Origin of the sequence: Nigerium sp. (assembly GCF_039811905.1) — a bacterium.
Lineage (GTDB): Bacteria > Actinomycetota > Actinomycetes > Propionibacteriales > Propionibacteriaceae > Propioniciclava.
This window is the reverse complement of the sequence record NZ_JBDHZL010000003.1, coordinates 1-56,970: the sequence shown is the minus strand read 5'-3', so window position 1 is coordinate 56,970 and position 56,970 is coordinate 1. Positions and strand designations below refer to the sequence as shown.

Here is a 56,970-nt window from a genome sequence, read left to right as displayed (position 1 = left end):
CCACCGCACGCGCGGTGAGCATCGCCGAGGTCCCGGCCGACGAGGCGGCGGGGGTGCCCACGGGCATCGCCGAACTCGACCGGGTGCTGGGCGACGGCCTGGTCCCGGGGGCGGTCATCCTGCTGGCGGGCGAGCCCGGGGTCGGCAAGTCGACATTGCTGCTCGAGGTGGCGGCCCAATGGGCGCGGGGCGGGCGTCCGACGTTGTACGTGACGGCGGAAGAGTCGGCGTCCCAGGTGCGCCGGCGGGCCGACCGCACGGGCGCCGTGACGCGCGAGCTGTATCTGGCCGCCGAGAACGACCTCGGCACGATCCTCGGCCACATCGAACAGCTCTCCCCCAGCCTGCTGGTGCTCGACTCGGTGCAGACCGTCGCCGCCGGCGACACCGACGGCTCCGCGGGCGGGGTGTCGCAGGTGCGGGAGGTGACGAACGCCCTGGTGAGGGTGGCGAAGCAGCGCGGCATGGCGGTACTGATCATCGGGCACGTCACCAAAGAGGGGTCGATCGCCGGGCCCCGTACCCTCGAGCATCTGGTCGACGTGGTGCTCTCGTTCGAGGGCGAGCGGCACTCGGGGTTCCGGATGGTCCGGGCGGCGAAGAACCGCTTCGGGCCAGCCGACGAGGTGGGGTGCTTCGAGATGTCCGAGCGGGGCATCCACGAGGTGGCCGACCCGTCGGGGCTGTTCACGTCGTCGCAGAGCCGTCCGAGCGGGGGCACGTGCGTGACGGTGACGCTGGAGGGGCGGCGTCCGCTGCTGGCCGAGGTGCAGGCCCTCGTCGCGCCGAGCGCCCTGCAGGTGCCGCGGCGGGTGACGCAGGGCCTCGAGTTCGGCCGCGTGACGATGGGGCTGGCCGTGCTCGAGCGGCGGGCGCGGGTGAAGCTGCACCACCGCGACGTGTTCGTCTCGACGGTGGGCGGCGTCCGGGTGGCCGACCCTGCGGCCGACCTGGCCACGGCCGTGGCCGTGGCGTCGGCGACGCTGGATTGGACGCCGAAGCAGCGCATCGTCGCGCTCGGCGAGGTGGGCCTGTCGGGCGAGTTGCGCCGCGTTCCGGGGACGGCGCGGCGGCTGGCCGAGGCGCAGCGGCTCGGGTTCCGGGCGGCGATCGTGCCGACGGGGTCGGAGCGGCTGGCGTCCGCCGGTGAGCTCCGGGTGATCGAGACGCCGACGGTCGCCGAGGCGCTCGACGTGGTCTACAGCGAGTACACCCACTCGATGGGCGCGGTGACGCACCTGCGCGCCTGGCAGACGCGGGAAGATCAGAACCAGCCGCCGAAGCTCGCCCGCTGAACGCCCGATTATGCTGGGGCGCACCCGTCCCACCCTCGGAGGTTCGCCCGTGTCCAGCCCGTCGCCCGGCGCCCAGCCCGTCCCGAGCGACCCCGCGTTGCTGGCACGCATCGCCCTGATCGCCCCCGGCACCACGCTGCGCGACGGCCTCGACCGCATCGTCAACGGGCACACCGGCGCGCTCATCGTGCTCGGCGAGAACGACGAGCTGCGCGGGCTGAGCACCGGCGGGTTCGCCATCGACGCCCCGTTCACCCCCACCGCCCTGCGCGAACTCGCGAAGATGGACGGGGCGATCACCCTCAGCGGCGACCTGACGCGCATCCGGGCGGCGAGCGTCCACCTCATGCCGCGCGCCGAGATCGAGACCGCCGAGACCGGCACGAGGCACCGCACGGCCGACCGCGTCGCGCGCCAGACCGGCCTGCCGGTGGTGACGGTCTCGGCGTCCATGGCGACGATCACGCTCTTCACGCCCAGCGTCCGGCGGACGATCGAGCACCCCGAGCACCTGATGGTCAGGGCGAACCAGGCCGTCGCCGCACTCGGGCGCTATCGGGGGCGTCTCGACGAGGAGCTCGAGCGGCTGAACCTGCTCGAGCTCGCCGACCAGGTCACCCTCCACGAGCTCGCGCTCGTGGCTCAGCGCGTCGAGCTGCTGCGGCGGCTCGAAGCCGAACTGGACGCCTACCTCGTCGAGCTCGGCGCCGACGGCCGGCTCGTCTCCATGCAGGTGCGCGAGCTGATGACCGGCGTGGACGACCTCGTGACCCTTCTCCTGCGCGACTACGGGCGCGACCCGGGCGACCCCGAGCTCGGACGCCGGCTGGCCGCCCTCGACCCCGACGCGGTCCTCGACCTCGTCCGGGTCGCCCGCGCGCTCGACCCGGGCGCGCCGCTCGACGGCCCGCGGCGTCCGCTGGGGCTTCGGCAGTTGGCGACGATCCCCCGGCTGCAGGCGCGCACGATCGACCGGCTCATCGAGCACTTCGGGTCGCTGTACAACCTGTTCGGCGTGAGCGCGGCCGAGCTGGCCGCGGTCGACGGCGTCTCGCTCGCCACCGCGCGCCGCGTCCGGGACGGCCTGGTGCGGCTCGTCGAGTCGTCCGCATACGACCAGTGAGCCCCGACGCGCGCCGCGGCCCCGCGGGCGACGGGATGCCAGACCCTCCCGCCCCAGGACGGCCCGAGACGCACCCAGCCCCCCGCCCCCGCGCGCAGATCGTCGCGGACGTCTGCGCCTGGTACGCCGCCCACGCCCGCGACCTGCCCTGGCGGGCGGCGGGCGCGAGCCCGTGGGGCGTCCTGGTCAGCGAGTTCATGCTGCAGCAGACGCCGGTGACGCGCGTGCTGCCGCGGTGGCTCGAATGGCTCGGGCGCTGGCCCACGCCGGCCGCGCTCGCCGCCGAACCGGCCGCCGAGGCCGTGCGCGCCTGGGGACGTCTCGGCTACCCACGCCGCGCACAGCGGCTGTGGGCGGCGTCCGTGGCGATCGCGGAGCGGTTCGGCGGTGAGGTTCCGGCCGACCTGGACGACCTGCGCTCGCTGCCGGGCGTCGGCGAGTACACGGCGGCCGCGGTGGCGTCGTTCGCGTACGGACGCCGGCACGTCGTCCTCGACACGAACGTGCGGCGCGTGCTGGCCCGGTTGGCGTCCGGGCGGGCGTACCCGGCGGCGTCCGTGACGCGTGCGGAGCGGGAGCTCGCGGCGTCCTGGCTGCCCGAGGAGGGGGCGCCGCTCTGGTCGGTGGCCGCGATGGAGCTCGGCGCGCAGGTGTGCGTCGCCACCACCGAGCCCCGGTGCGGGGTGTGCCCCGTGGCCGGAGACTGCGCGTGGCGGCTGGGGGGCTACCCGGCCTGGGACGGCCCCGAGCGGCGCGCCCAGACGTACGCCGGCACCGACCGGCAGTGCCGCGGCGTCCTGCTGGGGGTGCTGCGTGAGGCGTCCGGGCCGGTCGCCGAGAACGACCTCCTCGGAGCGTGGCCGGTGGACGCCGCCCAGGCGCGCCGCGCGCTGGAGTCCCTGCTCGCGGACGCGCTGGTCACCCGGGACGCCGCCGGCTCGCTGAGCCTCTGAGGGCGGCGGCCCCAGTCGGCCGCCACGGGCCCGTGGGCACGTCGTGCGGGGACCGGAAACGAACCCCGTCGCGGTTGCCCGACGGTTCCATTCTGGCTTGATTGGCGCCAAACTGGCTCCATGCCGAATATTCAGATCAAGGACGTCCCCGAGGAGACGCACGCCGTCCTCCGCGAACGTGCCGCCGCGGCGCACCAGTCGCTGCAGGAATACCTCCGGACGCGGCTCATCCGGGAGGCCGCGCAACCGACGCTGGAGGAGGTCCTCGACCAGGCCGGCGGCCGAGCGGGAGGCCAGCTCGCCCTCGCGGACGCGGTCAGCGCGCTGCGGTTCGAGCGTGCTCGTCGTTGACGCGAGCGTCCTCGCCGTCGCGCTGCTCGACGACGGCGCGGAGGGCGACGCGCTCCGCGCCAGGCTGCGCGGTGAGGACCTGGCGGCACCCAGCATCATCGATCTGGAGGTCGTCTCGGTGTGGCGGGGTCTTGCGCGCAGCGGGCAGGTCGACGCCCGCCGGGCGGCCCTCGCCCTGGAAGACCTCCGCGTTCTGCCGCTGCGACGGGTCGATCACGTGCCGCTCATCGCGCGGTGCTGGGAACTGCGAGACAACCTGACGGTGTACGGCGCGTCCTACGTGGCCCTGGCCGAGGCGCTGCAGGCGCCCCTGCTCACCGGCGACCGCCGGATCGCCCGGGCTCCGGGCCCGACGTGCCCCGTGGAACTCGTCACGAACCAGGCCGACGCGCGCTGAGGCTCACGCGCAGAAAAGCCAGGACGCCCCCGGCCGATGGGCCGTGGGCGTCCTAGTTGAGCGGTCGGGGACGAGCCGGAGCTCAGGCCTCCGTGGGGCCGCCGGAGAGCTCGGTCGGAGCGTGGTCCGGGAATTCGGTGCGCGGCTGGCCGGTGAAGGTGAACGGCAACTCCGCGCCCTCGGGCGCCACGTCCACCACGACGATCTCGCCGGGATGGATGTCGCCGAACAGGATCTTCTCCGCGAGGATGTCCTCGATATCGCGCTGAATCGCCCGGCGCAACGGCCGCGCACCCAGCACGGGATCGAACCCGCGCTTGGCGATGAGGGTCTTCGCGGCGTCCGTCAGCACGATGCCCATGTCGCGATCCCGCAGGCGCGCCTCGATCTCGCCGACCATCAGATCCACGATGCGCTCGATGTCGCTCTGCGTGAGCTGATGGAAGACCACGATCTCGTCGACGCGGTTCAGGAACTCGGGACGGAAGTGCTGCTTCAGCTCGTCGCTGACCTTCGCCTTCATCTTCTCGTAGCTGTTCACCTCGTCGCCCACCTGGCTGAAGCCCAGGTTGACGGACTTCGAGATATCCCGAGTGCCCAGGTTCGTCGTCATCACGATCACGGTGTTCTTGAAGTCCACCACGCGACCCTGGGCGTCCGTCAGACGGCCCTCGTCGAGGATCTGCAACAGCGAATTGAAGATGTCGGGGTGCGCCTTCTCGATTTCGTCGAAGAGCACGACCGAGAACGGCTTCCGGCGCACCTTCTCGGTGAGCTGGCCGCCCTCTTCGTACCCGACGTAGCCGGGAGGAGATCCGAACATTCGCGAAGCCGTATGCTTCTCGGAGTATTCGGACATGTCGAGGGTGATCAGCGCATCCTCGTCGCCGAACAGGAACTCCGTCAGCGCCTTCGTCAGCTCGGTCTTACCGACACCGGACGGGCCGGCGAAAATGAACGAGCCGGACGGACGCTTCGGATCCTTCAGGCCGGCCCGCGTGCGGCGGATCGACCGCGACAGCGCCTTCACGGCGTCGTTCTGGCCGATGTAGCGCTTGCCGATCTCGTCTTCCATGTGGAGCAGACGAGCCGACTCCTCCTCCGTGAGCTTGAAGACCGGGATGCCCGTCGCGCCGGACAGCACCTCCGCGATCTCCTCCTCGCCCACCTCGGGCGGGGCGCCCTGATCGCCGTTCTTCCACTGGTTCTCGCGCTCGGAACGCGCGACCAGCAGCTTCTTCTCGTCGTCGCGGAGACCGGCGGCGCGCTCGAAATCCTGAGCGTCGATCGCCGCCTCCTTCTCCAGCCGGACGCCCGCGATCTTCTCGTCGAACTCCCGCAGATCCGGCGGCGCGGTCATGCGCTTGATGCGCAGCCGGGCGCCGGCCTCGTCGATCAGGTCGATCGCCTTGTCGGGCAGGAACCTGTCGGCGATGTACCGATCGGCCAACTGGGCCGCCGCGGTGAGCGCCTCGTCGGTGATCGTGATGCGGTGGTGCGCCTCGTAGCGATCGCGCAGGCCCTTCAGGATGTCGATGGTGAGCGCGATGCTCGGCTCGGCCACCTGAATCGGCTGGAAACGGCGCTCCAGCGCCGCGTCCTTCTCGATGTGCTTGCGGTACTCGTCGAGCGTCGTCGCGCCGATCGTCTGCAGTTCGCCGCGGGCGAGCATCGGCTTCAGAATGGACGCCGCGTCGATCGCGCCCTCGGCCGCGCCCGCCCCGACGAGGGTGTGGATCTCGTCGATGAACAGGATCACGTCGCCGCGGGTCTTGATCTCCTTCAGCACCTTCTTCAGGCGCTCCTCGAAGTCACCGCGGTAACGCGAACCGGCCACCAGGGCGCCGAGGTCGAGGGTGTAGATCTGCTTGTCGCGCAGCGTCTCGGGCACGTCACCGCGCACGATCTGCTGGGCGAGGCCCTCGACGCAGGCGGACTTGCCGACGCCCGGTTCGCCGATCAGCACCGGGTTGTTCTTTGTGCGGCGCGACAACACGGTCATCACGCGCTCGATCTCTTTCTCGCGCCCGATCACCGGGTCGAGCTTGTTCTCGCGCGCGGCCTGCGTGAGGTTGCGGCCGAACTGGTCGAGAATGGTCTGATTTCCCTGCTGCTGCGGGGCCTCGGGCGCCCCCGCCGTGGACGGCTTCTCTTCACCCTGGAAGCCGGACAGCAACTGCAGCACCTGATTGCGCACGCGGTTGAGGTCGGCGCCGAGCTTGATCAGCACCTGGGCGGCGACGCCCTCACCCTCACGGATCAGCCCCAGCAGAATGTGCTCGGTGCCGATGTAGGGGTGGTTCAACTGCAGCGCCTCGCGCATGCTCAACTCGAGCACCTTCTTGGCGCGCGGGGTGAACGGAATATGCCCGGTGGGCGCCTGCTGCCCCTGGCCGATGATCTCTTCGACCTGGTCGCGGACAGCCTCCAACGAGATGCCGAGCGACTCCAGCGCCTTGGCCGCGACGCCCTCGCCCTCGTGGATCAGCCCGAGGAGGATATGTTCCGTCCCGATGTAGTTGTGGTTCAGCATGCGGGCCTCGTCCTGAGCCAGCACGATGACCCGACGAGCTCGGTCAGTAAACCGGTCGAACAATGGACTCTCCTTCATTCCAGCAACGCTGGTGTGCGGGCCCCGGGGCGGGGCACGCGTTCAGTCTACTTAACCGTCGGCGGCGTCCCCGTTGTTCCCTGTTCGCCCCCGGCGCACAACAGGCGTCCAGACAGCGTCGCGCGGCCACCCTTCCGGGCGGCCGCGCGGACCATCCAGCGGCGGGCGACCGGGGGGACGCCCGCGGCCTGCTCAGCTGTGGGCGGCCTCGTAGGCCTGACGGATCTCAGCAGGGACGCGGCCTCGCGCCGAGACCGTCATGCCCTGTTCTTGGGCCCACGCGCGAATATCGGTGGCGTTGCCACCGGACGAACGGCGCGACTTGGACGCCGTGCGCTGCTTCGTGCCGACCTTACGACCGACCGCGACAAACGGGGCCAAAGCGTCGCGCAGACGCCCGGCATTGTTTTCCGACAGGTCGATCTCATAAGTACTTCCATCCAGACCGAACGTGACACTCTCGGTGGCGTCGCTGCCATCAAGGTCATCGGTCAAGACGATATGAACTCGCTGAGCCATCTGGTGGTCCTTCCAAAGTAAACGGTGTTGCCGCAAAGCCGGCGCTTTCTGGCCCCCCGCTCTCGTGATACCGAGAACGCGTCCAGACTATACCAACGGGTCGGCAATTACATCTTGTGACCATTAGGATTCACGGGGTGACCGATTCCCTCCTGCTCGCCCTCGGTTCTATCGCCATGGGCGACAATAAAGACGGCGTATCCTATTACCACATCGACATGGGTCCTGACCATCCGAGCAATGGCGGTCTCGTATGGCTGACGGCCCAGGTGGACGGCGAAAAGATCCAAGCCTTGGACGTCCTCCCGGGGGCCCTGCACCGTGGTGCGGAAATGCTGTTCGAGGTGCGGGACTACCGACAGATCCTGTCCCTGGCGAATAGGCACGACTGGCAGGCGCCCGTGTTCGGCGAACTGCTCGTGGCGTCCGTCGTGGAGCGCGAGTTGGGCATCGAGATTCCGCCAAGGGCCGCGTGGCTACGGACGTTTCTCGCCGAGCACCAGCGCGTGCAGAGCCACCTGGCGCAGCTCTCGTTCGTGAGCAACCGGCTGGGACGCGACGACCTGGCCACGGGCGTCGTCCGCGAGGAATTGCGCCGGCGCACGCTCGACCTCACCGGAAACCGGCTGCACCCGATGGCCACCCGGCTGGGCGGTGTCGCCGTCGACCCGGACGCCGGCTGGCTCGACGCGACCGTCGCGACGCACCGCGAGGCGGCGTCCCTGGCCGGACGCATCGCCGAAGCCCTGGACGCCTCCGGGCTCGGCCGCGACATCGCGGTTCTCAACGCCGAGGACGCCGCCGGCTACGGGTTGTCGGGCGTCGTCGCGCGGGCGAGCGGCCTCGACGAGGATCTCCGTCGGGACGCGGGGGGCGGTGTCCCGGGGCTGGCGTACGCCGAGCTGGGCGACGCGCTCGCGCCGCCCACCACCCCGACAACGGGGGACGCCCACGCGCGCCTGTGCTGGCTGGCCGCCGAAGTGGGCCAGTCGGCGGATGTGGTGGCCCGGTGTGCGTCCGGGATGCCGAGCGGCGAGCTCGCGGTGCGGCTGCCCAAGGTGGCCAAGCTGCCCGAGGGCGACAGCTACGCCGAGATCGAGGCGCCGCTGGGGCGGGCCGGGGTGTTCGTGGTGTCCCGGGCCGACAAGACCCCGTGGCGCATGCGGCTGCGGACGCCGTCGCTCGCGAACGTCTCGGCGTGGGCGACAGCGGGCATCGGGGCGATCGAGGATCTCCCGGTGATGATCGCGTCCCTCGGCTATGTGACGGGCGACCTCGACAAGTAAGTAGCCGGGGCGTGTGCGTTTCTCTGCGACGTTCTCCACACTGGGCGGTGGGAAACGTCGCACAGAAACGTCAGGCTCGGCGCCGCAGCGGCAGCACGACGGCGCCGGAGGACGCCGTGCCGGCGAGTTCGTCGCGCTGGATCTCCAGGACGTCGCGCTCGAGGCGAAGCTCGTCCCGCTCCAGCAGAAGCCCGTCGCGCTCCACCCGCAGTGCGTCCCGCTCATGGCGGGCGGCGTCCCGCTCGCCCGCGAGGCGTCCGGCGTCGGCGCGGAGGCGGGCGCTGTCGTGCCGGGCGTCGTCGAGACGCTCGGCCAGGCGGTCGTGGCGCCGCTGCAGGACGGCCAGGACGCGCAGGTGGGTCTCGCGCTGCTCGCGCAGCTTCGCGCCGTGGGCGACCAGGGCATCGCCGGCCAGCTTGGCGGCCCGGCGGCGGACGTCGGCGACCTCGCGCCACGCGGCGACGCACGCCACGATCGCGGTCAGGACCGCCACGACCACCCCGGCCCGGACCAGCGCCAGGGGGCCCATGCTCAACAGCACCGCCGCGACGCTGCCCGTCGCCATCACGGCGCGCGCCAGCCGGCGGCGCGGGGAGGCGGTCAGGGCGTGTGCGGGGGCGATACTCACCGGCTCACCTTAACGCGGGGCCGCCGCCCTCCTCGTGATCTGGCCGCGTGTCGCCGGACGCCTCGTCGTCGGACTCGCCGTCATCGGGGTCGTCGGGGATCCGGCACGCCCGCTCCAGCCGCCAGCCCGCGACCGCCCAGACCGCGCACAACACGGCGGCTACGCCGCCGTGGACGACCCGGCCCTGCGCGAACGGCGCGGGCCAGCCGGGCAGCGAGAACGCGACGAGGACCACATACGCCGCCCCCAGTCCCGCCCCGGCCAGGATCGACGTCTTGCCCAGCAGCAGCCGGTAGAGCGCCGACTTCGCGTCGAGGTCGGCGCGCCGGTCGCGGACCAAGCGCCTCGTGACGACGGCGAGGTACCCGACCCCGCCGGCCAGCAGCCCCACCGAGAGCCAGGCCACGGGCTCGACGCGCGGCAGCGACAAGCCGAACCGCACGAGGGCGGTCATCAGCAGCGCGCACGCGCCCCCGCCCAGCACGACCGCCAGCGCCACCCACCCGGGCCGGGTCGGCTCCACCGTGGGCTGCCGCGGGCCCTCGGGCGCGGTCATCGGCCGGCCTCCCCGCCGGACAGCGGCACCGCGTCCCCGGTCAGCCGGACGCCCTCGGCGCCGGTCCGCGCGGCCAGGTCGGCGACGCGCCCGTGGCCCGGGAGGACGGCGTCGGGGTCGGCGTTCGCCCAGGGGACGAGCACGAACGCGCGCTCGTGCGCGCGGGGGTGCGGGAGGGTGAGCTCCGGGTCGTCCGAGACGACGTCGCCGCACACGAGGACGTCCACGTCGAGCGTCCGCGGGCCCCAGCGCACCTCGCGGGTGCGGCCGTGGGCGTCCTCGACGGCGTGGGCGGCGTCCGAGACCGCGCGGGGCGGCAGGTCGGTGGTGCCGGTGACGACGATGTTGAAGAAGTCGGCCTGCTCCACGCCGCCCACGGGGGCGGTGCGGTAGACGCCGGAAACGGCGTCCAGCGTGAGCCCGGGGACGGCCGCGAGCTCGGCGACCGCCGCCCGCAGGGTGGCGAGGCTGTCCCCCACGTTCGAGCCGAGCGAGAGCGCGAACCTCATCGCACCCTCGCGACGGTGACGGCCGCGTCGGCGACCCGCACCGGCATCGGGGCCTCGGGCTTGTGCACGGTGACGACCGCGGCGTCCACGAGCGGCTGCGCGAGGCAGGCGTCCGCGATGACGTCGGCGAGCGTCTCGATGAGGTCGTACGGGCCGCCCTCGATGAGCGCGACCACCTGACCGGCGAGGGCCCCGTAGTCGACGGTGGTCTCCAGGCGGTCCTCGCGCGCCGGACGCCGCAGCCGGCAGGTCACGTCGACGACGAACGTCTGGCCGTCCCGTTTCTCGTGCGCGAAGACGCCGTGATGGCCGACCGCGCTGACGCCCGTCAGGGTGACGAGGTCGGCGTTCGTGCCGAGGAGCGCTCCGGTGAGGTCTGCGGTCATGGGGGTGAGGGTCCTTCCTGTTCGTTGCGCTGGGCGTCGCGAGCGCGGCCGGGCTGCCCGCCGCGATCGGGCGCCGACTAGGGTTCTCGGCGCAGCCGCTCGACGACCTCGATCGCGTCGCGGTGCTGGCGTACCGAGTGCGTCCGGACGCCCCAGACGCCGCGCTGGGCGACCAGGGCCGTCAGCGCGGCGGTCGCGTCGTCACGCTCGCGCGGCGGGCGCGGGCCGTCGGCGTCCGCGAGCAGCGACCCGAGGAAGCGCTTGCGCGACACCGCGACGAGCAGCGGGAAGCCGAGCGCCATGAGGGCGTCCAGGTGGGCCAGCAGGGCCCAGTTGTGTTCGCCGGTCTTGGCGAAGCCGAAGCCCGGGTCGAGCACGAGGCGTCCGGCGTCGATGCCGGCCGCGAGGGCGGCGTCCCGGCGCTCGGCGAGCTCGTCGCGCACCTCCGCGACGACGTCGGTGTAGACGGCCCGTGAGTCCATCTCGGTGGCGTGACCGCGCCAGTGCATCGTGATGTACCCGCACCCGCCGTCGGCGACGGCCGGCAGCATCGCCGGGTCGGCGAGGCCGCCGGACACGTCGTTGATCCAGGACGCCCCGCCCGCGATGGACGCCTCCGCGACCGTCGCCCGCGTGGTGTCGACCGAGACCGCGACGCCGGCGTCCGCGAGCGCCCGGACGACCGGGACGACCCGCTCGAGCTCCACCCGTTCGGGCACCCGCGCCGAGCCGGGCCGCGTGGACTCCCCGCCCACGTCGAGGATGTCGGCCCCCTCGGCGACCATGTCGAAGGCGTGCGCGATCGCGGCGTCGGCGTCGGCCCACAGGCCGCCGTCGGAGAACGAATCCTCGGTGACGTTCAGCACGCCCATGACGAGCGTGCGCGCCGGGGCTTCGTGGCCGGCCATCAGCCGATGATGAGGCTCATGGCCTCGGCGCGCGTCGCCGGGTTGCGCAGGCCACCCCGGACGGCGCTGGTCACGGTCTTCGACCCCGGCTTCCGGACGCCTCGCATCGTCATGCACTGATGCTCGGCCTCGATGACGACCATGACGCCCTGGGCCTTGAGGTGCTCCACGAGGGCGTCCGCGATCTGGCCGGTCAGGCGCTCCTGCACCTGCGGACGCCGGGCGAAGCAGTCCACGAGGCGCGCGAGCTTCGACAGGCCGGTCACCCGGCCGTCCCGCGACGGGATGTAGGCGACGTGCGCCACGCCGGTGAACGGCAGCAGGTGGTGCTCGCAGGTGCTCACCAGCTCGATGTCTTTCACGAGCACCATCTCCTCGTGCTCGAGGTCGAACGTCGTGGCGAGCACGCTCGCGGCGTCGGTCTCCATGCCGGCGAACAGCTCCTCGCAGGCGCGGGCGACGCGGCCGGGCGTGGCGACGAGCCCCTCCCGGTCCGGGTCTTCCCCGATGCCGATCAGGAACTCCCGGACGGCCGCCTCGATACGGGGGTGATCGATCGCCATGTCAATTCCTGTCGGTGCGGGGAGGGGTCGCGTCCGGACCGTCGGCCGGGCCCGGCCGGCCCTGGTCGCCGGGTCGGGTGGGGTAGCCCTGGCCACCCGGACGCCCCGAGGGCGGCTGCTGCGGGAAGTCCGGCCCGTGGGCCGGCGGGCGCCCGAAGCCACCCGGGTTCTGCCACGGGCCCTGCGGGCCGCCCGGCTGCTGCGGGGGCTGCGGGGGCTGCGAGCCGCCGTCCGGACCCGGGCCGGGCTGGCCGGGCCAGCCGCCCTGCGGGGGCAGCGGTCCGCCCTGCCCGGGGCCCCCCGGGTTGCCCGGACCCTGCGGCGGGTACGGGTTCGGGTAGCCCGGACCACCGGGGCCGGGGTACGGGCCGGGACCGCCCGCGCCACCGGGGCCCGGGTACGGGCCGGGCGCGCCACCCGGGGGCACGGGGGCGCCGCCCGGGGGAAGCTGCCCGCCCGGACCGCCCTGCCCCGGACGCACCGGCTTCGGCTTCGCCGGCGGCGGGTCGACGGGCGGCACGTCGCTCGGACGCCGCTTGTCCGACCCCGTCCATGCCGGTCGCTTGTCGTGCTTGATCAGCGGCTCGAACACCTTCGCCACCTGGGCCTTGTCGAGCGTCTCGTGCTCGAAGAGCTGCCGGACCAATTCGTCCAGCACCTCCCGGTTCTCCGCGAGCACGTCGAACGCCTCCTGATGCGCGGTCGCGATGAGGGCCGTCACCTCCTCGTCGATCGCGCCGGCCACCTCCTCGGAGTACTCGCGCGAGCCGCCCATGCCGGCCTGCATGCCGAGGAACGGCTCGGAGTTGTCGCCGCCGTACTTCACCGCGCCGAGCCGCTCGGTCATGCCGTACTGCGTGACCATCGCGCGCGCGACCTTCGTCGCCTTCTCGATGTCGTTGGACGCCCCGGTGGTCGGGTCGTGGAACACCAGCTCCTCCGCCGCGCGGCCGCCGAGCATGTAGGCGAGCTGGTCGAGCAGCTCGCCGCGCGTCTGGCTGTACTTGTCGGCGTCCGGCATCACCATCGTGTAGCCGAGCGCGCGCCCGCGCGGGAGGATCGTGACCTTCTGCACCGGGTCATTGCCCGGCATCGCGGCCGCGACGAGGGCGTGCCCGCCCTCGTGGTAAGCGGTGATGAGCATCTCGCGCTCGTTCATCGCGCGGCTGCTCTTCTGCGGGCCCGCGATCACGCGGTCGATGGCCTCGTCGAGGTTCTGCTTCGTGATCCAGTGCTGGTTCTGCCGGGCCGTCAGCAGCGCCGCCTCGTTGAGCACGTTCGCGAGGTCTGCGCCGGTGAACCCCGGCGTCCGCCGCGCGACCGACTCGAGGTCGACGTCGTTGCCCATCGGCTTGTTCACCGCGTGCACGCGCAGGATCTGCAGCCGCCCGGCCATGTCGGGCGCCTCGACCGGGATCTGCCGGTCGAACCGGCCCGGACGCAGCAGGGCCGGGTCGAGCACGTCGGGCCGGTTGGTCGCCGCGATCAGCACGACGCCCCCGCGGACGTCGAACCCGTCCATCTCGACCAGCAACTGGTTCAGCGTCTGCTCGCGCTCGTCGTGCCCGCCGCCCATGCCGGCGCCGCGGTGGCGGCCGACGGCGTCGATCTCGTCGATGAACACGATGGCCGGCGCGTTCTCTTTCGCCTGCTCGAACAGGTCGCGCACGCGGCTCGCGCCGACGCCGACGAACATCTCCACGAAATCGGAACCCGAGATCGAGAAGAACGGGACGCCGGCCTCTCCGGCCACCGCGCGCGCGAGCAGCGTCTTGCCCGTGCCGGGCGGGCCGTACAGCAGGACGCCCTTCGGGATCTTCGCGCCGACCGCCTGGAATTTGGCCGGCTCCGACAGGAACTCCCTGATCTCCTGCAACTCCTCGATCGCCTCGTCGCACCCGGCGACGTCGGTGAACGTGGTCTGCGGCGTGTCCTTCGTCGCGACCTTCGCCTTCGACTTGCCGAAGCCGAGGATGCGGTTGCCGCCGCCCTGGACGTTGTTCATCATCAGCAGGAACAGCGCTCCGATGATGAGGAACGGCAGGATGCCGACCAGGATCATCGACAAGCCGCGGTCGGGCACCTCCACCCGCCACGAGTCGAGCGTGTTCGCCGTCACCCGTTCGTTCAGCCGGTCGACGATGTCGCCGCTCTGCGCGGTGACCCAGTTGGCCCGGATGCGGGTGCGCGCCGCGTCCTTCTCCTCCACCCGGATCTCCTGGTCGCCGTCGACCAGCACCACCTCGGCGAGCGGCTGCGACGAATCGAGCACGGCCACGACCTGCGACGTCGGAACCTGCCGGTAGCCGTTGCCGGCCCCGAACATGTTGATGCCGAGCATCAGCACGATGAACGTGACGATGATCCAAAACAGAGGGGTCCGAAAGACCCGAGATGCTTTCATTGCCTACCTCGGCTGGGCCAATAGTGCACGGGCGAGACTACCCGACGCGGTGTGAAGGCCCCCAGACCGGCCCCGCTTGTTCGTGCAGGGCGGACACCCCCGGACCCCGGCGTCCGGCTCAGCTGTAGACGTGCGGGGCGAGCGTGCCGACGTCGGTGAGGTTGCGGTAGCGGCCCGCGTAGTCGAGCCCGTAGCCGACGACGAACTCGTCGGGGATGTCGAAGCCCACGTATTTGACGTGCACGTCGCTCGCCTTCGCCTCGGGCTTGCGGAACGCGGTCATGATCTCCAGGCTCGCCGGACGCCGCGAGCGCAGGTTCTGCATCAGGTACGACAGCGTGAGCCCGGTGTCGATGATGTCCTCCACCACGAGCACGTGGCGATCCTCCAGGTCGACGCTGAGGTCTTTGAGGATGCGCACGACGCCCGAACTCTGCGTGCCGGACCCGTAGGAGGAGATCGCCATCCAGTCCATCTCCACGTGACAGTGGAGGGCGCGGGTCAGGTCGGCCATCACCATGATCGCCCCGTTCAGGACGCCCACGCACAGCAGATCCTTGCTCGCGTAGTCGCGGTCGATCTCGGCGGCCACCTCGGCCAACCGGGCGGCGACGTCGTCCTTGGTATAGAGCACTCGTGTCAGATCACCGGGGATGTCAGCAGCGTCCACGGCTGGCATCGTAGTCGTCCGCGCCGGCGTCCGGACGCGTGCCCAGCCATCCGTTCCTCCTGACCACACGTGCGCCGGGCACGTCGGCGCCCTTCTGCCCGTGCCAGCCGGTCACGAGCGCGGCGACCGCCGCGACGTGCCCGAAGGACGCCTCCGCGTACCCCCGCTCCGCGAGCCAGGCCCGCAGCGCCCGATCGCGCAGGGCCGGCGGCAGACCGGCCAGCCAGGCGGCGTCCAGTTCGGCGGGGATCGGCCCGCGGTCGGACGCCTCCCGCCGCGGCGCGGCCGCCAGGACGCCCGCCGCGAGGGAGTCGAGGAGGTCGGCGTCCGCGCGGGCGAGGGCCGCCGTCCGGACGAGGGCCTGCGCGACCCCCGGCCCGAGCTCGGCCTCCAGGAGCGGCAGCACCGACTCCCGGACGCGGACGCGCGCGAAGCGGCGCTCGGCGTTGTGCGGGTCGGTCCAGGGCGTGAGGCCCAGGTCGGCGCAGGCGGCCGCGGTGACGGCCCGGTCGAGCCCGAGCAGCGGCCGGACGAACACCCCCCGCTCGGCCGGCATGCCCGCCAGCGACCGCGTCCCCGAGCCACGCGCCAGGCCGAGCAGCACGGTCTCGGCCTGGTCGGAGCGGGTGTGCCCGAGCAGGACCCGCTCGCCCTCCGGCGCCCCCCGGCCCGCGGACGCCGCCTCCAGCGCCGCATACCGGGCCCGCCGCGCGGACGCCTCCGGCCCGTCGCCGGCGTCCGGAACGCTCACCCGGACGACCGCCGCCGGCAGCGACAGCGTTCCCCCGGCCCGCCCGCCCGGGTCGGGCAACGCGGCCAACCGCGCCGCGACGCCCGCGGCGACGGCGTCCGAACCCGGTTGAAGGCCGTGGTCGACGACGACCGCGCGGCACGGCGTCCCGCGGCGGGACGCGACGTGCGCGGCCGCCCACGCGAGGGCCAGGGAGTCGGCGCCGCCGGAGCAGGCCACCGCCCAAGGCGCCGCCGGAAGAGCCCGGACGGCCTGGACGACGGCGAGGCAGGCGTCCGTGAGCGCGCGGCGGGCCATCAGCCGTGGACGCGCGCCACCCAGCGCTGCGGGTCGTGGATCTCGTCCAGGCTCGGCAGCAGCCCGGGCCCCTCGTAGACGGCGTTGAGTCCGTCGACGCCGACCCGGCCGATGACGGCCGTGCAGAACGCGGCGCCGTCGCGGTACTGGGCGAGCTTCAGATCCATGCCGATGAGGCGGTTCAGGGCCGCGTACAGCCCCCCGCGCGACCGCCGGCGCTCGAAGCGGCGCCGGATCTCGGCGACCGTCGGGACGACGTCGGGGCCGACCCGGTCCATCATCACGTCGGCGTAGCCCTCCAGCAGGGCCATCACGCCGCTGATCCGGTCGAAGGTGCCCCGCTGCTCGGGGCTCGTCACGGCGTCCACGAGAGAGCCGCCGCGCAACAGCGCCTGCGGCGCGAACGTCTGCGGCGCGGACAGCAACTGCCCGGTGGCCCGCACGAGGTAGTCGCGCAGCCAGGGTGCGCGGGCGAACTGCAGCCGGTGCGTCTGCTCGTGCAGGCACACCCACAGCCGGAAGTCGGGCCGGTCGACGCCGAGCGCCCGCTCGACCGCGGCCACGTTCGGCGCCACGATCAGCAGCGCCGGCTCGGCCGCGAACGGCAGGTACTGGCCGAGTACCCGCGTCGCCAGGAAGGCCATCGCCCCACCCAGCTGGACGCCGTTGGCGTGCGCCTCGAGGCGTCCCGTCAGCCCGGCCGGCCGCGGGCCGACGCCCCCGCCGGCCTCGGCGAGCAGGCGGGAGACCATCGCGCAGTTGGCGTCCACCCAGTTCGCCCGGTCGACGACCAGCATGGGCCCGGGCGCGTCGGCGCCCAGCCGGGTCACCTCGGCCACCGGCCCGACGGACGCCTCCGCCGCGGCCTGCAGGCCCGCGACGATCTCGGCCATCTCCGGCCCCGACAGGCGCGGGCCGGCCGGGGTCACCCGGCGCCCGGACGCCTGCGCCGTCGCGAAGTCGATCGGCGGGATCGGCGTTCCTGCGGCGCTCACGAGCACCCGCAGGCCGCCAGGACGGCGCTGGCGTCGTCGATCCACGCGCGGCCCTTGGCCGGCGTCGGCGTGCCGTTCAGGACGAACGCGTAGGAGAACACGTGCCCATCGTTGCTCACGACGTAGCCGGCCAGCGAATCGACCCCCGTGATCGAGCCGGTCTTCGCGCGCACCTTGCCCCGGGCGGCGGCCGCCGTCGGGGCGGCGAACCGACCGGCCAGCGTGCCGGTCGCCCCGGCGACCGGCAGGCCGGTGAGAAGGTTGCGCAGCGTCGGCGTCTCGATGCCCTGCCGGATCGCCCGCGCCAACGCGCCCGGCGTGACCCGGTTCTTCGGCGAGATGCCGTTGCCGTCGTCGATGACCATCCCCTCGTCGAAGAGGCCGCGCGCCTTGAGTTCGGCGGTGAGGACGTCCCGGGACGTGTCGAAGTTCGCCGGCTGGCCGCGCTTGAGCGCGAGCTGCCAGGCCAGCGTCTCGGCGGCGTCGTTGTCGCTCTGCGCGAGCGTCTCCTCCACGATGGCCGCGACCGGCAGCGACGAGACGCCGGCGAGCTTGGGCGCGTCGGCGGGGGCCTTGCCGTACGCCGTCGCGGTGACCTTGATGCCCCTGGCCGCGAGCTGGGCCGCGAACACGCGCCCGGCGTGGGCGTTCGGCGACACGTCGCGGTTCAGGCTGCCCGGCGTCGCGAGCGCGTGATCGACCTTGAGCGCCGTGATCGGCGCGACCGACCACTTGAAGCGGTCGGGCCAATCGGCCTCCCAGGCCGGGCCGCCGAACAGCGTCGCGTCGAGCTGCAACGTGACCGACGTCACCTTCTGCTGCGCGAGCGCCGCGGCCGTCCGAGCGGCCAGCGCCTCCATGCTGGAGCCACCCGGACGCTGCGCGGCCGTCGACGTCATCAGCGGGTCGCCGCCGCCGACGAGCACGATCTGCGACGGCGACGCACCCTGCACGACCTTCGTCTCGAAGCGCGAGTCGGGCCCCAGCACATCGAGCGCGACCAGGGACGTCAGCACCTTCATCGTGGACGCCGGCACCTTCGGCGTGTTCTTCGACTGGTAGACCACGCGGCCCGTCCCGTCGAGCACGACGGCCCCGATGTCGGGCAGCTTGTCGGTCTTGACGGCGCGCATGCGCGCCGCGATCGTCGCGTCGTTGACGGCCCCGGACGCCGGCGTCAGGACCGGCAGAACGGGCGCGGGCAGCGTGGTCGCCGCGGGCATCTCGGCGGCGGGCGCGCCCCACACCGGCGCCGCCGGAGCGACCGCAAGCCCGAGCACCAGGGCGCCCGCGATGCACGCGCCGCGTGGGCCTCGCAATGTCACGTGCCAACTCCGTTCTCCGGCGATACCGTGGCCATGGACCAAACGATAGGCTGCTTTTCGCCAACGTAGACCAAAGCCACGACACAAAGGTGAGCCCGATGAGCCAATCCTTCTCCCGCCCCCGGATCAAGCCGAACCTCCGCTTCGACGTCACCGTCGAGATCCCGAAGGGCACGAAGAACAAGTACGAAATGGACCATCACACGGGCCGCATTCGGCTTGACCGGACGCTGTTCACCTCCACCCAGTACCCCAACGACTACGGCTTCATCGAGGGCACCCTGGGGCAAGACGGCGACCCGCTCGACGCGATGGTGATCGTCCCCGAGCCCACCTTCCCCGGCGCGCTCATCGAGTGCCGCGCGATCGGCATGTTCCGGATGAAGGACGAGATGGGCGGCGACGACAAGGTGCTGTGCATCGCGACCGCCGACCAGCGGCAGGAGCACGTCACCGAGCTCGACGACCTGCCCGCGCTCTCGCTGCTCGAGATCGAGCACTTCTTCTCCGTGTACAAGGACCTGGAGCCGGGCAAGTCCGTCGAGGGCGCTACCTGGGTCGGCCGGTCCGAGGCCGAGAAGGAGATCCAGGCGAGCTGGGAGCGGGCTCGCGGCACCGACTACGCGAACGAGTTCACCCCGAAGCCTCAGCTCGAGTCCTGAGCCCGACGGCGACGTGACGGGTTTCGGCACGCCTTTGGTCACCTTTGCCCACCTGAGCGACACGCACATCCGCACCGCCGCGGATCCGCTGGTCTCCGGTGTGGCCGACAGCCGCGCGCTGGTCGAGCGGGCGGTCGGCGTCCTGACATCGTGGGACGCCGACTGCGCCGCCTGGCTCTTCTCGGGCGACCTGGCCGACGAGGGCGACGTCGAGGCGTACGCCTGGCTGCGCGCGTTGGTGGAGCCGGCCGCCGCGTCCCGGGGCGTCGAGGTCATCTGGGCCAACGGCAACCACGACGACCGGGCGGCGTTCCGCGCCGGGCTGCTCGGGCTGCCGGCCACCGACGAGCCGTACAACGCCGAGCGCGAGGTGGGCGGCGTCCGGTTTCTGCTGCTCGACACGAACCTGCCGGGGCGTCCGGAGGGGCGCGTCGCGCCCGCATCGCTCGCCTGGCTCGCCGACCGGCTCGGTGAGGCGTCCGGGCCGACCGTGCTGGTGATGCACCACACGCCCCTCCCGCCAGTGCAGGACGCGGCGGCCCTGTGGCCGCTCACCAACCCCGAGGAGGTCGCGCCGCTGCTGGCCGGCTCGGGCGTCCGGCTGATCCTGGGCGGGCACTTCCATCAACCGAGCATGGGCACGTTCGCGGGCGTCCCGGTGGCGGGGGCGACGTCGCTCGCCTACACCCAGGACCTGACGGAGGGCCGCACGCTGCGCGGCCAGGACGCGGCGCAGGGCTTCAGCCTCGTGCAGATCTACCCCGACGCCGTGCAGTCGACGCTCGTCGGGCTGGAGCGCGGCCGGTTGGTCCACAACGTCATCTCCCCCGAGGACGCCGCCCGCCTGCGGCCCTGAACCGCGATTCCGCCGGGCTCCGCGTGTCGCCCGCTATTGCGAGATCTCTCAATACCAACGGACGATGCCGTCTCCCCCTAAAGTGCCATCGGCGTCCTTTTGTCGACCGGACGACCGGTGTCTTGGACATTCCTGGACATCTAATCAACGAATGTTGATGGGTTGCCCCGCCCATTGGCCGGGACCGTCTCATTCCTGACGCACTTCCCCGGTCCCCTGCGGGGGTGACCGGAAAGGCCCCTAGCGAGAGCGGCATCCGTCAGCCGGACGACCCCCCGCGCGGGGGACGCGACCGCGCGGATAGTTCAGATGACGAGACGTCGAAGGCGGGGGGATCCCATAAACACCGGGACAACTTTGTTGTGAACAAGTCGACCCCCGAAACATAGAGACATCCGTCTCCTTGTGAGGCAGAATAGTAGCGATCGGTTATGAGTAGAGTGCTCAGCACCGATATGGTGGTCTTGGGAACCTGGCCCAATCGCCAGGAACTCACCTAGACGGAGCGTTCTCTTGTCGTCGACTCAGTGACCGACCGGCACGAGAGCGCTTCAGCCCCCGGGATTGGTCCCCCTGGGGAGCGACTCGCATTCCCCCCGCGGGTCGCAAGGCGGGTCGCGGGTGTCTTGAACACCCGCGACCCGCCGTCGTTTAAGCAGACCCCGCGTGCCGCTTGTACGCCGACACCGAGGGGCTGCCCGGCACCCAGAACCGCCAGGGCCACTCCCCGGCGCGCGAGACGTTCACGCGGGGGCCCGCGGCCACCTCGACCGGGGCCGCACGCCCCGAGAGCAGCAGACGCGGGCCGAACAGGGACGCCCCGTTGTCGGCGGACGTGATCCCGAGCGCCCGGCACAGGTTGCCGGGCCCGCGGGCGAGGGCGGTGTCCGCCACCCCGGGACGCCGGGCGCGGGCGGCGTCCAGACCGTCGACGATCTCGGCGCCGCGCAGGAGGACCGCGCTCGCCACCCCCTCCTCGCGGCAGGCGATGTTACAGCAGTGGTGCCCGTGCATGGCGTACACGTAGAGGTGTCCGGGTCCGCCGAACATCACGGCGTTGCGGCGGCTCGGGCCCTTCCAGGCGTGGGACGCCGGGTCGCGCTCCCCCTCGTAGGCCTCGACCTCGACGAGCCGCGCGGCGACGTCGCCGACCCGCAGCACACACCCCAGCAGCAGCGGCGCGACCTCCAGGCCCGGGCGGGAAAGGTCGGGGGCCGGCGTTCCGGCACCCACGTCAGGCCGGGACGCCGTCGCGCGCCGGAGTGACGGACGGTTCGACGTCGGACAGCGGACGCAGGTGGCGGCACATGGCCGCCACCCTGCCACACCGCCTCAGCGGCGTCACCAGCCGCCGCCGCCCCCGCCGCCGAAGCCGCCGCCCCCGCCGAAGCCAGAGCCGCCGCCCGTGGCGGACGTCGAGGCCTGGGCGGACGCCGACACGGCCCCGCCGATCGAGTCGCCGAGGCCCCCCATCGCGCCGGCGAGGCCCCAGCCCGTGAACGTGCCCACGGGGCTGCCGTACCACCCGAGGTCGGGCTCGTAGCGGCCCTGCCGGGCGAGCTCCTCGAAGATCGCCGACCAGCGCTCGGCGACGCCGAACACGATGGCGTAGGGCAGGTAGCGCGAGAACACGTCGATGCCCTCCTCGAAGCGGATCTGGTCGGCCTCCGCGGTCCTCAGGTACAACTCGAAGCCCTTCGACTCGGCCAGCACCGCCGAGCCCTCGGCGGTGCGGCGTCCGAAGCGGTTGCAGACCGCGATCACGGCGATGCCGGCCACGATGCCGGCGAGCCCCAGCAGGCCCCAGCCGACCATCGACAGCGCGAGCCCCGCCAGGACGCCCACGACGACCAGGCCGACGCCGACGGCGATCGCGCCGGCGCGCACGGCGACGGGGTTGCGCGTGAACCAGTGCAACTCGTCGGTCGTGCGCTTCATCAGCCCGTCGCGAGTCTCGGGGACGAGCTGCGCATAGTCGCCGCCCTGCAGCTCCTCGGTCGTGACCTCGTCGCCCTGCCAGAAGAGTTGGTCGAGCACGGCCTGTTCGTAGGCGAGCCGCGGCTCGGCCGAGTCGAGCCGGGTGAAGCGCCAGACCTCGTCGTCCTCCGGCGTGATGCGCAGGTGCCCGCGCACGGCCAGGTCGATGACGGTCGCCGTCACATCCTCGTTGTCGGCCGTCGCGTCCTGCAGGACGCCGACCTCCCCGGGCGTAGCCCCGGCGGGCGGCGTGAACTGGACGGCGACGGGGGCGGCACCGTCGGCGTCCCCCACCAGAGCGTCCTGCCCCGACGCCGGCCGCAGGCCGGGCGTGAGACCGAGGTAGGCCTGGTCGCGGCCCGCGCGGCGGACCGCCAGCGCGACCCCGCCCACACCCAGCGCCATGAGCAGGGCGGTCGCGCCGCCGGTGACCGGCGTGAGGGGGAACATGTTGCCGGGGTGGTACCGCTTGGTGAATTGCGGTTCGGCCCCCACGAACGTGCCGGCGGGGAAGCCGGCGACGATCTGCACGGGCTCGTGCGCGGCGAGACCCGGCGCGGAGAACACGGCCGAGCGCCCGTTCTCGCTGGCTGCGCACGGGGTGTCGTAGCGCTCGCCGCGGAAGCAGGCGGCGCGCTGGATGTCGGCCGGCCCGGTCACGGTGGCGGTCGCCCCCGAAATCGGCACCTCCCAGCCGGGCCCGACGACGTTGTCGTTGAACTCGTCGAGGCCGCTGCCCGCGACGCGCGGCGCGACGAGCCCCCGGACCGTGTACTCGATGCGGTACTGCTGGACGCCGGTGTACTGCCGGTTCTCGTTGCCGATGCGGACCTTGAGGTTGCCGTCGTCGTGATCGATCTTGACGTCGGCGGCCGCGCCGGAGGGGCTGCTCACCTGGCCGAGCGTCACGTCGAGCGTGCGCCACAGGTCGGGGTTGCCCTCGACGCGCTGGCGCTCGGGGAACCAGAGGTGCGGCCCGTGCCCCTCGTCGCCGGCGAAGTCGAAGTCGAGGTCGAGCCGGACGCGGGTCGTGCCGTCGGAGGCCACCTGCGCATCGACGTCATAGCGGGTGATGCGCCAGGAGTCGGGGGTGTCGTCGGCGGAGGCGGGCGTCGCCAGGAACGCGGCCGAGACGAGCGACAGCAGCAGCGTCGCCAGCGAGACGCCCACGAGCCGGCTCAGACGCCGCGCCCGACGTCGACGGGTCTGTCGGGGGTTCATGCGGGCAGCGTACCGGCCGGGCCGAGGCTGGACGTTTCCGGCGCAAAGGTCGCGAAACGGTGTCGTTGCGCATCCGCCCTGGCGTGTCACCTCCGGGAGTGCCAAGAATAAGGGCTCCACATCACTCCCCCGTGGGCGTTTCTACCTGACGTTCTCCACCGCGGGGGGTGGAGAACGTCACACGGACACGTGCCCAGGAAAAGACCGTCCGACCGTGCGAGGGGGTGCCCATGTCAGATCTCGCCCGCGACCACCGCTCCGCGCCGCCCGAGGGCTGGCACGTCGAGCGGTGGCAGCGTCACCGCTACGACCGCCTGTACGTCCGGGACGCCGACGGCTCGCCGGTGGGCTGGTTCGACCTGACGTCCGGGGAGGCCCACGCCGTCGACCCGGCGCTGGAGGACCCCGTGCACCGCATGATCGATGACTGGCTGCTGCGCTGGCCCACCCGCTGAGACCGTCCTCGGGACGCGCGTCAGTGCGCGAGCACGTGCGCCAGCGCGCCGCGGAGGGCGGACTGTTCGAAGGCGAAGCCGGCATCCTGGAGCCGCTCGCACGAGACCCGCTGATCGGTGCGGACGAGCTGGTCGTAGGCGCCGCGCCCGAGCAGGAGGCGCGGGCCGAAGCCAGGCGTCGGGACGGCCGCCGGACGGTTCATCACCCGCCCCAGCCCCGCGGCGAACTCGCCCCACGTGGCCGGATCGGGCGCGACGGCGTTGTACGGCCCCGACAGCGGCTCCGCCACCGCGTACAGATAGGCGCGCGCGAGGTCGTCGAGGGTGATCCAGCTCACGGTGGCGTCAGGGTTGGTCAGCGGGCCTCCGAGCCCGACCGCGAACAGGGGCAGCATCGGCAGCAGCGCCCCTCCGGACGCACACAGCGCGATGCCCGTCCGCAGATGCGCCACCCGGACGCCTGCCGCCTCCGCGGGCGCGGCGGCGGCTTCCCAGTGCCGGACGACGTCCGCGAGGAAACCGCGCCCCGGCACCGCGTCCTCCCGCAGCGTCTCACCCGGACGCCGCGCCCCGTACAGCCCCACCGCGGACGCCTGGACGAGCGCCCGCGGGCGTCCGTCGGCGAGACCGGCCAGGGCCCGCGCCAGCGTCGAGGACGCCAGCACGCGCGAGTGGTGGATCTCCTGCTTCGCCCTCCGCGTGAACCGGCCGCCGATGCTGCGTCCGGCCAGGTTCACGACGGCGTCCATCGGCTCGAGGACGCGCGGGTCGAGGCGTCCGTCGCGCGCGATCGTGCGGCCGGTGTCGGCCGCACCCGGGTCCCAGGACGCCTCGCCGGGCCCGGCCTCCCGGCGCACCAGCCGCGTCACCTCGTGCCCCCCGGACGCCAGCAGCGCGCACAGCTGCGTCCCGACGAGCCCACTCGACCCCGCCACCGCGACGCGCAGTCGCTCGCCCAGCCGTGCGTGCAGCGCGAGGTCGCCGCGCAACTGGGCCGCCCGGAAGCGGAACAGGCCGGCCAGCCGCCCCTCCACGAGCCCGCGCGGCACCGGAACAGGCGTCTCCCAGTGGACCCGGTCGGTGATCGTGGTGCCCCCGTCGGGGGCGTCCGCGAACTCGTGCTCGTGCCGCCACCGGCGGAACGGCCCGGACGTCTGCTCGTCGACGAACCCCTCCCCCGGCGCGTACTCGACGTGCGTGAGCGCCCACGGCACCCCGACCGACCGCCCCGCGACGAGGGACGACCCGCCCGCGACCACGGGATGCGAGACGCGCAGCCTGACGGTGGACCCGGCGCGCAACCCGTCGGAGGGCGGCTCCACGATGGTCGCCATGCCGGGCGGCGTCAGCCGGACGAAGGCCCCCGGTCGCTCGTGCCAGGCGAAGACGTCCGCCCGCGAATGGGGCAGGTGCGTCGCGTGCTCGTAGACCGGCATACCCCGGACGGTACCCCGCCCCGCGCCCGACGGAACGCATCCGACGGCGGCCAGTCGCGTCCGCCGGCCGGTAGCGTGGGCCGAAAGCCACCGCCCACGCCCGACCGACGGAGGAATCATGTCGCCCCGCACCATCGTCATCACCGGCGCCAGCGACGGCATCGGGGCCGCCGCGGCCCGACGACTCGCGGCCGCCGGCGACCGCGTCGCCGTGGTCGGCCGCAACCCGCGCAAGGTCGAGGCGGTCGCCGCCGACACGGGCGCCGACCCGTTCGTGGCCGACTTCTCCCGGCTCGGCGACGTGCATCGGCTCGCCCACCAGCTCTCCCGGACGTACGAGCGCATCGACGTCCTCGCCAACAACGCCGGCGCGATCGCGCACGAGCACCGCCTCACCGAGGACGGCCACGAGCTGACGCTCCAGGTGAACCACCTCGCGCCGTTCCTCCTGACCAACCTGCTGTTGGCGAAGCTCGTCGCCTCGCGGGCGTCGGTGATCGCGACCTCGAGCGCGGCCGCGCGCGTCGGGCGCATCGACCTGGCCGATCCCGGCCTCGAGAAGGGCTGGTCGATGTGGCACGCCTATGCCGACAGCAAGCTCATGAACCTGCTCTTCACCCGCGCCCTGCACCGGCACCACGCGCTGGACGGGCTCAGCGCGGCGGCGTTTCACCCGGGCGTCGTGGCGAGCAGCTTCGGCGCCGGCGCCACCGGCGCGACGCGGTGGTTCTACTCCTCCCGCTTCGGACAGCGCGTGATGATCACCCCCGACCGGGGTGCCGACACGCTCGTCTGGCTCGCCACCGGACGCCCGCCGCGCGACTGGGCGCCCGGCAATTTCTTCGTCAAACGCCGCCCCCACCGGCTGCCCCGGGCGGCTCGGGACGCCGGGCTGCTCGACGATTTCTGGGCCGCGAGCGCGGCCCTGGTGGGTTAGCGAACCCCCGCCGACTGGCACCCGCCCGAGTTCGTTACGAACGTGCGAAAAGCTCCATTCCGGTGGCAATCCGCCCAATAGGATCCAGCCGTTCGGGTACGACCATGCGCCCGAGGTTGAGGAGATTCGGATGATCTGGTTTCACCTGATCGTGGTGTTGTTGTTCATCGTCATCGGGGCGCGTCTCGGCGGCATCGGCATCGGTCTGGCCGGCGGGGCGGGCGTCCTCGTGCTCGCCGCGACGGGCGTCCACACCACCGCGGCGAAAGACGTCCCCTGGTCCGTGATCGGCATCATCATGCCGGTCATCTGCACGGTCGCCGCCCTGCAGGTCGCCGGCGGCATGGACCACCTGGTGCACCTCACCGAGGTGCTCCTGCGCAAACACCCCAAGCAAATCGTCTATCTCGCCCCGTTCGTCACCTACATGCTGTCGCTGCTGTGCGGCACGGGCCACACGGCCTACTCGGTGATCCCGGTCATCGTCGACGTCGCCAAGGAGCGCGGCATCCGGCCCTCCAGGCCCCTGTCGATCGCGGTGGTCGCGTCGCAGGTCGCGGTCGCGGCGTCCCCGATCTCGGCGGCGATGGTCGCCCTGGCGCTCATCATGGCTCCTCTGCACGTCGGGTACCTGCAGTGCCTGGCGATCGTGATCCCGACCACGTTCATCGGCTGCGCGGTCGGCGCGGTCGTGGCGTCGCGGCAGGGCAAGGAACTCAAGGACGACCCGGTCTACCAGGAGCGCCTCGCCCAGGGGCTGGTGAAGAAGAGCGTCGCGAGCACCGCCGAGTACACGCCCGCCCGCAGCGCGGTCCCCAGCCTGCTGATCTTCCTCACCGCGCTGGTGCTCGTCGTCCTGTACGCGACGCTCACCTCCAAGCAGCTCGGCATCATCGCCAACCCGCCGATGGACTCCACGGCCGCGATCATGACGATCATGCTCACCACGGCCGCGATCATCGGCCTGGTCGCGAAGAAGCCGACCGCGTCCATCGCGGCGCAGGACACCTTCCGCGCCGGCATGACCGCCGCCATCTGCATCATGGGCCTGGCCTGGCTCGGCAACGCGTTCGTGAACCACTACGAGGCCACGATCCAGCAGGCGCTGGCCGCTCCCCTGCAGGCCCAGCCGTGGCTCGCCGCCGTGTTCTTCTACTTCGCCGCGCCGCTGATGTTCTCCCACGCGGCCACGACGACGGCGTTCATGCCGCTCATGGTCACCCTCGGGCTGCCGGCCGTCGCGCTCGTCGCGAGCTACCCGGCCGTCGCGAACTACTACCTGCTGCCGAACTACCCGACCACGGTCGCCGCGATCGAGATGGACGACACTGGCTCCACGAGGGTCGGCAAGATCGTGTTCGACCACCCGTTCGTCATCCCGGGAACGGCCGCGATCATCGTCTGTGTCGCCCTCGGCTTCCTGATCGGGCCCTTCATCCTCTAAAAGCCCGGCCCTCCCTCACGACAGGGACGCCGCCCGCGCGGGCGGCGTCCCTGTTTTTCTGCGTCCACTAGGGTGAGAGCCGAAGGAGGACGCATGACGAACGCCGAATCCCCGCGGAACCCGCGCCGGGACGAACTCGCGCGCCTCGCCCGGGCGGTCGCCACGGGCGCGCGCGGCGCCGGGAAGCTGTGGCGCCTCGCCAACAAGGACGGCCGACTCACGGACGCCGCGGGGGCCCTCATCCGGCAGATGCGGCAGGCGGTGATCGAGCGCGACCCGAGCCGCCGACTGGGCCGTCAACTCACCGCGATCGACTCCTACCTGCGGGACGCGCCGCTGCCCGCGTTCAAGGCGGGCACGTTCCGCGACCGCAGCGCCGCCCTGCGCAAGCGGGTCCACCTACTCGGGGCCATGCCCGCCGACGGGCGCGCCTCCACCGGGCGTCGCCTCGAGCGGGAGATCGCCGGGCTGTTCGCCGACGTCATCGCCGAGCCGACCGGGGACGCCGCCCGCCGCTGAGCGGCGGGCGGCGTCCGCTTGGCCGGTCGTCACCCGCGGGCCGGTCGACGGGGCGTCACTTGCCGGCGGGCGGCTCCTGGACGTCCGCGTCGGTGCCGGCCAGAGAATCGGGCAGCGTGACGAGCGCGCCGACGCCCTCGCCCGGGGCGGTGGGGTCGACCGACAGCGCGAAGTCGTCGCCGTGGGCCGACACGCCCGCGACGACGGCCGCGTCGATGGCCTTCGCCGCGTACTTCCTCCGGACCATCATCGGGTCCTGGCTGAGGTCGCGCACCAGCGCGACGCACATCCCGATCATGATCAGCACGAACGGCAGCGCGGCGATGATCGTGACGGTCTGCAGCCCGCTCAGGGCGTCCGAGCCGCCCGCGACCAGCATGATCGCCGCGGCCGCCCCGGTCGCGACGCCCCAGAAGATGACGACCGGACGCCGCGGCTCGATCGTGCCGTTCTCGCTGAGGGTGCCCATCACGATGGACGCCGCGTCGGCGCCGGAGACGAAGAAGATGCCGACCAGGATCATGACGAGCACCGACGTGACCGCCGGGATCGGCATGGTCTCGAGCAGGCCGAACAGCATGCCCTCCGACGACTCGACCGCACCCAGGTTCGCCCCGGACCGCTCCGCGTCGATCGCGGCCCCGCCGAACACGCAGAACCACACGAGGCTGACCAGGCTCGGCAGCAGCAGGACGCCGCCGACGAACTGCCGGATCGTCCGGCCGCGGGAGATGCGGGCGATGAACATGCCGACGAACGGCGTCCAGCTGACCCACCAGGCCCAGTAGAAGATCGTCCAGCTCGAGAGCCAATCGACCGAGTCCTGCCCGGTCACCGCCGTCCGCGCCGACATCTGCATCAGGTTCTGCAGGTAGGTGCCCAGCGTCGTGGGCATGAGGTTCAGGATCAGGACGGTCGGTCCGGCGACGAACACGAACGCCGCCAGCAGCACCGCGAGCACCATGTTGATGTTCGACAGGTACTGGATACCGCGGGCCACGCCCGACACGGCCGACAGGACGAAGCAGATCGTCAGCCCGGTGATCAGCAGCACGAGGAACGTGTTGCCCACATCCCCGATCCAGCCCACGATCGTCGCGCCGTGGGCGATCTGCAACGCGCCGAGGCCGAGCGACGTCGCCGAGCCGAACAGCGTCGCGAAGATCGCGAACATGTCGATGACCTTGCCGGCCGGGCCGTGCGCGTGGCGTTTGCCGAGCAGCGGCTCGAACACCGCGCTGATCGTCAGGGCACGGCCGCGCCGGAAGACGCCGTACGCGATCGCGATGCCGGCCACGGCGTAGATCGCCCAGGGGTGCAGCCCCCAGTGGAAGAGGGTCGTCGCCATCGCCGTCTGGATCGCGTTCTCGTTGCCCGGGGCGCCCGTGCCCGGCGGCGGCGTGAGAAAGTGCGCGATCGGCTCGGCCGCGCCGTAGAAGACCAGGCCGATGCCCATGCCGGCGCTGAACATCATCGCGATCCAGGAGGTGGTGTTGAACTCCGTCTCCTCGCCGTCGCGCCCGAGGGGGATGGCCCCATACTTGCTGAACGCCAGCCACAGCACGAAGAAGACGAAGCCGGTCGCGGCCGTCGTGAACAGCCACCCGGTGTTCGTGATCACCCACTTCAGGCCGGCGTTCGAGGCGTTCATCAGCGACGCGCGGTCGAGGGCGCCCCAGAGGACGAACGCGATCGACACCGCGGCCGTCACGCCGAAGACGACCTTGTCGAGGCTGCCTGGCGGTTCGTTCTCGAGGGCCTCGGGGGCGGGCTCGAGGGCGGGGTGGCTGGAGTCCAGCACCCGCCCCTGGCCGGTGAGCCGGGCCACCCCGGACGCGCCGCTGGATTGCAGCAATCCACGTCCGGGCTGGCGAGCGGAAGCACGGAGCGCATTCTTTCTCGCGCGTGCCGCGCTGCGCTCGCGTACGTCCCTGATGGAAGTCCCGTTCGGGGTCATCCGTTACCTCCTAGTGATCGGACCGCACCACCTTAGCTACACCGTCAAGGGTGTAGAAATGCATCTTTCCTTGTCAGAAGTTGAGCTCGTGGGAGCTATTCCGGGGTCCCGACGCCGCAGCCATCCGCTTTGCGCCGATTTCCGCCCGGACTTCTCGCCTGCGGCAGGCACGCCTTTTCGCGCGATTCCGGCGGGCCGGACGATATGTCACCGAACCTTTGTATCGCGGTTTGTCGCATTGTGCGGGCGTGACATTTCGCGCTTTTCTGTACCCGATCCGCGGGCGACATCGATGCGGAAGCCAGGTGCGCCGGGACGCCTGCCGCCACCCGGCGCACCCGGCGCGGTCGCCGGGTGAGACCACCGTCTCCCCGCCACTGACCTCGCCCGCCACCGCACGATGGACGCCGGCCGCGGCGGGCGGCGTCCGCGCTTACAGTGAGGCGAACTCGGCAGCGACCGGTGTCCGCGGCCGTCGCCGCCGACCGCCCTCCACGGACGCCCACGACGGACGCACCCGCACCGACGCCCGAGCGGAACCACAGCAGCGAGAAGAGGCACCCATGGAGCCGGATCAGACGCACCCCTCCCACCCGACGCAGCGGTCGGCCACGATGGACGGAAACGAGGCCGCCGCGCGCGTCGCGCACGCGCTCAGCGAGGTGATCGCGATCTACCCGATCACGCCCAGCTCGGCGATGGCCGAGGCGGCGGACACGTGGAGCTCCGCCGGGCGTCCGAACATCTGGGGCTCGGTGCCGACGGTGGTCGAGATGCAGTCCGAGGGCGGGGCCGCGGGCGCGTTGCACGGCGCGGTCACGAAGGGCGCGCTGGGGACGACGTTCACGGCGTCCCAGGGGCTGCTGCTGATGATCCCGAACATGTTCAAGATCGCGGGCGAACTGACGCCGACCGTGATTCACGTCGCGGCGCGCGCGGTCGCGACGCACGCATTGAGCATCTTCGGCGACCACTCCGACGTCATGCTCTGCCGCGGCACCGGCTTCGCGATGCTCGACTCGACGACCGTGCAGGAGGCCCACGACTTCGCGCTCGTCTCGCACGCGGCGACGCTGCGGACGCGCGTCCCGTTCCTCCACTTCTTCGACGGCTTCCGGACCAGCCACGAGGAGAGCAAGATCAACCTGCTCTCCCCCGAGGATCTGCGCGCGCTCGTGCGCGACGAAGACGTCCTCGACTACCGCGCGCGCGGGCTCACGCCCGACCGGCCGGACGTCCGCGGCACCGCGCACAACCCCGACACCTACTTCCAGGGCCGCGAGGCGGTCAACGCGTTCTACGACGCCGTGCCCGGCGTCGTCGCGGAGTGCTTCGACGAGCTCGCCGAGCGCACCGGACGCCGGTACTCGCTCGTCGAGTACCACGGCGCCCCGGACGCCGACCGCGTCGTCGTCGTGCTCGGCTCCGGTTGGGGGACGACCGTGGAGGCCGTCGACGAGCTGAACCGCCGGGGCGAGAAGGTCGGGGCGGTGACGCTGCGCCTGTACCGGCCGTTCCCGGTCGCCGACCTGGTCGCCGCGCTGCCGGCGTCCGTGCGCCGGATCGCCGTCTTGGACCGCACGAAGGAGCCGGGGGCGTCCGCGGAGCCGCTGCACAGCGACGTGCTCGTGGCGCTCGCCGAGAACGCCGGCCATTTCGACGGCGGCCTGCCGCTCGTCATCGGCGGGCGGTTCGGGCTCGGCAGCAAGGACTACACGCCCGCGATGGCCGCCGCCGTCTACACCGAGCTGGCGACCGAGTCCCCGCGCCCGCGCTTCACGGTCGGCATCACGGACGACGTGACGGGCCTGTCGCTGCCGGTCGACGCGTCGTTCCGGCCCGAGTCGGACGCCCTCACGGCCGTCTTCTACGGGCTCGGCTCCGACGGGACGGTCGGGGCGTCCAAGAACTCGGTGAAGATCATCGGCAGCGACGAGGGCCGCTACGCGCAGGGCTACTTCGTGTACGACTCGCGCAAGTCTGGGTCGAGCACGATCAGCCACCTGCGGTTCGGCGACCGGCCGATCCACTCGGCCTACCTCATCGAGGAGGCCGACTTCGTGGCCGTCCATCAGTTCAACCTGCTGGCGCAGATGCCGACGCTCGACATCGCGAAGCCGGGCGCGACGGTGCTCATCAACAGCCCCTACCCGGCCGAGGAGACGTGGGCGCACCTCCCCGTCGAGGTGCAGCAGATCATCATCGACAAGAGGCTCCAGCCCTACGTCATCAACGCCCTCGACGTCGCGAAGGCGGCCGGCATGGGCAAGCGGATCAACACGGTCATGCAGCCGTGCTTCTTCTACCTGTCGGGGGTCGTCCCGCAGGAGGAGGCCCTCGCGAAGATCAAGAAGTCGGTCGAGGAGACCTACGGACGCAAGGGGCGCGTGATCGTCGAGCGCAACTGGGCGGCCATCGACGGCGCGATCGCAGCGCTGCACCGGCTGGAGGTCCCGGATGCCGCGGCCGGCGTCCGGCATCGGATGCCCGCCGTGCCCGACGAGGCCCCCGACTTCGTGAAACTCGTCACCCAGAAGATGCTGCACGGCGAGGGCGACGCGATCCCCGTGAGCGCGATGCCCACCGGGGGTGTCTGGCCGACCGGCACGGGCAAGTACGAAAAGCGTGGCATCGCGGAGGAGATCCCGATCTGGGACGCGTCCCTCTGCATCGACTGCGGCAAGTGCGCGATGGTGTGCCCGCACGCGGCGATCCGGGTGAAGATCATGCCCGACTCCGACCTCGAGGGCGCGCCCGAAACCCTCTCCCACAAGCAGTACAAGGCGCGGAACCTCCCCAACCACCAGCTCATCGTGCAGGTCGCCCCCGACGACTGCACCGGCTGCGGGGTGTGCGTCGACATCTGCCCGGCGCACTCGAAGACCGAGGTGAAGCACAAGTCGATCAACATGGAGAACCGCCTGGAGCACCTGGACGCCGAGCGGGCCAACTTCGACTTCTTCCTCGGCATCCCCGAGATCGACCGGACGGCCGTCCGGCACGATCAGGTGAAGGGCGCCGCGCAACTCCAGCCGCTGTTCGAGTTCTCGGGGGCGTGCTCCGGCTGCGGCGAGACGCCGTACATCCGGGCGATCACGCAACTCTTCGGCGACCGGATGGTCGTCGCGAACGCGACCGGCTGCTCGTCGATCTACTCCGGCAACCTGCCGACGACGCCCTACGCGACGAACCCCGACGGGCGCGGCCCGGCCTGGAGCAACTCGCTGTTCGAGGACAACGCCGAGTTCGGCCTCGGCATGCGGCTGGCCTGGGAGCAGCAGAACGCCGAGGCGCGCCGCCTGCTCTCAGCGCTGGCGTCCCAGCCGGACGCCTCCCTCGACGCCGGTCTGGTCGCCGGCCTCCTGGACGCCGACCAGTCCACCGAGGAGGGCATCGCCGCCCAGCGCGCGCGGGTGGCGTCCCTGAAGGAGGCCCTCGCGGGCCTCGACGCGCCGGACGCGCGGCTGCTCGAGTCGGTCGCCGACGAGCTGGTCACGAAGTCGGTCTGGATCATCGGCGGCGACGGCTGGGCCTACGACATCGGGTACGGCGGCCTCGACCACGTGCTGGCGTCGGGGGCGAACGTGAACATCCTGGTGCTCGACACGGAGGTGTACAGCAACACGGGCGGGCAGTCGTCCAAGGCGACGCCGCGCGGGGCCGTCGCGAAGTTCGCGACGGGCGGCAAGAAGACCGCCAAGAAGGACCTGGGGCTCATCGCGCAGACCTACGGCAACGTCTACGTCGCGCAGATCGCGATGGGCGCGAACCAGCAGCAGGCCGTCCGCGCTCTGCTGGAGGCCGAGGCGTGGGACGGCCCGAGCGTCGTGATCGCCTACAGCACGTGCATCAGCCACGGCATCGACATGACGACGTCGATGAGCCATCAGGGGGACGCGGTGGCGTCCGGGTACTGGCCGCTGTACCGCTTCCGCCCGAGCGAGAGCGAATCGACGACCCCGCTGACGCTCGACTCGAAGGCCCCCGACGGGTCGATCGAACGCTTCCTCGCCAGCGAGCCGCGGTTCGCGATGCTGCGGCGGTCCGACCCCGAGCGGGCCGGCACGCTGTGGGACCTCGCCGGCGACGACGTCTCGGAGCGCTGGCGTTACTACGATCAGATGTCGTCCGTCGAGCGCGCGGTCACGGCCGAGCGCCCGGCGCCCGCCGACGGCGCGACCGGCGCCGGCGGCGTCCAGGGAACGGAGAAGTGAGGCGATGAGCGAGCGTCCGGATCTGTCCACCACCTACCTCGGGCTGTCGCTGGCCGGGCCGGTGATCGCCTCGGCGGGCCCGCTGACGCGGACCCCCGAGGACATGCTGGCGCTGCAGGACGCCGGCGCGGCGGCCGTCGTCCTGCCGAGCCTGTTCCAGGAGGAGGCCGAGGCGGAGGAGATGCAGGCCTTCGACATGGCCGAGATCGGCGACGGCTTCGCCGAGTTCGACTCGGCCCCGCTGCCGCCCGCCGACCTGGACGACGTCGGTCCCAACCGGCACGTGAACCTCGTGAAGGCGGCGAAGCAGGCGCTGACGATCCCGGTGATCGGCAGCGTGAACGGCTCCACCGAGGGCGGGTGGCAGCGGTACGCGACGCTGCTGCAGGACGCCGGCGCCGACGCCGTCGAGCTGAACCTGCACTCGGTGAACGCCGACCCCCAGGCACTGCCCGCCGACATCGAGGACCGCTACCTCCGCGTGATCGCCGGGGTGAAGTCCGCGTTGAGCGTGCCGTTGGCGGTGAAGATGTCGAGCCACTTCACGTCGGTGTCGAACTTCGCCAGCCGCGCCCGGGACGCCGGCGCCGACGCGCTCGTGCTGTTCAGCAACGTGTACGGCACCGACATCGACCTCGACGAGCTGACGATGGTGCCGCGGGTGACGCTGTCGTCGTCCGACCGGATCCGGCTGCCCATGCGCTGGATCGGCATCGTCAGCGCGCAGCAGAAGGGGCTCGACCTGGCCGCGTCGTCCGGGGTGCACACGTGGGAGGACGCCCTGAAGCTGCTGCTCGTGGGCGCGAACGTGGTCTGCACGACGTCGGCCGTGCTGCAGGGCGGCCCCGAGGCGGTGACCGGCATGCTCGACGGGCTGCGGTCGTGGCTCGCCGAGCGCGGGTACGACTCGGTGGAGCAGCTGCGGGGCTCGATGAACTTCGCCTCCGTCGGCGACCCCGGCGCGTACGAGCGGGACGCCTACATGAAGGTCATCACCAGCACGCCGGTCGCCTGAGCGGCCGGCGGCCTCCCGGTGGCGTGCCGGCGGGGGCGCCACACCCACCCCGGGGGGAGGCGTCCGCGAGCGTGCGCCGGTAGGGTCGAACGAACCCCACGATGTGAAGCGAATCCTCACGACCTGGAGCTACGACGTGCGCTACTCAACGACGATCCTGCCCGCCGCCGCCCTGCTCGCACTGCTCGCCGGGTGCGCCCCCGGCGCGCCGGCCACGCAGCCGCCGGCCACCACATCACCGCCCGCCGCGACGACGACCGCCGCCCCCACCACCGCCCAGCCCTCCGACGCCCAGCCCTCCGACGCCCAGCCCGCCGCGACCGGGTGCGAGGCGCAGGTCCAGGAGAACCGGGTCGACGGCGACCTCGAGGTGCGGCGCGGGGAGACGTGCGGGCTGTCGCGCGTGACGGTCTCCGGCAACATCACCGTCCGCGAGGGGGCGGCGTTGACCGCCAACGACGTGACGGTCAACGGCAACATCGTGGGCGAGCGCCACGAGGACGTCACCATGACCGGCGGCCAGGTCGACGGGAACATCCAGCTCGACCGGGGCGGCTCCGCCGACATCGAGGGCGTCCGCATCGACGGCGACCTCCAGTCGACGAACAACCGCGACGCCCAGCGCTTCGCCGACAACACGATCGGCGGCAACCTGCAGTGCACGGGCAACCAGCCCGCCCCGACCGGCGAGGCGAACACGGTCGCCGGCGACAAGCAGGATCAGTGCCGGGGGCTCTGACGCGCCCGGCGCCGGACGGGCCGAGGGGACGCCGCACAGCGGCGTCCCCTCGTCTTTCCCCCGGGGAAGGGTCCGCGATGACCCTGTCCGGCCGGCTCAGCGCTGGCCGAGCGACCGGTGATGCTCGATGAGGCGCTTCTCCTCCGGCCCGATGGACGACTTCTTCACCGACCAGCCCGACATCGGCGTCCGCGCCGCTCGGCGCTGACCTGCGCTCAGGCCTGCTGCGACCGCCAGACGGCGGTCAGCAGCTGGTCGAGCAGGACGCCCAGCTCGTCCGGACGCCGCTCGAGCGGCGCGAAGCCGCCCTCGGGGAACTCCATGAAGCGGTTGAAGGACACCTGCTGCCGGACGCCGAACATCTGGAAGTTCGCGACGATCGTCCGCCAGTGCTCGACCGCCCGGACGCCGTTGTCGGCGCCGTAGGAGACGAACGCGACCGGCTTCCCGGTCCACTCGACGCCCAGGCTGTCGAACGCGTTCTTGAACGCGCCCGGAACCGAGTGGTTGTACTCGGGCGTCACGAAGATGTAGCCGTCGAACTCGGCGATCTTGTCGCCCCAGGCCTGCACCTTCGGGTCGTCGTACTTGCCCTGCGCAGCGCCGGGGACGGTGGCCGACGTCAGCAGCGGGACGTCGAACTCCTTCAGGTCGACGACCTCGAACGTCGCCTCGGGGTTCTTCTCGGCGGCCAGGTCCGCGACCCAGGTCGCCACCTTGTCGGCGACGCGGCCCTCGCGGACCGACCCGGCGATGATCCCGATCTTCATGCTCTTCCTCCGTGCTCGTGACTATCGTTGATGGTTCAACGATAGTCCGGGCGACCAGTATTCCGCAGGCGAACGGTGCAATCTGGCAACTCCGCCGCCACGGCGGTCACCGGTGGAGCTCGCCGGACCTCCGGAAGAACATCGCCAGCAGCGCGCCCGACAGGTTGTGCCAGATCGAGAACACGGCCCCGGGCAGCGCGGCGGTCGGGTTGAAGTACAGGGACGCCAGCCCCGCGGCCAGCCCGGAGTTCTGCATGCCGACCTCGATCGCGATCGTCCGGCTGGCCCGGACGGTCTGGCCGGTCAGGCGTCCGGACCAGTAGCCCAGCAGGTAGCCGATGCCGTTGTGCAGCACGACCGCCAGGAAGACGATCGGGCCCGCGAGCAGCACCCGGGACGCCGACCCCGACACCACGGCCGCCACGACGCCCGAGATCGCGATGACCGACACCCACGGCATCGCGGGCAGCAGCGGCTCAGTCAGCCGCGGCAGCAGCAGGCGCAGCAGCAGCCCGCCCAACACCGGGACGAGCACGATCTGCACGATGCTCATCGCCATCCCGAGCCCGTCCACGGGCATGTAGGCGCCGGCCAGCCACAGCGTGAGCAGGGGCGTCATGATCGGCGCGATCAGCGTCGAGATGGACGTCATCGTCACCGACAGGGCCGTGTCCGCCTTCGCGAGGTAGCTGACCACGTTGGACGCCGTGCCGCCCGGCGCGCACCCGCCGAGGATGAGCCCGGCCGCCAGGTCGGGCGGCAGCCCCAGGACGCGGGCCACGGCCCAGCCCGCGAGCGGCATGATCGCGTACTGGGCGATCACCCCGATGAGGATCGGCAGCGGCCTGGTCAGCACGAGCTTGAAGTCGGGCAGGGTCAGCGTCAGGCCCATCCCGAACATGATGACGATCAGCAGCGTGTTGACGTGCGGCGTCAGCACGCGGGCGGTCGGCGCGAAGAAGAAGCCGAACAGCGCGGCGGCCAGCACGAGGATCGGGAAGACGGTGACCGCGACGCGCGCGTTGCGGTCCTCCCGGCTCATCGCCGGCGCGGATGAAGAGGATTCGGTGGTCGCCGGGCAACCCTCCCCCACCGGCCCCGGGCAGCGGAATTCGCTGGGCGAGATTTCGGACAGCGAGACGGGCGGGCGTCGCGAACCCCGGACGCCGACGCGCGCGGGCGCCGGGCCCTGCGGCCCGGCGCCCGCGGCGTCCGTCAGATGAGGGACCGACCGGCCGTCAGGGAACGACGATCTTGCCGACCAGGCCCGCGTTCCAGGTGCCGTTGGCGCGCTGGATCGACGACTGGAACGCCACCGTCGTGTTCCGCCCACACGGCACGGACAGGACGTACGGCGGCAGTTCCTGACCCGGCTGCACCGTCTGCCGCACCTGCCCGTCGACCGTGAGCCGCTGGACGCGCTCGGTCGTGTTCGTCGGCAGCGAGAGCCGGACGTTCCCGGCGGTGCAACTGAAGTCGACGTTCGCCCTGATCAGCGGGGCCGGCGGGCAGTCGACGAGCAGGCGTCCGTCGAAGGCGGTCGGGGCGTTCGCCCCGAGCTGCCAGGCCGACGTGACGGTGTGCCCGTCGGCGACGGCGACGCTGGTCGTCCCGCACTGGCCGGCGGCGACGGTGAAGCGGGCGGCGTCCCGGCCGTTGTCGCGCACGACGTAGGTGACCGGCCCGGACGCCGCGTTGCACGCGCGGACGGTCACGGGCGGCGTCCCAGTGCAGTCCTGCACGCAGGAGTACGTGATCGTCGGCGCCCCGAACGTCTGCTGGTACGTGGCCCCGCCCACGACGGCGGTCTTGGGCGCCCAGCGCACCAGGCGCTGGAACCCGGCCGGGGGCCGCGTGATCAGCACGGACGCCGCCGCCAGCTGCGCGCTGGCGCGCAGCGTGACGGGCGCGGGGGCGTCCGAACGGGTGAACGTGACGGTCGCGGCCTGGCCGCCCGCGCCGGTCGAGACGCTGGACGCCGCGAGCCGCGCGTTCGTCGCGGAGAGTTGCAGGGTGGCCGGCACCGGCGTCCCGGACGCCGACCGCACCACGACGCTCGCCGTGCCCGTCCCGCCGGGGAGCGCGGCCTTCGTGACGGTGACCGTCACCTTGTAGGGCCCGGCCAGCTTCGTGGACGCCGCGACCATCGCCCGGGCGGACGCGACCACCGCGGCCGGCAGCCCGCTCTTGGCGTCGAGGCCGCGCTTCACGGCCGTGCTGTTCGGCGCCACGATGAGCAGCGCCGCCAGCCGGACGGACGCCGCGCGGGCGTTGTCCTTCGTGTTTCCGTACGTCGTGACGATGTACGACAGGCGCGCGACCTGGGCGGACGTGAACCCGGCGACGGCCGGCGAAGTCCACCAGGGCATGCTCGCGACGTTCATGTTCGGGTCGATGCAGTAGCCCGCCCGGCCCTTGTTGAGCCACTGGCCGAACCAGGTGCCGTTCTTGGTCATGATGCCCGCGCCGTGCGTGACGCCGATCACCACCGCGCCCGACGTGCCCGCCCGGCCCTGGGCCGAGTCGGGCGTGAGGGCCGAGGAGGGGGCGGGCGCCGCGGAGGCGGCGGAGGCTGTCGAGGTCAGCGTGGGCTGGGTGGAGGTGGGGGCTCCCTCCGCGACCGCGGGGTTCATCCCCGCGAAGACGGCCGCGGTCAGCATCCACACGATGAGGATGAGGCGGCGGCCGGCTGTCGTCGTCGATGGCGACATGCCATTCTCTCTTTCTGTTCCGGCAGGAGCATTCGCTTTCGCTCGAAAGACCGGAGGGGGGCCGGGAGCGACCCCTGCGCGAGGAAATCTAGGCAATGCGCCTGGCGCGCATTCGCGGACACCGCCGGAAAGCGTCGGATATTCGCATGGTGAGACAAATCGGGTCTCGACGGCGTCCGAGGGATGAGAAGGGCGGACGCGGTGTCGCCCGCGCGGGAAAGGGCACGCGACCCCCGCGTCAGTTCTTTCCGGGAAGGGCCTCGGCCAGGAATTCGGCGACACGCTCGATATAGCCCGGACGGTCGACGAAATAGGCGCCGCAATGGTCGACGCCGGGCACGATCACGAGCCGCTTCGGCTGCCCGGCCGCCTCGAAGAGGGCCCGCGCGTGGGCGACCGGAATGATGCGGTCGTCCGCGCCGTGAATGAGCAGCAGCGGGCGCGGGGAAATCCGCGCGATCGCCTCGACCGGGCGCACGTCGCGGTAGCGGTAGCCGTACAGCAGACCCGTCACGCGATCGGACGCCGCGAGCACCGGCCACGGCGGCACGTGGTGGCGGCGCAGCGCGGTCGCCACGACGTCGCGCATGTCGGCGAACGGCGAGTCGAGCACGACGGCCTCGACGGCGGGCGTCCGGGCGGCGACGGGGATCGTCACGGCCCCACCCATCGAGAAGCCGATGACGGCGAGGCGGGCGTCCGGACGCCGGCGGCGCGCGAGCGCGATCGCGGCCTCCAGATCCCCTTGCTCGTGGTGCGCGAGCGACTGGACGCCGTCGCCCGACTGGCCGCTGCCGCGGAAGTCGAACAGGAACACGGTGTTGCCGGCCCGCCACAGCCCCGATCCGAGGCCCAGCATGTCCTGCTTCCCGCCGCGGTGGCCGTGGCAGATGATCACGACGCGGTCGCTGCCCGGACGGTCGAGCCACCAGCCCGCGAGCCGGGCGCCGTCGGGGGCGGCGAAGGCGACGTCCTCCCACGGGACGCCGAGCTCGAACGGCGAGAACCCGTAGTCGAACTGCGGACGCCACGCCCCCGAGATCGCGTACGCCACGCCCGCGGCACCGGCGCCCACGATCGCGCCGAGGCCCCCGGCCGCCCAGGCGGCGCCGACGGCGAGCGAGCGGGGGACGCGGGCGGACGGGCGAGCCATGCGGGATCTCCTCACGAACGGGGTGCGTCGGCGACCCTACTCCGGGGCCCACGCCGACCCGCCCGGGGGCGTCCAGACGTGTCGGAGCGCGACCCTAGACTCGGGCACATGCCTGAACTTCCCGCCCGGTTCCGCCCCCCGACGACCCCACAGGCCGACCCCGCGGCGATCGTCGCGGGCGAGCACTACCGCATCACGGTCCTGACATCGCGCCTCTTCAGGCTGGAGTACTCGCCGAGCGGGCACTTCGAGGACCGGGCGACCCAGACCGTCGTGAACCGCCGGCTCCCGGTGCCGTCGTTCGAGGTCCTGGAGGGCGAGCGGCTGCTGGAGATCGTCACCGACCACGCTCACCTGCGCTACGACCGGGGTCCGTTCGCGACGAACGGGCTGTCGATCGCGCCGCGCGGCAGCGTCATCAACTACGGCGGCATCTGGCGCTACGGCGAGCCGGCTCCCCGCTCGCACTACGGGTTCCCGGTGAACATGGGCGGCACGGCCCGCACGCTCGATGAGGCCGACGGGGCCGTCCCGCTGGAAGACGGGCTGATGAGCATGCGCGGCTACGCGGTGCTGGACGATTCGGCGTCCATCGCGCTCACCGACGACGGCTGGGTCGCCGAGCGCGAACCGGGCGCGATCGACCTGTACTACTTCGGGTACGGCGCCGACTTCGCCGGCTGCCTCGCCGACTTCTACCGGATCTCGGGGCCGCAGCCGCTGCTGCCCCGCTACGCGCTCGGCAACTGGTGGAGCCGCTACCACCGCTACTCGGCCGACGAGTACCTGATGCTGATGGATCGCTTCGCCGAGCGGAGTGTCCCGTTCAGCGTCGCGGTCATCGACATGGACTGGCATCTCGTCGACGACGTCCCGGAGCGGTACGGGTCGGGGTGGACCGGCTACACCTGGAACCGGCGGCTGTTCCCCGACCCGCCCGCGTTCCTGGCCGCGCTGCACCGGCGGGGCATGAAGGTGACGCTCAACGTGCACCCGGCCGACGGCGTCCGGCCGTTCGAGGAGGCGTATCCGGCCGTCGCGAAGGCGCTCGGTATCGACCCGGCCAGCGACCTGCCCGTCCCGTTCGACATCGCGGACCCGGGGTTCCTGACCGCCTACTTCGACCTCGTACACCACCCGCTCGAAGACGACGGCGTCGACTTCTGGTGGATCGACTGGCAGCAGGGCGGCGTGACGTCGATCCGCGGGCTCGACCCGCTGTGGATGTTGAACCACTTCCATTTCTTGGACGCCGCCCGCCGCGGCGAGCGTCCACTCACGTTCAGCAGGTACGCGGGGCCGGGCTCGCACCGGTATCCCGTGGGGTTCTCGGGCGACACGGTCGTGTCGTGGGCATCGCTGGAGTTCCAGCCGCGGTTCACGGCCACGGCGTCCAACATCGGCTACGGCTGGTGGAGCCACGACATCGGCGGCCACATGATGGGCCGGCGCGACGACGAGCTGGAGGCGCGCTGGCTGCAGCTCGGCGCGTTCTCGCCGGTCAACCGGCTGCACTCGTCCAACAGTGAGTTCGGCGGCAAGGAGCCGTGGCGCTACGACGCGATCTCGGCGGGCGTCCAGGAGGAGTTCCTGCGGCTGCGGCACCGGCTGGTCCCGTACTTGTACACGATGAACGAGCGGGCGCACCGGGAGGGCGTCCCGCTGGTGACGCCGATCTACTACCGCAAGGTCGACGTCGACACCGTGCGGCTGCTGAACGAGTTCTCGTTCGGGTCGGAGCTCGTGGTCGCGCCCATCACGTCGCCGCGGGTGGCGAGCACGCGGCTGGCGTCCGCACGGGGGTGGCTGCCGCCGGGGGTCTGGATCGACTTCTTCACCGGGCTCGCCTACGACGGCGACCGCATCGTCGACTTCCACCGCGGGCTGGCGGAGTACCCGGTGCTCGCCCAGGCCGGCGCGATCGTCCCGCTGACGGGCCCCGACGACCTGCGGGCGGACGTGAACCCGCAGACCCTGGAGGTCCGGGTGTTCGCCGGGGCCGACGGGCGGTTCGTGCTGTACGAGGACGACGGGGCGGCCGGGCCGCGCAGCGTCCGGACGCCGCTGGCGTTCGAGTGGGCGTCCGGGCGATTCACGGTGGGGCCGGCGCAGGGGGCGTCCGAGCTGGTGCCCGCCGGGCGGCGGATCAGCGTGGTGTTCGTCGGGCTCGAGCGGTTCGACGCGCCGCAGGGCCGATGGGACGCCGACGGTCGCCTCGTCGTCGACCTCGGCGAGGTGAGCGCGGACGCCGGGGCGGAGGTGGTGCTCGGCGCCGGGCTGCGGCTCGCCGAGAACGACGTGGTCGGGCGGGTGTACCGCCTGCTGGAGGCGGCGCAGGTGGAGCTCGTGACGAAGGAGCGGGTGTACGACGCCGTCCGGGGGCACGACGACCCCGCCGCGCGCGCCCGGGCCGTGGAGGTCTCCGGGGCGGACGCCGACCTCGTCGCCGCGGTCCAGGAGATCGTGTTCGCCCGCGTCTGACGTTTCTATGCGACGTTGTCCACCCTGGGAGGGGGATTTCGTCACACAGGTGATCAGCGGGGACGCCTGTCGCCCGGGCCGCCCTGGGCGACAACGCCTGCGGCGGTGCGGGCCGGGGTCGCCGGACCGAAGCCCGCCCACGCGCGCCCGTGGGGGCGACGACCATCGACAGGGGGCCGCCGCGGCTCCGTCACGGCGAGTGTGGGCTGTCGCACGCGAACGGGTGCGCACGGGATCGGTCATAACGCCGTTCCCACTGGATCTCTCGACAACCAGAGAGCACTGGTTCGCGCGCGGGGCCCGGGCGGGCCGAGGTGGACGCGCGGCCCGGCGCCGCGGGGTCCGGACGGACGCACGCAGGCCCACAGGGCGACCTGCGCGTCCCTCACGTCAAACCTACGCTACCGTAGCTTACGCAACCGTAGTTAGGACGCCATGCCTCTCCACCAGGACCTCACCAGCCCGCTCTCGGCGGTCAAGCCGAAGCTGCGCGGCTGGTTACATCTGGCCATGACTCCCCTGGCCCTGGTCGGGGGGATCCTGCTGATCGTGTTCGCGCCGACGGCGTCCGGAAAGGTGGGCGGGGCGATCTACCTCGCCTGCTCGCTGCTGCTCTTCGGGACGAGCGCCACCTACCACCGCGGCCACTGGGGCCCCCGGGGCGAGGCGGTGCTGCGCCGGATGGACCACGCGAACATCTTCCTGTTCATCGCCGGAACCTACACCCCACTAGCCCTGATGCTGCTCACCGGGCGCACCCGGGCCGTCCTGCTGACCGTCGTCTGGTCGGTGGCGATCGCGGGGGTCGCGTTCCGGGTCTGCTGGCTGTCGGCGCCGCGCTGGCTCTACACGCTGCTCTACGTGGGCCTCGGCTGGGCGGCGGTCGGGTGGCTCCGGCCGTTCTACGAGAGCGGCGGGCCGCTGGTGCTCGGCTTGATCCTGGCCGGCGGGCTCATCTACTCGGCGGGCGCGCTGGTGTACGCGCGGCGGCGTCCGGACCCGTGGCCCACCTGGTTCGGCTTCCACGAGATCTTCCACGCGTGCACGATCCTCGCCGCGAGCTGCCATTTCGCCGCGATCTGCCTGATCACGTTCCGGTGAGCGGGCCATCGGATGCCTAGCATGGGCCTCACGGTTCCCTAGAATCACGGTTCCCAGCACCTCGGTTCTCAGGACCTCGGTTCCCCCGAACGTCAGGACGTCATGAGCATCCACCACCCCCGCACGTGGGAGGGCAGGGCGTTCCTCGCCACGAGCCTCGACGGCTACGTCGCCCGCCGCAACCACGACCTCGCTTGGTTGACCGACCCCCCGCCCTCCGCGGGCCACGTCGAGCCCCAACCCAGCGACGCCGTCCCCTCCTACGACGAGCACCTCGCCGGCGTCGACCACGTGCTCATGGGACGCGGCACCTACGAGGTCGTCCGCCGATTCGACGAGTGGCCCTACCCCGACCATCAGGTGCTCGTGCTGAGCCACACCCTCAACCACGGCGACGACCGGATCACGGTCGTCCGCTCCACCAGCGAGGCCGTCCGGACGCTCACCGACCGCGACAGCCAGGCCGTCTACGTCGACGGCGCCGGCGTCGTCTCCGACTGGCTCGCCCGCGGACTCATCGACGACCTCGTCCTGACCAGGGCCCCCGTCGTGCTCGGCGACGGCATCGCGCTGTTCGGGCCGGTCCGCGACGACCTGCGGTTCGTCCACCTCGGCACCTCGTGGAACGAGCACGGCTACCTCACGACCCACTACCGGGTCGTCCACCCCGAACCTCGGACGCGGCGCCGCCCCAAGCCGACTCAGACGCCGACGCCGACGCCGACGCCGTCCGACGGCTGACCCGGCGCACGGGTAGGGCCCCAGCGCCACAGGGACGCCGGGGCCGTCGGTTGGCTCGCCTGGCAGGACGCCTCGCTCGCGTCACACCTCGCGCAGGGTGGCGACGCGCTCGCGGTACTCGTCGGCGCTGATGTCCCCGGACGCCAGCCGCTCGGCGAGCAGCGCTTCCGGGTCGCGGTGCCGCCAGCAGCCGGGTCCGCGTCCGGGGGCGCCGGAGCGGTCGATCGACAGCGGCCCTACGCGTCCGTCGCGCAGCAGGAAGAAGGCGATGACGCCGATGATGAGCAGTCCGATCATGGTGGTTTCCTTTCGGTTGACCCGGACCGATACCGGGTTGACAAGGGTTGACGTTGTGGAGGGGTGAAGGTGGAGCCGGGCGCGAGGGTCAGCGCGGGTGTCAGCGCGGGTCGAGCGCGGCGGCCCGCTCGCGGTACTCCTCAGGGGTGATGTCGCCGGACGCCAACCGGTCGCGCAGCGTGGCGAGGGCGTCCGCTCGGGCACGGTCCGCCGGTGACTGCGGGCCCGCCGGCCCGCCCTGCGTCACGTCGGCCGAGCCGTCGGGCGTCCAGGGGCCGGGACGCCAGGCCCCCCGGTAGCCGCGGCGTCCGGAGCCGTCGCGCCAGACGAGCCGCCCGAGGCGTCCCCGCCCGACGAGCACCGCGAAGAGGATCAGCAGGATCGGGAGCAGCAGGAAGCCGCCGAAGCAGCCGCCCGCGCCCATCATGTGCAGCGGGATCAGAGCCGGAATCACGGTCAGTGCGTTGTCCATGACCATCAGCGTTCCCGGCGCCGACGTCGCGGCCATCGGCCCCCGGACGACACCTGCGCGCCCCGTCTACGCACGCTGACGTACGCCGGTCGCCCGATGCCCGGCGGCCCACCTCTTCGTAGGCTGGGTCCATGAACCGGGCAGCCAGCACCGCGCGCTACGCGCTCGCGACGCTGGTCGTCGCGTTCGCGCTGCTGGCGGGCGCCCGGATCGGCTCGATCCCCTGGCCCGACGATCCCGCGATGCGTGGCCCGATGATGGGACGCCTGGGCCAGTACCCCCCGATCCCGCCCGGGCTGCTCGCCGCCGCGATGGCCGCGACCCTCGCCGTCGCGCTGCGCCAGTGGTGGCCGCGCGCGAGCTACGTGGCGGCCACCGTCGCCCTGGCCGCGTACCTCGCCCAGGGCGGCACGGTGCCGGGAGCGGCCGTCGCGGCCGCGGTCGCGGTGATCGGTCTCGCGTGCCGGTACGGGACGTCCGCGTGGCGGTGGCTCCTGCTGCTGATCCCGATGCTCGGGGCGCGCTTCCTCGCGCCCGGGCACCCTGTCGACGCGCTCGAACTCGGACGCCTCGGCTCCACCCTCCTGTGGATCCTCGTGCCCGCCGCCATCTGGACGGCGCGCTCCGCACACCGGGCGCGCCTACGTCGCGAGCGCGACGAAGAACTGCACCGCGCCACCACCGACGAACGGCTGCGCATGGCCCGCGACGTCCACGACATCGTCGGCCACTCGCTATCCGTCATCTCGCTGCAGTCGGGCGTCGCGCTGCGCGTCCTGGACGCCGACCCGGCCCAGGCGCGCGCGTCGCTGGAGGCGATCCGCGCCTCGGCGCGCGAGTCGCTCGCCGACCTCCGGTCCGCGCTCGGCGTCTTCGGCGCCGACCCGGACGCCGCCCTCCTCGCCCCCACACCGGCCCTGGACGCGCTCCCCGCCCTCGTCGGACGCGCCCGCGCAGGCGGCCCCGCCGTCACCCTCGCGGTCTCGGACGCCGCGGCCGTCGCGCCCCGCGGCGTCCAGACCGCGGCCTACCGGATCGTGCAGGAGTCCCTGACGAACGCCGTCCGGCACGCGCCCGGGGCGTCCGTCGCCGTCGCGGTCGCGGCGGACGGCGGCGTCCTGACGGTGGACGTCCGCGACGATGGGGGCCCGGCGTCCCTGGTGGAGGGGGGCGGCATCCGCGGCATGCGCGAGCGGGCGGCGTCCGTCGGGGGGATGCTGGACGTCTCCTCGACGCCCGCGGGCACGGTCGTCAGCGCGCGGCTGCCCCTCAGCGCTCCCGATCCCCACACCTCCCAGGAGGACCCCTCGTGACCATCCGCGTCGTCGTCGCCGACGATCAGGCGCTCGTGCGGATGGGGCTGCGCGCCCTCATCCGCACCGAGCCCGACCTCGAACTGGTCGGCGAGGCTGACGACGGCGCCGCGGCGCTCGCCCTCGTGCGACGCGAGCGACCGGACGTCGTGCTGCTCGACATCCGCATGCCCGAACTGGACGGCCTCGGCGCCCTCCGCGCGATCACCGCCGACGACGCGCTGGCGGGCGTCCACGTGGTGATGCTGACCACGTTCGAGCTCGACGAGTACGTGTTCGCCGCCCTCGAGGGCGGGGCGGCGGGGTTCCTGGTGAAGGAATCCGATCCCGACGACATCGTCCGCGCGATCCGCGCAGCGGCCGCCGGCGAGTCGCTGCTGTCGCCGACGGTGACCCGGCGGGTGATCGCCGCGTTCGCGACGCGTCCGCGCGAGCAGCCGGCGACGCACCCCAAGCTGGGCGACCTCACCGACCGGGAGCGCGAGGTGCTGCGCCTCGTGGGTCAGGGCCTCAACAACGCCGAGATCGCCGAGCGGCTCTGGATCACGAAGGCGACCGCGCGCACCCACGTCAGCCACATCATGCTGAAGCTGGGCGCGCGCGATCGCGTGCAGCTCGTCGTCATCGCGACGGCGGCCGGCCTCAGCTAGCGAGGCCCTTCAGGATCTCGGTCACCTGCGCGACGGCCTCCTTCGACGGGCCGGCCGGCGCGCGGTCGGTCATGCCCGCCTTGTTGTAGACCGCGACGTACTGGCCCTTGCGGACGATGAGCGTCCCCTGGCCCCACGGCTGCCCGTTGGCGCTCGCGTTCGGCACCTGGCTGGCGGTGAAGACCGACCGGTCCCAGGCCGCGTTGGTGGGTGCCGTGCGGGACGCCAGCAGCCCCACGCCCGTCCGCGTCCGGGTCGTGCGGCAGGCGTCCGACTTGGCGATCGCGTCGCGCATGAAGGCGCGGGCTGCGTCCTCGCTGGCGAAGACGATGCCGCCGTTGCCGGTGAACGCGCGGGCGTTCGCGGTCCTGCTGAACCGGGACGCCGAGCGCTGCGCGAGGGCGTCCGTCTTGCCCGTCACCGTGAGGCACGGGTCGAGGTTCTGCAGCGTGTTGTCGGCCCGCAGGCCGCCGGGCAGCCGGAAGCCGGACGGCATCGTGCCGACCGACCCGGCGTCCGTGGCCGCGCGGGGCGCCGCGGACGCCGCCGGCGTCGCCGAACCGCTTGGCGAGTGGGACGCCGACCCGGACGGCGACGGGGACGCAGAATCCGCACCCGGGCTCGCGGACGCCGACGACGGGGACGCGGTGGGGGACGCCGTCTCGGTGGGGCTCACGGAGGGGGCCGGGGAAGACGGGGTGATCGTCGGCGTGGGGGCCTCGGTCGGCGTCCACGCAGGCGCGGTGGCGGTGCTCGTGCTGGAGCAGCCGCCCACCAGCAGCAACACGGCGCTGGCGCAAGCTAGGGAGGTTCGCTTCATGATGCTCCCAGCTTCGCATCGCGCCGCGCGACGAGCCGGCAGCGACGCGGGCGAGGCGCCCGAAACAGCCTCCGATGGGTCGCCGACGGGTCGCCGACGCGCGCCGCGGAAAGGTCGCGCTGATTGTTCCCGGCCCCCTGCACCGACCCGCGTCCAGCCCCTAGGCTGGGCCGCATGAGCACCCAACTCCCAGACCTGAATGCATTGAAGCTCAGCGTCATCGGCGCCGGCTCCGTCGGTTCGTCGCTCGCGTACGCGGCGTTGATCCGAGGCTCCGCGCGTGAGATCGCCCTGTTCGACATCAATGCGAAAAAGGTCGACGCCGAGGTCGCTGACCTCTCCCACGGCACCCAGTTCACGCCGACCTCGTACGTCACCGGCGGCGCCGACATCGAGGTCGTCAAGGATTCGTCCATCGTCATCATCACCGCCGGTGCCCGGCAGAAGCCCGGCCAGACCCGCCTCGAGTTGGCGGGCGTCAACGCGAACATCATGAAGTCCCTGATGCCGCAGTTGCTCGAGCAGGCCCCGAACGCGATCTACGTGCTCGTCACGAACCCGTGTGACGTCCTCACGGTGGTCGCCCAGAAGGTGAGCGGCCTGCCCGCCAACCAGGTCTTCTCGACCGGCACCATGCTCGACACGTCGCGGCTGCGCTGGGCGATCGCCCAGAAGGCCGGCGTCGGCCTCGCCAACGTGCACGCCACGATCATGGGCGAGCACGGCGACTCCGAGTTCCCGACCTGGTCGAACGCCGAGATCGGGCACGTCCCGATCCTGGATTGGAAGGACGCGGCGGGCCAGCGAGTGTTCAGCGAAGACGTCCTCGACGAGCTGGCCTACGACGCGGTGCACGCCGCCTACTCGATCATCGAGGGCAAGGGCGCCACGAACTACGCCATCGGCCTCACCGGGGCCCGGCTCACCGAGGCGATCCTGCGTTATCAGGATGTCATCCTGCCCCTGTCCAGCGTCCTCGACGACTACTACGGCGTCTCGGGGGTCGCCCTGTCCGCACCCTCCATCGTGTCGAACAAGGGCATCGAGCGCGTGCTGGAGGTCCCGCTGAACAACACGGAGTTGGTGAAGCTCAAGGCGTCGGCCGCCGCGCTGAAGCACACGCTGAGCACGCTCGGGTTCTGATCCGTCGATCGGTTCCCACCCCTTTTTCCTGACGGACGCCGCCGGCGTCCGGGCCATCGTCGGCCCGGACGCCGGCGGTTTCGTTCTGTGAATATCAAGGCACAACCTTGACAGGGCCATTAGTTTTCACCACACCGGCAACGAGCCGGAGCACGATCGGTGCCCATCGCCACGACAGCGCCCCCACGACGGGTGTCGGCACCTGACCAAGAGAGGAACCCATGAGGCCCTTCCCACGGACCAAAGTCCTGATCGCCCTGGGTGCAGCCGTGGCACTGACGGCTGGCTGCGCCCAGACCACCACCACGAACACGGCCGGATCGGGGGCGTCCCAGGGGGCGCCGCTGACGGCCGGCACGACCGACAAGGTGACGTCCCTCGACCCGGCGGGCAGCTACGACAACGGGTCGTTCTTCCTGATGAACCAGGTGTACCCGTTCCTGGTGAACACCGCGCCCGGCGCGGCCGACCAGACCCCGCAGCCCGACATCGCGACGTCCGCGGAGTTCACGAACCCGACCACCTACACCGTGAAGCTGAAGCCCGGGCTGAAGTTCGCCAACGGCCACGATCTGACGAGCTCCGACGTGAAGTTCTCGTTCGACCGGCAGCTCAAGATCAACGACCCGAACGGGCCGGCGTCCCTGCTCGGCAACCTGGCCAAGACCGACGCGCCCGACCCGACGACCGTCGTCTTCACCCTCAAGAGTGCCAACGACCAGACCTGGCCGCTGATCCTCTCCAGCCCGGCCGGCCCGATCGTCGACGAGGAGTCGCTGCCCGCCGACAAGGTCATGCCGGACGCCGGCCTCGTCAAGGCCAAGCCGTTCGCCGGCCAGTACGACGTCGCCAGCTACAACCTGAACCAGCTCGTGAGCCTCACGCCGAACGGCGGCTACCAGGGCATGCTGGGCGCGGCGAAGTCGCCGGTGAACGTGAAGTACTACGCCGACGCGAACAACATGAAGCTCGACATCCAGCAGGGCAACATCGACCTGGCCCACCGCAGCCTGTCGGCCACCGACATCGCGTCGCTGCGCAACGACAGCAAGGTGACCGTGCACGAGGGCCCCGGCGGCGAGATGCGCTACATCGTGTTCAACTTCAACACGATGCCGTTCGGCGCGAAGGCGTCGGGCGCCGACGCGAAGAAGGCGCAGGCGGTCCGGCAGGCGATGGCGAACCTCGTCGACCGGCAGGCGATCTCGACGCAGGTCTACAAGGACACCTACACGCCCCTGTTCAGCTTCATCCCCGAGGGGTTGGAGGGCTCGGGCGACCAGCTCAAGACGAAGTACGGCGACGGGTCGGGCAAGCCGTCGGCCGACAAGGCGCGCCAGGTGCTCGCGGCGGCGGGCGTCCAGACGCCGGTCACGCTCAACATCCAGTACAACCCGGACCACTACGGCCCCAGCTCGGGTGACGAGTACGCCATGGTCAAGACCCAGCTCGAGTCGTCGAACCTGTTCAAGGTGAACCTGCAGTCGACCGAGTGGGTGCAGTACTCCAAGGACCGCACGAAGGACGTCTACCCGATCTACCAGCTCGGCTGGTTCCCGGACTACTCCGATCCCGACAACTACCTGACGCCGTTCTTCGCCAAGAACAACTTCCTGGCGAACCACTACGACAACGCGCAGGTCCAGTCGCTGCTCGGCAAGGAGGCCACGACCGCCGACAAGGCCGAGCGCGACAAGGTGCTCGGCCAGCTCCAGGGCATCCTGAGCGACGATCTGTCGATCCTGCCGCTGCTGCAGGGCAAGCAGATCGCCATCGCGGGCACGGCGGTGAAGGGGGTCACGCTGGACGCCTCGTTCAAGCTGCGCCTCGGCACGCTGTCGAAGTAGATCCCCAGGGCGCGGCGTTCCCGGCATCCTCGCCGGGGGCGCCGCGCCCTCCCCCGAGCGACGGAGCGCACATGACGAACACCGACACCGGCGCGGGGCCCGACCTCGCGGCACCCGAGGCGTCCCAGGACGCCGCCATGCCCGGGACGGCCGCCGCGCGGGTCCGCGGCGGCAATCTTGGCCGCTACCTGGCGACCCGGTTCCTGCTGATCTTCCCGACGATCTTCATCTTGGTCACCGTGGTGTTCTTTCTCATGCGGTCCACGGGCGACCCGATCACCGCGGCCCTCGGCGGACGCCTGACGCCCGACCAGCTGGCCCAGCGCGTCCACGAGGCCGGGTACGACCGGCCGCTGCTCGTGCAGTACGGCGAATACCTGGCCGGGATGCTGCGGGGCGACTTCGGGACGACGTTCAGCGACAACCAGCCCGTCACCCAGATCCTCACGCGGTACGGCTCGGCGACCGCCGAGCTCGTGCTCTACTCGCTGATCGTCGCGCTGGCGATCGGCGTCCCGCTCGGCATGGTCGCGGCCCGGCGCCGCGACCGCGCCCCGGACGCCGCCCTGCGCGTCTTCGCGATCCTCGGGTACGCGACCCCCGTCTTCTTCATCGGCCTCATGCTGAAGCTGATCTTCTCGGTGAACCTCGGCTGGCTGCCCGTGTCGGGACGCATCTCGACCTCGGGCGAGATCACGATGGGCACGATCACCAACCCGTCGCCGTTCTACCTGCTGGACGCCCTCCGCCTCGGCAGCCTGCCGCTGATCGCGGACGTCCTCTCGCACGCGATCCTCCCTGGCGTCGCGCTGGGCCTGCTGACGGGCGGGGTGTTCCTGCGCCTCGTCCGGACGAACCTGATCGGCACCCTGGAGCGCCCCTACATCGAGTCCGCCCGCTCGCGCGGCGTCGGAGAGGGGCGCCTCGTGCGCCGGCACGCGCTGCGGCCCGCCCTCATCCCGATCATCACCGTGATGGGGATGCAGATCGCGATGAGCCTCGGCGGCGCGGTGCTCACCGAGACCACGTTCGAGTGGAAGGGCCTCGGCTTCATGCTCGCCCAGTACATGGGCGCCCGCGACTACGTCGCCGTGCAGGGCATCGTGATGCTCATGGCCGTGATCGTGGCCGTCACCAACTTCGTGGTCGACGTCGTCGCGGCCCTCATCGACCCGCGAGTGAGGTACTGACCCATGGCCGACCAAGCCCATCTCGCCGACCCGCGCGACCCCTGGTACCTGCGGCTGCCGGTCGTCGCCGACCTGCGCCGCAGCCACGGGCTGCAGCGCGGCATGCTGATCGCCGGGCTGACGCTGACCGCGATCCTGCTCGTCACGGCCGCGTTGGCGCCGCTGCTCGCCCCCTACTCGTGGGCGCAGACCACGGACGCCGCGGGCGTCTTCGGCAGCCAGCAGCCGCCCTCCGCGCGCAACCCGCTCGGCACGACCGTCGCCGGGTTCGACGTGCTCAGCCGGGTGATCTGGGGCACCCGGACGGCCGTCGCCGTCATGGCCTGCGCCGTCGTCTTCTCGCTGTTCCTGGGCGTGCTGCTCGGCCTGGTGTCGGGCTACCTGGGCGGCTGGTTCGACCGCCTCGCCGTGATGATCGCGGACGCCGTCTACGCGTTCCCGTCGCTGCTGCTCGCGATCGTCATGTCGATCGTGATCTCGGGCGGCCGCTCGGACGCCTGGGGCGGCATCCTGTCCGCCGCCCTGTCGATCACGGTCGTGTTCATCCCGCAGTACTTCCGCGTGATCCGGGCCGAGACGATCCGGCTGAAGGCCGAGCCGTTCGTCGAGTCGGCGAAGGTGATCGGGGTCGGCGTCCCGCGCATCCTGTTCGGGCACGTGTTCCGCAACGCCACCCGGACACTGCCGCTCATCTTCACCCTCAACGCCTCCGAGGCGATCCTGACGCTGGCCGGCCTGGGCTTCATCGGCTTCGGCATCGAGCCGACGTCGGCGTCCGAGTGGGGCTACGACCTGAACCGTTCGATGGCCGACGTCACGTCGGGCATCTGGTGGACGTCGGTCTTCCCCGGCCTCGCCATCGTGCTGTCCGTGCTCGGCGTGACGCTCGTGGGCGAGTCGATGAACGACCTCAACGACCCGCGCCTGCGCACGCGCGTGAAGGCCCGACGCGCGCCGGCCGCGCCGGCGGCGTCCGGGAAGGAGCAGCGATGAGCCTCGACGAGCGATTCCCGGGGACGGATCCGCGGCTGCGGATCCGCGACCTCGACGTCACCTTCGCGACGGACGCCGGCCCCGTCGAGGCGGTCACCGACGTCGGCTTCTCGGTCGATCCAGGCGAGATCCTGGCGGTGGTCGGCGAGTCCGGGTCGGGCAAGACCGTGACGGCCCGGTCGATCCTGCGGCTGCTGCCGGAGACCGCGACGGTCGACGGGGCGGTGCTCGTCGAGGGCACCGACGTGCTGACGCTGCCGGCGTCCACGATGCGCACGGTGCGCGGGCGCGACGTCGCGATGGTCTTTCAGGAGCCCAGCTCGGCGCTGAACCCGGTGTTCCCGATCTGGTGGCAGTTCGGCGAGGGCCTGCGCGCCCATCACCCCAAGATCACCCGCGCCGAGATCAAGGCGAAGGCCGTCGAGGCGCTCGCCTCGGTCGGCATCCCCGACCCGCAGACGCGGGTGAACCGGTTCCCGCACGAGTTCTCCGGCGGCCAGAAGCAGCGGATCATCATCGCGATGGCCCTCTCCATGGGCGCGAAGCTGATCGTCGCCGACGAGCCGACGACCGCGCTGGACGTCACGGTGCAGGCCGAGATCCTGCAGTTGCTGCGCGACGTCCGGGACGCCTACGGCACGTCGATCATCCTCATCACCCACAACATGGGCGTGGTCGCCGACCTCGCCGACTCGGTGCTCGTGATGTACCAGGGCAAGGTCGTCGAGCGGGCGTGGGCGACCGAGCTGTTCGCGTCCCCCCGGCACGACTACACGCGGAAGCTGCTCGCGGCCGTGCCGCGGATCGGGTCGGCGTCGGCGTCCGCGGGGCTCGACCAGGACGCCTGGGCTCGCCTGGACGCCGCGGAGGTCGTCACCGCGGCGTCCGGGATGGAGGTGACCTACCCCGGACGCCTCGGCAGCCCCGCCTTCACCGCCGTCCACGGCGTGGATTTCACGATCCACGCCGGCGAGGTGTTCGGCCTGGTCGGCGAGTCCGGGTCGGGCAAGACCACGATCGGGCGGGCGATGGCCGGCCTGGAGGCGGTCACCGGCGGCTCGCTCACCGTGTTCGGCCACGAGATGCGCGGGTTCCGGGAGCGGCGGTTCCGGCCGCTGCGCCGCGAGATCGGGTTCGTGTTCCAGGACCCGGCGACCAGCTTCGACCCGCAGCTCACGATCGGGGAATGCGTCGGCGAACCGCTGCTCGTGCACGAGCCCGGTCTGCGTCCGGCGGCTCGGCGCGAGCGCGTGGCGGAGATGCTGGAGGCCGTACAGCTGCCCGCCGGCTACGCGCGCCGCTATCCGCACGAGCTGTCGGGCGGGCAACGGCAGCGGGTGTCGTTCGCCCGCGCGCTGGCCCTGCAGCCCCGCCTGCTGATCGCCGACGAGCCGACCTCGGCCCTCGACGTCTCCGTGCAAGCGACGGTGCTCGCCCTCTTCCACGAGCTGCAGCAGCGCTTCGGGTTCGCCTGCCTGTTCATCAGCCACGACCTCGCGGTCGTCGACCAGGTGGCCCACCGCGTGGGCGTCCTGCACCGGGGCCGGCTGGTCGAGCAGGGGCCCGGCTTCGAGGTGATGACGCACCCCGCGGACGCCTACACCCGCCGCCTGCTCGCCTCGCTGCCCGTGCCCGACCCGGTCGAGCAGGCCGAGCGGCGCGAGGCGCTGCGCGCCGAGCGGGGCCACGACACGCACGCGTAGCACAGCCGTCACCGGCGGACCATCAGCCGGATCAGCCCTGGTCACGGCCGCGCACGCCGTTATCGTGTGCCCACCTGCTAGGGAAGGAGGCTCCGCATGGGGGCTTCACCATGGACGGTCGGCGCGATCGTCCTCTACTTCGCGGCCATGATCGCGATCGGCATGTTCGCCTTCCGTCAGACCGACGACCACGACGACTACATGCTCGGCGGCCGCCGCCTGAACCCCTTCGTCGCCGCCCTCTCCGCCGGCGCCGCCGACATGTCCGGCTGGCTGCTCATGGGCCTGCCCGGCGCGCTGTACGCCTCGGGCCTGGTCGAGAGCTGGATCGCGATCGGCCTCACCGTCGGCGCGTACCTGAACTGGCGCTTCGTCGCCCCGCGGCTGCGGGTCTACACGCAGGCGGTCGACGCCATCACCGTCCCGACGTTCTTCGAGGCCCGCACCAAGGACCGCTCGCGCCTGTTGCGCATCGTGTCCGGCCTGGTCATCCTCGTGTTCTTCACCTTCTACGTCTCCTCCGGCATGGTCGCCGGGGGCGTCTTCTTCCAGTCGTCGTTCGGCACGACATACGAGACGGGCATGCTGATCGTCGCCGGCGTCACGCTGATCTACACCCTGTTCGGCGGCTTCCTCGGCGCGACCTACACCGACGTCGTGCAGGGCTGCATCATGGTCGTCTCGCTGCTGCTCGTGCCGACGTTCGCGATCGTGGCCGTCGGCGGGTTCGGGCCCATGGTCGAGGGCATCAACGCGGTGAACCCCACGTTCTCGTCGCTGGTGCGGGGCGCGACCACGATCGGCGTGATCTCGTCGGTCGCGTGGGGGCTCGGCTACTTCGGGCAGCCCCACATCATCGTCCGGTTCATGGCCCTGCGGGACGCCCGCGAGGCGAAGGCCGGACGCCGCTTCGGCATCGGCTGGATGATCCTGTCCGTCAGCGGGGCGATCGTCACCGCGATGGCCGGGATCGCCTACTTCCACCAGCACCCCGAACACGCGCTGACCGACCCCGAGGCCGTCTTCCTCGATCTCGCCCAGCTGCTGTTCCACCCGTTCTTCGCCGGCATCGTGCTGTCCGCCGTGCTCGCCGCGATCATGTCGACGATGTCGAGCCAGATGGTCGTCACGAGCTCGGCCCTCATCGAGGACCTGCTGTGGATGGTGTCCCACCGCGAGTACTCGCCCCGGGTCCAGCTCTGGTTCGGGCGCGTCGGCGTCCTCGTCGTGGCCATCGTGGCCGTGCTGCTCGCCTCGGTGCGCAACGCGACGATCCTCGACCTGGTCGGGTTCGCGTGGGCGGGCTTCGGCGGCGCGTTCGGCCCGATCGTCCTGCTGTCGCTGTGGTGGCGCAAGCTCACCAACTGGGGCGCGATCGCCGGCATGGTCGCGGGCGCGGTCACGGTGTTCTGGTGGGGGCAGTTCGAGCCCGACGTCGCCTTGTTCGGGGAGCACCTCTACGAGATCGTCCCCGGCTTCGCCGTGTGCCTGATCCTCGCGGTCGTCGTCTCGCTGCTCACGTACAAGCCGGACGCCGAGATCCAGGCCGGCTTCGACGAGACCGTCGCCGAACTGGACTCGTTCAAGCAGGGCAAGCGGCCGGCCCGGCAGGTCGCCTGACCGACG

Annotated in this window: 49 protein-coding genes and 1 pseudogene (1 of these 50 only partly in view); 26 read left to right on the top strand and 24 right to left on the bottom strand. The window is 72.0% G+C overall.

The features are described 5' to 3' along the window. The 5 genes from radA to WMJ97_RS01540 all read left to right on the top strand — a co-directional run. Positions 1-1,295, top strand: the 3' portion of a protein-coding gene (gene radA / locus WMJ97_RS01560; protein WP_347347198.1) for a DNA repair protein RadA. 145 nt of this gene lie to the left of the window's left edge; 1,295 of the gene's 1,440 nt are visible here — the last part of the coding sequence; its start codon lies beyond the left edge, outside the window; it ends in the stop codon at positions 1,293-1,295. Between the two features lie 49 nt (positions 1,296-1,344). Next, entirely contained in the window at positions 1,345-2,418 is a 1,074-nt protein-coding gene (gene disA, locus WMJ97_RS01555; protein WP_347347197.1) for a DNA integrity scanning diadenylate cyclase DisA, read from the top strand. Between the two features lie 35 nt (positions 2,419-2,453). Continuing rightward, positions 2,454-3,371, top strand: a complete 918-nt coding sequence (locus WMJ97_RS01550) for an A/G-specific adenine glycosylase (protein ID WP_347347196.1) — start codon at positions 2,454-2,456, stop codon at positions 3,369-3,371. 120 nt (positions 3,372-3,491) lie between these two features. Continuing rightward, complete coding sequence (locus WMJ97_RS01545; RefSeq protein ID WP_347347195.1) at positions 3,492-3,722, top strand: hypothetical protein; 231 nt, start codon at positions 3,492-3,494, stop codon at positions 3,720-3,722. Beyond that, positions 3,709-4,119: a type II toxin-antitoxin system VapC family toxin gene (locus WMJ97_RS01540; protein ID WP_347347194.1), complete on the top strand. Its 411-nt coding sequence runs from the start codon at positions 3,709-3,711 to the stop codon at positions 4,117-4,119. The genes WMJ97_RS01545 and WMJ97_RS01540 overlap by 14 nt, the downstream gene beginning before the upstream one ends. A gap of 82 nt (positions 4,120-4,201) precedes the next feature. Here the strand turns inward: WMJ97_RS01540 and WMJ97_RS01535 are convergent, their stop codons facing one another. After that, a complete protein-coding gene (locus WMJ97_RS01535) occupies positions 4,202-6,715 on the bottom strand; it encodes an ATP-dependent Clp protease ATP-binding subunit (RefSeq protein ID WP_347347247.1) in 2,514 nt (837 codons plus the stop codon). 207 nt (positions 6,716-6,922) lie between these two features. Then, complete coding sequence (locus tag WMJ97_RS01530) at positions 6,923-7,249, bottom strand: Lsr2 family protein (RefSeq protein WP_347347193.1); 327 nt, start codon at positions 7,247-7,249, stop codon at positions 6,923-6,925. Positions 7,250-7,386: 137 nt separating this feature from the next. On the opposite strand from WMJ97_RS01530, the gene WMJ97_RS01525 reads away from it, so the two are divergent. Beyond that, entirely contained in the window at positions 7,387-8,535 is a 1,149-nt protein-coding gene (locus WMJ97_RS01525; protein WP_347347192.1) for an NADH-quinone oxidoreductase subunit D, read from the top strand. Between the two features lie 70 nt (positions 8,536-8,605). Here the strand turns inward: WMJ97_RS01525 and WMJ97_RS01520 are convergent, their stop codons facing one another. The 11 genes and pseudogenes from WMJ97_RS01520 to dacB form a co-directional block, all read right to left on the bottom strand. Then, complete coding sequence (locus WMJ97_RS01520; RefSeq protein WP_347347191.1) at positions 8,606-9,163, bottom strand: hypothetical protein; 558 nt, start codon at positions 9,161-9,163, stop codon at positions 8,606-8,608. Positions 9,164-9,167: 4 nt separating this feature from the next. Next, positions 9,168-9,719, bottom strand: a complete 552-nt coding sequence (locus WMJ97_RS01515) for a DUF3180 domain-containing protein (RefSeq protein WP_347347190.1) — start codon at positions 9,717-9,719, stop codon at positions 9,168-9,170. Beyond that, positions 9,716-10,228: a 2-amino-4-hydroxy-6-hydroxymethyldihydropteridine diphosphokinase gene (gene folK, locus WMJ97_RS01510; RefSeq protein ID WP_347347189.1), complete on the bottom strand. Its 513-nt coding sequence runs from the start codon at positions 10,226-10,228 to the stop codon at positions 9,716-9,718. Before folK ends, WMJ97_RS01515 begins: the two co-directional genes overlap by 4 nt. Further along, on the bottom strand, positions 10,225-10,614 hold the full coding sequence (gene folB / locus WMJ97_RS01505) for a dihydroneopterin aldolase (protein WP_347347188.1): 390 nt from the start codon (positions 10,612-10,614) through the stop codon (positions 10,225-10,227). Before folB ends, folK begins: the two co-directional genes overlap by 4 nt. Before the next feature lie 77 nt (positions 10,615-10,691). Further along, positions 10,692-11,522 (bottom strand): dihydropteroate synthase, encoded by an 831-nt coding sequence (gene folP, locus WMJ97_RS01500; protein WP_347347187.1) that lies wholly within the window; start codon positions 11,520-11,522, stop codon positions 10,692-10,694. After that, on the bottom strand, positions 11,522-12,091 hold the full coding sequence (gene folE, locus WMJ97_RS01495) for a GTP cyclohydrolase I FolE (protein WP_347347246.1): 570 nt from the start codon (positions 12,089-12,091) through the stop codon (positions 11,522-11,524). The genes folP and folE overlap by 1 nt, the downstream gene beginning before the upstream one ends. Before the next feature lie 493 nt (positions 12,092-12,584). Beyond that, positions 12,585-14,489 (bottom strand): annotated as a pseudogene (gene ftsH / locus WMJ97_RS01490) (ATP-dependent zinc metalloprotease FtsH); the annotation flags it as partial. Between the two features lie 118 nt (positions 14,490-14,607). Further along, entirely contained in the window at positions 14,608-15,159 is a 552-nt protein-coding gene (gene hpt / locus WMJ97_RS01485) for a hypoxanthine phosphoribosyltransferase (protein ID WP_347347186.1), read from the bottom strand. Further along, positions 15,146-16,207 (bottom strand): tRNA lysidine(34) synthetase TilS, encoded by a 1,062-nt coding sequence (gene tilS, locus WMJ97_RS01480; protein ID WP_347347185.1) that lies wholly within the window; start codon positions 16,205-16,207, stop codon positions 15,146-15,148. The genes hpt and tilS overlap by 14 nt, the downstream gene beginning before the upstream one ends. Then, on the bottom strand, positions 16,207-17,202 hold the full coding sequence (locus tag WMJ97_RS01475; protein ID WP_347347184.1) for a zinc-dependent metalloprotease: 996 nt from the start codon (positions 17,200-17,202) through the stop codon (positions 16,207-16,209). Before WMJ97_RS01475 ends, tilS begins: the two co-directional genes overlap by 1 nt. Beyond that, positions 17,199-18,527 (bottom strand): D-alanyl-D-alanine carboxypeptidase/D-alanyl-D-alanine-endopeptidase, encoded by a 1,329-nt coding sequence (gene dacB / locus WMJ97_RS01470; protein ID WP_347347183.1) that lies wholly within the window; start codon positions 18,525-18,527, stop codon positions 17,199-17,201. The genes WMJ97_RS01475 and dacB overlap by 4 nt, the downstream gene beginning before the upstream one ends. Before the next feature lie 98 nt (positions 18,528-18,625). Here dacB and WMJ97_RS01465 point away from each other — a divergent pair, with 98 nt between their 5' ends. Both WMJ97_RS01465 and WMJ97_RS01460 read left to right on the top strand, forming a co-directional pair. After that, entirely contained in the window at positions 18,626-19,189 is a 564-nt protein-coding gene (locus WMJ97_RS01465) for an inorganic diphosphatase (protein WP_347347182.1), read from the top strand. 34 nt (positions 19,190-19,223) lie between these two features. Next, positions 19,224-20,045 carry a metallophosphoesterase gene (locus tag WMJ97_RS01460; protein WP_347347181.1) on the top strand — a complete coding sequence of 274 codons (822 nt, stop codon included), beginning with the start codon at positions 19,224-19,226 and terminating at the stop codon, positions 20,043-20,045. A gap of 651 nt (positions 20,046-20,696) precedes the next feature. Here the strand turns inward: WMJ97_RS01460 and WMJ97_RS01455 are convergent. Both WMJ97_RS01455 and WMJ97_RS01450 read right to left on the bottom strand, forming a co-directional pair. Then, positions 20,697-21,278, bottom strand: coding sequence for a DNA-3-methyladenine glycosylase (locus WMJ97_RS01455; RefSeq protein WP_347347180.1), 582 nt, complete (start codon positions 21,276-21,278; stop codon positions 20,697-20,699). Positions 21,279-21,386: 108 nt separating this feature from the next. Continuing rightward, positions 21,387-23,243: a DUF2207 domain-containing protein gene (locus WMJ97_RS01450; protein WP_347347179.1), complete on the bottom strand. Its 1,857-nt coding sequence runs from the start codon at positions 23,241-23,243 to the stop codon at positions 21,387-21,389. 230 nt (positions 23,244-23,473) lie between these two features. On the opposite strand from WMJ97_RS01450, the gene WMJ97_RS01445 reads away from it, so the two are divergent. After that, complete coding sequence (locus WMJ97_RS01445; RefSeq protein WP_347347178.1) at positions 23,474-23,698, top strand: hypothetical protein; 225 nt, start codon at positions 23,474-23,476, stop codon at positions 23,696-23,698. Between the two features lie 20 nt (positions 23,699-23,718). On the opposite strand, the gene WMJ97_RS01440 is transcribed toward WMJ97_RS01445, so the two are convergent. Continuing rightward, on the bottom strand, positions 23,719-25,134 hold the full coding sequence (locus WMJ97_RS01440) for a TIGR01777 family oxidoreductase (RefSeq protein ID WP_347347177.1): 1,416 nt from the start codon (positions 25,132-25,134) through the stop codon (positions 23,719-23,721). A gap of 118 nt (positions 25,135-25,252) precedes the next feature. Between WMJ97_RS01440 and WMJ97_RS01435 the strand changes: the two genes are divergently transcribed. The 3 genes from WMJ97_RS01435 (at position 25,253) to WMJ97_RS01425 (ending at position 28,034) form a co-directional block, all read left to right on the top strand. Next, positions 25,253-26,071: an SDR family NAD(P)-dependent oxidoreductase gene (locus WMJ97_RS01435; protein WP_347347176.1), complete on the top strand. Its 819-nt coding sequence runs from the start codon at positions 25,253-25,255 to the stop codon at positions 26,069-26,071. Between the two features lie 130 nt (positions 26,072-26,201). Continuing rightward, positions 26,202-27,515, top strand: a complete 1,314-nt coding sequence (locus WMJ97_RS01430; protein WP_347347175.1) for an anaerobic C4-dicarboxylate transporter — start codon at positions 26,202-26,204, stop codon at positions 27,513-27,515. A 93-nt stretch (positions 27,516-27,608) separates the two neighbouring features. After that, complete coding sequence (locus tag WMJ97_RS01425; protein WP_347347174.1) at positions 27,609-28,034, top strand: hypothetical protein; 426 nt, start codon at positions 27,609-27,611, stop codon at positions 28,032-28,034. A gap of 55 nt (positions 28,035-28,089) precedes the next feature. Here WMJ97_RS01425 and WMJ97_RS01420 read toward each other — a convergent pair whose 3' ends face one another. Next, positions 28,090-29,889 carry a BCCT family transporter gene (locus WMJ97_RS01420; RefSeq protein WP_347347173.1) on the bottom strand — a complete coding sequence of 600 codons (1,800 nt, stop codon included), beginning with the start codon at positions 29,887-29,889 and terminating at the stop codon, positions 28,090-28,092. 665 nt (positions 29,890-30,554) lie between these two features. Here WMJ97_RS01420 and nifJ point away from each other — a divergent pair. The 3 genes from nifJ to WMJ97_RS01405 all read left to right on the top strand — a co-directional run bounded on the left by nifJ (position 30,555) and on the right by WMJ97_RS01405 (position 35,959). Continuing rightward, positions 30,555-34,205, top strand: a complete 3,651-nt coding sequence (gene nifJ / locus WMJ97_RS01415; protein ID WP_347347172.1) for a pyruvate:ferredoxin (flavodoxin) oxidoreductase — start codon at positions 30,555-30,557, stop codon at positions 34,203-34,205. 4 nt (positions 34,206-34,209) lie between these two features. Then, a complete protein-coding gene (locus WMJ97_RS01410; protein WP_347347171.1) occupies positions 34,210-35,220 on the top strand; it encodes a dihydroorotate dehydrogenase-like protein in 1,011 nt (336 codons plus the stop codon). A 103-nt stretch (positions 35,221-35,323) separates the two neighbouring features. After that, on the top strand, positions 35,324-35,959 hold the full coding sequence (locus WMJ97_RS01405; protein WP_347347170.1) for a hypothetical protein: 636 nt from the start codon (positions 35,324-35,326) through the stop codon (positions 35,957-35,959). Positions 35,960-36,174: 215 nt separating this feature from the next. Here the strand turns inward: WMJ97_RS01405 and WMJ97_RS01400 are convergent, their stop codons facing one another. From WMJ97_RS01400 to WMJ97_RS01385, 4 genes are all read right to left on the bottom strand, one after another. Beyond that, on the bottom strand, positions 36,175-36,729 hold the full coding sequence (locus tag WMJ97_RS01400; protein WP_347347169.1) for an NAD(P)H-dependent oxidoreductase: 555 nt from the start codon (positions 36,727-36,729) through the stop codon (positions 36,175-36,177). Positions 36,730-36,835: 106 nt separating this feature from the next. After that, entirely contained in the window at positions 36,836-37,771 is a 936-nt protein-coding gene (locus tag WMJ97_RS01395; RefSeq protein ID WP_347347168.1) for a bile acid:sodium symporter family protein, read from the bottom strand. 196 nt (positions 37,772-37,967) lie between these two features. Beyond that, on the bottom strand, positions 37,968-39,440 hold the full coding sequence (locus WMJ97_RS01390; protein ID WP_347347167.1) for a hypothetical protein: 1,473 nt from the start codon (positions 39,438-39,440) through the stop codon (positions 37,968-37,970). A 238-nt stretch (positions 39,441-39,678) separates the two neighbouring features. Continuing rightward, positions 39,679-40,593 (bottom strand): alpha/beta hydrolase, encoded by a 915-nt coding sequence (locus tag WMJ97_RS01385; protein WP_347347166.1) that lies wholly within the window; start codon positions 40,591-40,593, stop codon positions 39,679-39,681. Between the two features lie 108 nt (positions 40,594-40,701). Here WMJ97_RS01385 and WMJ97_RS01380 point away from each other — a divergent pair, with 108 nt between their 5' ends. From WMJ97_RS01380 to WMJ97_RS01370, 3 genes are all read left to right on the top strand, one after another. Beyond that, positions 40,702-43,074: a TIM-barrel domain-containing protein gene (locus WMJ97_RS01380; protein WP_347347165.1), complete on the top strand. Its 2,373-nt coding sequence runs from the start codon at positions 40,702-40,704 to the stop codon at positions 43,072-43,074. A gap of 435 nt (positions 43,075-43,509) precedes the next feature. After that, complete coding sequence (locus WMJ97_RS01375) at positions 43,510-44,175, top strand: hemolysin III family protein (protein ID WP_347347164.1); 666 nt, start codon at positions 43,510-43,512, stop codon at positions 44,173-44,175. A 102-nt stretch (positions 44,176-44,277) separates the two neighbouring features. After that, positions 44,278-44,916 (top strand): dihydrofolate reductase family protein, encoded by a 639-nt coding sequence (locus tag WMJ97_RS01370; RefSeq protein ID WP_347347163.1) that lies wholly within the window; start codon positions 44,278-44,280, stop codon positions 44,914-44,916. 81 nt (positions 44,917-44,997) lie between these two features. On the opposite strand, the gene WMJ97_RS01365 is transcribed toward WMJ97_RS01370, so the two are convergent. Together WMJ97_RS01365 and WMJ97_RS01360 are read right to left on the bottom strand one after the other, a co-directional pair. Beyond that, on the bottom strand, positions 44,998-45,213 hold the full coding sequence (locus WMJ97_RS01365) for an SHOCT domain-containing protein (RefSeq protein WP_347347162.1): 216 nt from the start codon (positions 45,211-45,213) through the stop codon (positions 44,998-45,000). Positions 45,214-45,313: 100 nt separating this feature from the next. Then, complete coding sequence (locus WMJ97_RS01360; RefSeq protein ID WP_347347161.1) at positions 45,314-45,685, bottom strand: SHOCT domain-containing protein; 372 nt, start codon at positions 45,683-45,685, stop codon at positions 45,314-45,316. 131 nt (positions 45,686-45,816) lie between these two features. On the opposite strand from WMJ97_RS01360, the gene WMJ97_RS01355 reads away from it, so the two are divergent. Together WMJ97_RS01355 and WMJ97_RS01350 are read left to right on the top strand one after the other, a co-directional pair. Continuing rightward, entirely contained in the window at positions 45,817-46,998 is a 1,182-nt protein-coding gene (locus WMJ97_RS01355) for a sensor histidine kinase (protein ID WP_347347160.1), read from the top strand. Further along, positions 46,995-47,648 (top strand): response regulator transcription factor, encoded by a 654-nt coding sequence (locus tag WMJ97_RS01350; RefSeq protein WP_347347159.1) that lies wholly within the window; start codon positions 46,995-46,997, stop codon positions 47,646-47,648. Before WMJ97_RS01355 ends, WMJ97_RS01350 begins: the two co-directional genes overlap by 4 nt. On the opposite strand, the gene WMJ97_RS01345 is transcribed toward WMJ97_RS01350, so the two are convergent. Next, on the bottom strand, positions 47,641-48,468 hold the full coding sequence (locus tag WMJ97_RS01345; protein WP_347347158.1) for a hypothetical protein: 828 nt from the start codon (positions 48,466-48,468) through the stop codon (positions 47,641-47,643). The two genes, WMJ97_RS01350 and WMJ97_RS01345, sit on opposite strands and share 8 nt — an antisense overlap. A 174-nt stretch (positions 48,469-48,642) precedes the next feature. On the opposite strand from WMJ97_RS01345, the gene WMJ97_RS01340 reads away from it, so the two are divergent. From WMJ97_RS01340 to putP, 6 genes are all read left to right on the top strand, one after another. Further along, positions 48,643-49,611 (top strand): L-lactate dehydrogenase, encoded by a 969-nt coding sequence (locus WMJ97_RS01340; protein WP_347347157.1) that lies wholly within the window; start codon positions 48,643-48,645, stop codon positions 49,609-49,611. A gap of 221 nt (positions 49,612-49,832) precedes the next feature. Then, positions 49,833-51,458 carry an ABC transporter substrate-binding protein gene (locus tag WMJ97_RS01335; protein WP_347347156.1) on the top strand — a complete coding sequence of 542 codons (1,626 nt, stop codon included), beginning with the start codon at positions 49,833-49,835 and terminating at the stop codon, positions 51,456-51,458. A gap of 71 nt (positions 51,459-51,529) precedes the next feature. Then, on the top strand, positions 51,530-52,648 hold the full coding sequence (locus WMJ97_RS01330) for an ABC transporter permease (RefSeq protein WP_347347155.1): 1,119 nt from the start codon (positions 51,530-51,532) through the stop codon (positions 52,646-52,648). A 3-nt stretch (positions 52,649-52,651) separates the two neighbouring features. Continuing rightward, positions 52,652-53,641 (top strand): ABC transporter permease, encoded by a 990-nt coding sequence (locus WMJ97_RS01325; RefSeq protein ID WP_347347154.1) that lies wholly within the window; start codon positions 52,652-52,654, stop codon positions 53,639-53,641. Next, positions 53,638-55,344 carry an ABC transporter ATP-binding protein gene (locus WMJ97_RS01320; protein WP_347347153.1) on the top strand — a complete coding sequence of 569 codons (1,707 nt, stop codon included), beginning with the start codon at positions 53,638-53,640 and terminating at the stop codon, positions 55,342-55,344. Before WMJ97_RS01325 ends, WMJ97_RS01320 begins: the two co-directional genes overlap by 4 nt. Before the next feature lie 96 nt (positions 55,345-55,440). Further along, positions 55,441-56,964, top strand: a complete 1,524-nt coding sequence (gene putP, locus WMJ97_RS01315) for a sodium/proline symporter PutP (RefSeq protein ID WP_347347152.1) — start codon at positions 55,441-55,443, stop codon at positions 56,962-56,964. The last annotated feature ends 6 nt before the right edge of the window (positions 56,965-56,970 follow it).

What these genes read in the sequence shown, in the direction of transcription:
- WMJ97_RS01550 (WP_347347196.1), top strand. Translation starts at nt 2,454, where the DNA reads ATGCCAGACCCTCCCGCCCCAGGACGGCCCGAGACGCACCCAGCCCCC.
- WMJ97_RS01545 (WP_347347195.1), top strand. Translation starts at nt 3,492, where the DNA reads ATGCCGAATATTCAGATCAAGGACGTCCCCGAGGAGACGCACGCCGTC.
- WMJ97_RS01530 (WP_347347193.1), bottom strand. Translation starts at nt 7,249, where the DNA reads ATGGCTCAGCGAGTTCATATCGTCTTGACCGATGACCTTGATGGCAGC.
- WMJ97_RS01515 (WP_347347190.1), bottom strand. Translation starts at nt 9,719, where the DNA reads ATGACCGCGCCCGAGGGCCCGCGGCAGCCCACGGTGGAGCCGACCCGG.
- folK (WP_347347189.1), bottom strand. Translation starts at nt 10,228, where the DNA reads ATGAGGTTCGCGCTCTCGCTCGGCTCGAACGTGGGGGACAGCCTCGCC.
- folB (WP_347347188.1), bottom strand. Translation starts at nt 10,614, where the DNA reads ATGACCGCAGACCTCACCGGAGCGCTCCTCGGCACGAACGCCGACCTC.
- folP (WP_347347187.1), bottom strand. Translation starts at nt 11,522, where the DNA reads ATGGCCGGCCACGAAGCCCCGGCGCGCACGCTCGTCATGGGCGTGCTG.
- tilS (WP_347347185.1), bottom strand. Translation starts at nt 16,207, where the DNA reads ATGGCCCGCCGCGCGCTCACGGACGCCTGCCTCGCCGTCGTCCAGGCC.
- WMJ97_RS01465 (WP_347347182.1), top strand. Translation starts at nt 18,626, where the DNA reads ATGAGCCAATCCTTCTCCCGCCCCCGGATCAAGCCGAACCTCCGCTTC.
- WMJ97_RS01450 (WP_347347179.1), bottom strand. Translation starts at nt 23,243, where the DNA reads ATGAACCCCCGACAGACCCGTCGACGTCGGGCGCGGCGTCTGAGCCGG.
- WMJ97_RS01445 (WP_347347178.1), top strand. Translation starts at nt 23,474, where the DNA reads ATGTCAGATCTCGCCCGCGACCACCGCTCCGCGCCGCCCGAGGGCTGG.
- WMJ97_RS01440 (WP_347347177.1), bottom strand. Translation starts at nt 25,134, where the DNA reads ATGCCGGTCTACGAGCACGCGACGCACCTGCCCCATTCGCGGGCGGAC.
- WMJ97_RS01435 (WP_347347176.1), top strand. Translation starts at nt 25,253, where the DNA reads ATGTCGCCCCGCACCATCGTCATCACCGGCGCCAGCGACGGCATCGGG.
- WMJ97_RS01430 (WP_347347175.1), top strand. Translation starts at nt 26,202, where the DNA reads ATGATCTGGTTTCACCTGATCGTGGTGTTGTTGTTCATCGTCATCGGG.
- WMJ97_RS01425 (WP_347347174.1), top strand. Translation starts at nt 27,609, where the DNA reads ATGACGAACGCCGAATCCCCGCGGAACCCGCGCCGGGACGAACTCGCG.
- nifJ (WP_347347172.1), top strand. Translation starts at nt 30,555, where the DNA reads ATGGAGCCGGATCAGACGCACCCCTCCCACCCGACGCAGCGGTCGGCC.
- WMJ97_RS01410 (WP_347347171.1), top strand. Translation starts at nt 34,210, where the DNA reads ATGAGCGAGCGTCCGGATCTGTCCACCACCTACCTCGGGCTGTCGCTG.
- WMJ97_RS01400 (WP_347347169.1), bottom strand. Translation starts at nt 36,729, where the DNA reads ATGAAGATCGGGATCATCGCCGGGTCGGTCCGCGAGGGCCGCGTCGCC.
- WMJ97_RS01395 (WP_347347168.1), bottom strand. Translation starts at nt 37,771, where the DNA reads ATGAGCCGGGAGGACCGCAACGCGCGCGTCGCGGTCACCGTCTTCCCG.
- WMJ97_RS01390 (WP_347347167.1), bottom strand. Translation starts at nt 39,440, where the DNA reads ATGTCGCCATCGACGACGACAGCCGGCCGCCGCCTCATCCTCATCGTG.
- WMJ97_RS01385 (WP_347347166.1), bottom strand. Translation starts at nt 40,593, where the DNA reads ATGGCTCGCCCGTCCGCCCGCGTCCCCCGCTCGCTCGCCGTCGGCGCC.
- WMJ97_RS01380 (WP_347347165.1), top strand. Translation starts at nt 40,702, where the DNA reads ATGCCTGAACTTCCCGCCCGGTTCCGCCCCCCGACGACCCCACAGGCC.
- WMJ97_RS01375 (WP_347347164.1), top strand. Translation starts at nt 43,510, where the DNA reads ATGCCTCTCCACCAGGACCTCACCAGCCCGCTCTCGGCGGTCAAGCCG.
- WMJ97_RS01370 (WP_347347163.1), top strand. Translation starts at nt 44,278, where the DNA reads ATGAGCATCCACCACCCCCGCACGTGGGAGGGCAGGGCGTTCCTCGCC.
- WMJ97_RS01365 (WP_347347162.1), bottom strand. Translation starts at nt 45,213, where the DNA reads ATGATCGGACTGCTCATCATCGGCGTCATCGCCTTCTTCCTGCTGCGC.
- WMJ97_RS01360 (WP_347347161.1), bottom strand. Translation starts at nt 45,685, where the DNA reads ATGGACAACGCACTGACCGTGATTCCGGCTCTGATCCCGCTGCACATG.
- WMJ97_RS01355 (WP_347347160.1), top strand. Translation starts at nt 45,817, where the DNA reads ATGAACCGGGCAGCCAGCACCGCGCGCTACGCGCTCGCGACGCTGGTC.
- WMJ97_RS01345 (WP_347347158.1), bottom strand. Translation starts at nt 48,468, where the DNA reads ATGAAGCGAACCTCCCTAGCTTGCGCCAGCGCCGTGTTGCTGCTGGTG.
- WMJ97_RS01340 (WP_347347157.1), top strand. Translation starts at nt 48,643, where the DNA reads ATGAGCACCCAACTCCCAGACCTGAATGCATTGAAGCTCAGCGTCATC.
- WMJ97_RS01335 (WP_347347156.1), top strand. Translation starts at nt 49,833, where the DNA reads ATGAGGCCCTTCCCACGGACCAAAGTCCTGATCGCCCTGGGTGCAGCC.
- WMJ97_RS01330 (WP_347347155.1), top strand. Translation starts at nt 51,530, where the DNA reads ATGACGAACACCGACACCGGCGCGGGGCCCGACCTCGCGGCACCCGAG.
- WMJ97_RS01325 (WP_347347154.1), top strand. Translation starts at nt 52,652, where the DNA reads ATGGCCGACCAAGCCCATCTCGCCGACCCGCGCGACCCCTGGTACCTG.
- WMJ97_RS01320 (WP_347347153.1), top strand. Translation starts at nt 53,638, where the DNA reads ATGAGCCTCGACGAGCGATTCCCGGGGACGGATCCGCGGCTGCGGATC.
- putP (WP_347347152.1), top strand. Translation starts at nt 55,441, where the DNA reads ATGGGGGCTTCACCATGGACGGTCGGCGCGATCGTCCTCTACTTCGCG.